We start from the raw sequence: 57,671 nt of genomic DNA on the forward strand, positions 1-57,671 counted from the left end.
TAGACAAACTGCAATGTAACTGGAAACATCAAGATGCAATTGTCAGTCATGTTTATGACCATTCAATTCAAAAACTAAAAAATGTTTCATCTGCCAGAAATATGAAAAGGACTGCTCATAATTTGATTAACCTTATTGAGGAGGAGATGTGATGAATGCCTTTCAGGAAAAGGTAAAGGAACATAAAATAGTAGTTTATCCGTTATTAACGCTAATACAAATGGTCAAAGAAGAACAAATTAAATTGAGAGAAACGAGTCAAAAGTATGTGAGGAATATCCGCATGTATATTTCTGATAACATTGCATCGCAAGAAATTTACTTACCTCCCCTTGTAGCTACCACAGAACCAACTGAATTTACACATTACCTACCGAGAAAATTAGTCCTGATTGATGGTGTACATAGATTGAAAGCGTATTGTCAGCTAGAGGGTTTAGTAGATAAATATATAAATAGCGATAATAAAGAAGAAATAAAATTAGGTTATGACCTTCAAAATATGCTCAAAAAAACACAGATTCCCATACAATTATTCAATGGTTTGACATCAAGTGAAGCTTGGCAACTGTATATTGATATGAACACAAAAGGTAAGCAAGTCGCACTATCTAAGAAAATTGAATATGATTCAAGGGAGGGTTTAAATTTATTAACGAACCGTGTTGTCCATTCGGTTAACGGTCTTCAAGAAGCGGGGATTGACAAGGATAAGCTTATGGTTGTACGTCCTGCAAATGAGCATTTTCTTTCACTAACGCAATTAAGAAAAGTTGTACATATTTTCATCACTGAAAGAATAGACATCCAAAACGAGCAGTCGATTTACTTACAACTTACGCAAGATCAATATGTAGCATTGATCCGGTTGTGGTTCGATTATTTATTTGCAATGGTTCCACCTCATAAAATTGGGAATTTTCATCATTCAATGTTAGCTGATTTTCCACTCGTATTAGCCGTTGCACTATATGCAAATAAGAATTGTAAAAATAAAGATTTCTCAACTAGAATGAAGCTCATGAAAAAACGGATGGAGGCATTACAAGGTGTGGACTGGAGCAAGGGGAATCCAGTTTGGGAGACTTTTAACGGTTCAGTCAAAGGGAGAAAAAATATGTTCTTTCTTAATAAGGATGTCGCTTCTCTCCGGAAAATCATTCATTGGCTGGAAAGTCAAGGGGGTGAGGCCTAGAGATCTCTGAGTAAACAAAAAAAGCACTCAAGTTAGTCCGGGTAGACATAGGACTTGAGCGCTCCATCGTTGGGTATACCAACACTAGTTAGTATACCCTTAATTTAATCAATTGAAAATATCTAAATAAGAATTGAGGGCGATAAAATTGGAGACATGTACAAATTATATAATAAACGAAAGCACAGCTACATTAAAAGCAGAGAGAGTTCAGAATAACTATATTCATACAAAGGTGATTGAAGGAAGAAATCGGGTTTTTAACGTAGCGAAACCGCCTATTGCAATCGTAAAAGAGAGCTTAAAAGAATATGGCATGACCTATCAAGGTGCCTTACAAGCAGCAAAGTACAAGCTAGATAAAAAAAGTACACCACCTTTTCGTATTTGCGGTGCCACGGATATGTATTGGTTCTACTTTTCTTCACAAAAAAATCTTGAGAATACATTTGTTTCCTTAGCTCATATTCTTGATATTCAGCCAGATAACAAAAAACAGACAAAAATTATCTTAACAAGCGGCTATTATTTCTACCATCCTATTAGTTATAAGGTAGCAAATGGAAGAAAGAATCAAGCAATTCTTCTGCGCGGGCGTATTGAAGATTCAATTAAGAAGCAATCGAGCGTCCATTTAATCGAGCTCCCTGAAAAGGTTAGTGAGGAAAAAGAAGAGTAATAAATAAGATTGATCATATATGATGAAGAGCAAACTCTAGCATCGTTAATAATAGAAAGAAGGAGTCTTTGCTATTGGTTTCGCAATAAGAGTAGCGCTAAAGCTAGTTTCGTTGATGATGGAGTGAACTTTTATAAATATAGAGTGAGTCAATCTCAATTATAATAGATAGAAAGGAGACTACATTTGCCCACTTATAACAAATTAGTACGTGATAAGATTCCTGATATTATCCAAGTGTTGGGGAAATCCTACAATACAAGAACATTATCTCACCCTGAATATACAATAGCACTTAAAAATAAACTTAAAGAAGAAGTAAACGAATATCTCCAGGCAGAGCACTTGAAGGACCAAGGTGAAGAGCTAGCCGATATTCTTGAAGTCGTATATGCATTATCAGCAGCACAACATATGTCAGCTGATGAATTAGATGAGATTAGAAGAATAAAAGCTCAACAAAGAGGAAGGTTTGAGGAGCGGGTTCTTTTGATAGATGTGCAAGAATAAGTTTATTATAATCTTTAAGACGGAAATTATCACAAATAAATGTCCCGTCCCCACAAAAGAATCAATAAGAAGCACATGATGCATGAAATCATGTGCTTTTTTTATGTGAAAAAATCTAACAATCTATCCTCTAAACAACCAACAAAGGACTTTGTATCCACAAGAAATATCTGATAACGCTCTCAAAAAAGCCTTAGTATAGGAAAATAATCTGAATTTTACCTCTTTTTAATGTTTTTATGTCACATTTCCTTACAAGTTCATTGACGTTGTCTTTTATAACAAAGATAATTAACGACATATTAAAGACAAGGAATTTTGGAGGTGGAGTTTATTGAATTGCAGAAGGCGGTTGATGGTCCTGTTCCACTTGGTCAAGAGATTTGTCACATTGCCTCGGAGTTTGAAGGGAGCAATGTGATTCCACTATTGTATGAATCTGTAGAACAATCACCAAGGTTGATTGAAGATTATAAATTGCCAGTAGATAAGTATATGTTTGCTGGACCTTCACCATTTTCAAATAGCATTGAAATCCATTCCAAAAGCAAGTTTGTCTTATAATATTCCTTATGAAGGAGTGGGTATTTATCCATTATTTTTACAGCTGGATGAACATTATAACCACTTTCCAGTGATTAGCTACGATATGGTAGATTGAGACTATTTAATTGATCTTATTCCTTACTTTTTACATTTTCATAAGGATATTTTTTTAGATAGTAATGCTTTAGTCCGTTATCATTTAAAGTTGTTAAAGGAGCAACTAGTTGAATTGATTGCAACGACAATGAACGCGGTTTAGGAGCAATGAAAGTCTTAATAAAACATATTCGCGATATGTATTTTAAGCAATATTAGGGGGCAGGACATAAAGAAAAAAGAGTTTCAACTGACGGTATTACGTTTTGAAATGAAAGGGGAAGGAGTCAATGAATCAAAAAGGAAGAGCGCGCCATATTTACTTCATTCATTAGGATAAGTTAAAGGAGAGGGGGCTTAAGCAGTAATGAAGAATACATTACATTATTTTATCCTACTATTATTAGTCACAACGTTGGCAGCTTGTACCAATATGCCTAGTGCAGCAACCAATGGAAAAACATATGGTAATGAATTAATCATTGGTATGGAATCAGAAGCTGATGTGTTAGACCCCCACCGGGCTGGCGGTTGGGTAACGATGAGGATTAACTACCAAATGTTTGAGCCTTTAATTGGAGAAGATTTGAGCAAGTCATCTGAAGAGGCGGCTGTTCCAGAGCTCATTCCAGTGTTAGCGGAAAGTTGGGAAGTATCTGAGGACGGAAAGGTGTATACTTTCCACCTAAGAAAAGGTGTCAAGTTTCATGATGGGACGCCATTTAATGCAGAGGCTGTGGATTTCAATATAAAGAGACTAACTAATAAAAATTTTGAATATTTCGATAAAATTGGGTCAAGTCGGACGTATAGAACATGGAAGTTTTTTGATAAAAGTGAAGTGGTAGATGAATATACGCTCAATATTCATTTGAACTCGCCGTTTTCAGAATTTCCAAGAATGCTAGCGCAGATTAATTCATTGCAAATTGTTAGTCCCGAATCAATCATAACAGGTGGCAATGATAGCGTCGGGGAAAAACCTGTTGGAACGGGTCCATTTAAATTTAGTGATCGTAATCGTGGAGAGAATATTACGCTAGTGAAAAATGAAGATTATTGGGGCAAAAAAGCGAAGTTAGACACTGTTATTTTTAGACCAATGTCTGATCCAGCTAGTAGAGTATTGGCCCTGCAAAATGATGAAGTGGATATCATTGCTGTCCCACCGCCTGATGCGATTGAAAATTTAGAAGAAAAAGGATTTGATATTCTATCTGGCACACCTCCACATGTATGGTACTTAACATTTAACTTTGATAATGAATATATGCAAGACCAAAGGGTTAGACAAGCGATTAACTATGCAATTGACCGAGAGGGAATTGCCAATCAGTTGTTAAAAGGAACGGTTTCTCCTGCCTATACGATACAATCTCCTGGATCGGTGAACTTTGATTCGAGTCGTAAATGGTATGAGTATGATCCAGAAAAGGCAAAGGAGTTATTAGCCAAAGCGGGTCTAGAAGATGGGTTTAACATGATATTGCAAACTTCAGTAGATGGTTCGGGACAATTAATGCCTGTTGATATTGCTGAATGGATTCAAAGGGATTTGAAAAAAGTAGGAATTGACGTCACATTGGATACACAGGAATGGATTACTTATTTCTCAGGATATAGTGATGGCATGGATTCATCCATCGGTATGAATCAAATGTCTGCAGGGCGAACATCGCCATTTTTCTTATCGATGGTTGCTCATTCGGACTTTGTTGCTCCAGGTGGTTTTAATTCAGGGAAGTATGCAAGTGCGGGAACCGATGAATTATTAGACCGTGCATCTACGGCAAAAAGTGAAGCAGAGGCATTAGAAATGTGGAAGAAAGCGGAAGAAAAAATAATGACAGATGCTGCTTTCGCACCTATTGTCCATGATACGGCACCTTATGTAGTAAATAAGCGAGTGAAAGGCTTTGTTGTTCCATCAGAAGAATGGTATACGCTCGCACCTGTTTGGATTGATCAATAAAAAGTGCTGGGAGGGGAAGTAAATGACAAGGTTCTTTATCAATCGAATATTATCGACAATTCCTGTGCTTTTAGGCGTAACCATCTTTGTCTTTTTATTAATTCAATTAATTCCTGGTGATCCTGCAAAGTCGATTTTAGGAGGAGATGCGACAGCAGAAGCGGTTGAATCATTACGAGAGGAGATGGGATTGAATGAATCAATGATTGTGCAATATACGAGCTGGATGGGGCAATTACTACAGGGGGATTTAGGCTATTCACATACTCTTCATACACCGATTACTGAAGAGCTTCTCCCACGATTTTTAAATAGTATGATTCTCACTGTCGCTAGTCTGCTCATTTGTGTGGTACTTGGTGTCGTTCTTGGACTTATTAGTGCTTTACGTAAGGGGAGTATTTTAGATAAAGCAAGTATGGGTGTAGCGTTAATTGGTGCGAGCATGCCGGTGTTTTGGATTGCTCTAATGCTTATGTGGCTCTTCTCATTAGAAATGGGATTATTTCCGGTGAGCGGTATGTACAATATGAGAAGTCCGGGTGGATGGATGGATTTACTTCATCATTTAATATTACCAGCATTCGCAACAGCTACTGTATCTTTAGCGGTGATTGCAAGACTGACAAGAAGCACGATTATCGATACATTACAAAAAGATTATGTAAAGTATTTTCAATCGTTCGGATTGTCGAAGTCGAAGATCAACATTGTACATGTGTTAAGAAATTCCTTGCCCCCGATCATTAATATTTCTGGTATGCAAGTGGGTTACTTAATGGGAGGCGCACTCTTTAGCGAAGTTGTTTTTAATTGGCCTGGTATTGGGCAAGCATTATATGTTGCTGTGACATCCAATGATTATCCAACCATTCAAGCAGGAATATTATTGATTGCCATTACGTTTGTCATCGTTAATCTCATTGTTGATCTCTTGAATGTATGGCTCAGTCCGAAGTTACAGGATTCAATTAAATCAAATGCGGGGTGATAATAAATGAAGGGGTGGAAGATAGCCTGTAGCGCTTTTTTAACTGATAAAGTAGCTACGGTTGGTGCAGTTATTATAATATTTGCTTTCTTAGTCGCTTTATTTGCGCCTATACTAGCGCCTTACCATCCGAATGAGGTGGCTGAGGGGAGTATTAGGCTCATGCCACCTGGTACAGATGGTCACCTATTGGGTACAGATCAACAAGGACGAGATATTCTAAGTAGGATTATTTTTGGGACACAAACGTCATTAATTTCAGCAGTTGTCCCTGTAGTAATGGCAGCAGTGATAAGTATTGGGTTAGGGATTATTGCAGGGTTTTATCAAGGGGTTGTTGGCAATATCATTATGCGTATAATGGATGTTTTCTTCGCCTTTCCTGCCGTGTTGTTAGCGATAGCTATTGCTGCGATTTTAGGACCGGGCTTACTCAATGTCATTATTGCGATGATTATTGTCAGAATTCCTTATATGACTCGCGTTGTTTATACTGATACCCTTCAAGAAAGTCAAAAGGAATACATTGAAGCAGCGAAAGCTTTTGGGGTAGGCCGTATAGAAATAATGTTTAAACAAATCTTACCGAATGTCTTGCCATCACTGATTGTCTATAGTACTACACTTGCTGGTGTCACGATTGTGACAGTAGCTGGTCTCAGCTTTATTGGGCTTGGGGTTCAGCCACCTGAAGCAGATTGGGGCAGAATGGCTAGTGATGGCAGTGATTTATTAATGCTAGGTCATCCGTTTGTCACTTTCTTTCCAGGAATCGCGATTTTAATTCTTTCGTTCGCCTTCAGTATGATTGGCGATGGATTAAGAAACGCTCTCGATCCATATGAAAGATCAAAGGTGAAAAAGGAGAAAGTGAACGCTAAAAAGGCAATGGTCGCTTAATAATCAAGTGAAGGATGTGGTGGCGAAATGATTCAGGCGGTAAGAAAGAAGGAAGCATTTCTAAATGTAACCAATTTAATGACGAAGATTCATACACCAGAAGGTTCGATGACAGTACTTGATCATATTAATCTATCGATTGATAAGGGAGATATCATGGCAATTGTGGGAGAGTCAGGGTCGGGAAAATCGATGACGATCCATTCCATCTTGCAAATGATTACGAAGAATTTACTAGATAGCTATGCAGGTGAAATTGAAGTGGAAGGGAAAAGTATTTTGGACATTGGGGAAAAGGAGATGCAACAGATTAGAGGAAAAAAAATCTCCCTCGTTGCTCAGAATGCAATGACTTCTCTAGATCCTTCTTATCGTGTAGGTAAACAGATTATCGAAATTATTTTAGATAAAACCAATTTATCTAAGAGAGAGGCGATAGAAAAAGCCCTATATTTATTAGAGGAGATGGGGATTGATGAAGCAAAGAGAGTTTTTCAATCGTATCCGCATCAATTAAGTGGGGGATTGAGACAGAGGGTAGTTATTGCCATGTCTCTCGCCTGTGATCCTGATCTTATTATTGCAGATGAACCGACTTCTGCTTTGGATCCCACTGTACAATTGCAAGTACTTGAGCTATTTAAAAAAATTAATCGTGACTTAGGAACAGCTATTCTTATTATTACACATGATTTCGGTGTTGTTGCTAGAATAGCCGAAAGTGTAGCGGTAATGTATGCTGGCCAAATTGTTGAACAGGGGAAGACAAGTGAAGTCATTTATAACCCGCAACATCCTTATACAAATAGTTTGCTCAATTGTATACCCGATTTAGATTGGATTTTCCTAGATGGTGTTGGAAAGAAGCCATTGTTTCAAATAAAAGGGGAGCCACCAAATTTAATGAATTTAAGCAGTGGTTGTCGATTTGCAAACCGTTGTCATATGGCGAAAGATATTTGTCGATCGAAATTACCAGAACTAAAGAAAGTTCACTCACCTGACTTGAATCATCTAGTTCGTTGTTTATTGACTGAAAGGAGAGAATCCTATGCAAAATGAGTCATTATTAGATGTGCAAGGTTTAACAAAGGTTTATGGTAACAAGGGGTCATTGTTTGTACCACGAAAAGAAATGCTTGCTGTAAACAATGTGAGCTTTTCCATCAAGAAAGGTGAAACGTTTGGATTAATTGGCGAGTCGGGATCTGGAAAGACCACGATAGGGCGTATGGTATTACGGTTAATAGAAGCAACGGCTGGTGATATTCAATATGAAGGCAAGTCCATTCTGTCAATGAAAAAGGGAGAAATGGATAAGTTAAGAAGTGAGATGCAAATCATTTTTCAAGATTCTGGTTCAGCTTTTAACCCAAGGAAAACAATTGGTGAACAAATCCTTCACCCATTAAACAAGTTTCATTCAAATAGTGATGCAGGGTATCAATATAATAAGGTAATTGAAATGCTTGATGTGGTAGGGTTGAGAGCGGATTTTTATCATCGATATCCACATGAATTATCCGGTGGCCAGAGACAGCGCGCAGGCATTGCTAGAGCATTGATTGTGAAACCGAAATTCCTCGTGTTAGATGAACCAGTCTCGGCTTTGGATGTATCGGTCAAAGCCCAAATTATTAATCTATTAATTGATTTGCAGAAGGAATTTCAATTAACGTATCTCTTTATTGCGCATAATTTAGACTTAGTGGCTTATTTTTGTGACAAAGTAGCTGTGCTCTCAAAGGGAGAACTAATCGAAACCGCCCCAACAATTGAATTGTTTAGAAAACCTAAACATGAAGTAACACAAAAACTATTAAGTTCCATTCTTACATTAGATGGGGATTTAGGAGAATACTATCGCAAACAATCTGCTATATAAAATGGAGGGAATCCTGAATGGAAAATGTTTTTTTCAAAGATATTGAGACTGTTTCAAAAATGTTAAGGAATCAGGAGATTACACCCGTAGAACTGACGAAGCAATTACTTGAGCGGATTCAATCTGTAGATTCAGTATTAAATGCGTATATCACATTAATGAGTGAGGAGGCACTAACACAAGCGGCAGTATTGGAAAAGGAGTTAAAGGAAGGTAATATTAGAGGTCCGCTTCATGGGGTACCAATTGCCATTAAGGATATATTTGAAACGAAGGGGAGTGTCACAACTTCCGGTTCTAAAATCTTTGAAAAATTCGTTTCCCATCACGATGCGGAAATAGTGACGCTATTGAAAAAAGCAGGTGCGATTATTATAGGGAAGACAAATCTCCATGAATTCGCCATGGGAGCGACAACGGAAAACCCTCATTATGGCCCTTCGAGAAACCCTTGGAATATAATGAAAATTCCAGGCGGATCAAGTGGGGGATCTGCGGTGGCTGTTGCAGCAGGAATGGCATTTGGTGCTGTGGGAACAGATACAGGCGGATCCATTCGCTTACCTGCTGCTCTATGTGGTGTAGTTGGTTTAAAGCCAACATATGATTTAATAAGTACTGCTGGATGTACACCTTTGAGTAAAAGTCTGGACCATATTGGGCCGATGACAAGAACGGTAGCGGATAGTCGTACGCTCCTAAGAGTTTGTGCGGATGCCGAAAAGTTAAAACAGGTGGACCTTAGTACAAGACTGGGGGATTTAAAAGGTATAAAAGTTGCAGTTTGCAAAGAGTATTTCTTTGAAGGTATGGATGAAGAGATAGCTATGCATATTCATCAGGCATTAGCTAAACTCGAAAGCCTCGGTGCAGAAATAATTGAGGTAGATATTGTCGGTATATCAGAAGCAATAGAAGCGCAAAAAATGATTTTCAAAGCAGAAGCGTATGCTTTCCATGAATCTATGTTTTTGGATAAACCACATCTCTATGGAGAGGACGTACAATTCCGCTTGCAAGCTGGAAAGGGTGTATTGGCGAGTGAGTATATACAGGCTAAACAGTATCAGCAAGCATTCCAACAACATATCAGGTTTAAAATGATAGAAGAACATATCGATGTCTTTTTTTCACCAACGAATGTCATTCCACCTTTTGATATTGGAAGTGTCGGTCCCGAACAATCAGTGAATAATATTTTTCGTCTAGGAAAAACACCGTTAGGCAATCTATTAGGGTTACCTATATTAACTATTCCTTGTGGTTTTACATCAGAAAGACTGCCTATTGGATTTCAAATCATGGGGAGGGTTTACGAGGAAGGGAAAGTATTAGCCATTGGTGAAGTATATGAACAATCAGAAAATTGGGTCGCGTATTTAGAGAAAAATGAAGTATTTCAAGTAGAAAAAACAATCTAAAGCAAAGTTACAAAGGTAAATACGTGTGTGATCACTCTAGAGGGTAATAAACTCTAGAGTGATTTATTTGCTAAATACGCCTCCATCTCCCCGTTATTTCTAAGTATGACTACTTTTAACTCAGGCTTTTCTTTTTTTAATGTCCGAAACCGTTCATACATTTTTTTCTTCCTTCTATAATAGGTTGATACAACAAATTTTATGAAGGCCCAGTCTATTTTCTCTTGGCAGCCATTAGTCATATCAGGTCTAGATTTTTTATGAAATTGAATACGGCGCTTTACTATCCGGTAGAGACAGGTGAGGAGGAGAAGTTCTAAATAAATGATTGTATCTGCTTCTGCTGTTCTGATAGAGAAGGTACCGGTGTAATTACCTTCAATAATCCATACAGGTTGCTTTGCTATGTCTTGTTGAAGGTGAATGAATCGTTCTTCTGACGATGCTTGCCAATTTGGTAGCCAGTATAAGGTATCAAGGTGATGGACATTTATTTGTAGCTTCTCGCCGAGTTTCCTAGCAAAGGTGGACTTGCCAACGCCTGCAGATATACCAATAACCATAATTTTTTTCATCCGACACGCTCCTCTTCAATAAAAACAATCTTAATGCTACGCATAGAGCTTCATTTTCCTTTAAAATGAAAGTAACTGTCAATAGGAGGGAAGAGAATGATAGAAGAGGAAATGTACAGTCGAGCCATCGCATTTATTGAAGAGAGATATCCTAAAGGGTGGGGCGGGGCTGCTGTGATTCATACAGGGGATGACCGCTATCTAATTAGCGTGGCCCCGGAAACGTTTAATGCGAGTACAGAATTGTGTATTGAAGTTGGCGCTATTTGTGAAGCCCACAAATTGAATGTAAATGTAACTCATTGTTTATGTGTAGTCCGTGATAATGAGGACAGCCCTTTCAAAGTCCTTTCACCATGTGGGATTTGCCAAGAACGTTTACGCTATTGGGGACATGAAATGAAAGTAGGCGTAACGACAAAAGAAGAAAAACTTAAGTTTGTTCCTCTTGGAGAACTACAACCATATCATTGGACAAATGCTTATCCAGCTGAGGAAATCGAGAAGTTTAATGGATAAAGCTGAAAGTGGTATTGATTATATTTTATGATATGAATATAAACAAATGAACCATTTTTCGCTTGCAAGTAGTAATAAAACCACCCCCTCCATAAAATCATATTTAAAATTGATTTTATGCAAAGGTGTGGTTTATTGTGAAAAATTATAGTGTCAGACCACCATCAACCATCACTGTTGTCCCAGTCATGTAGCTTGATGCATCAGAAGCTAAGAAGCTTACCACGTTTGCGATTTCTTGAGGTTCAGAATATCTACCCATACGCATCACACTGATTTCAGCAGGTACATAACCAGTTGTTTTCATTTGTTCTTCCACCCCTTTTGTTAGCGGAGTGGCTACGCCACCTGGGCAGATGGCGTTTACACGGATCCCTTTTGACACATATTCGAGTGCAGCCCCTTTTGTTAAACCGACTACAGCATGTTTACTAGCAGAGTATGCTGCCGCACTATGCTCAGAACGTACGCCTGCAGTAGAGGCGGTATTGATGATATGTCCATGGCCTTGTTGTTCCATTACTTTTAAAACCGCTTTCATTCCAAGGAATACCCCTTTAGTATTAATATTCATCACTCGGTCGAATTCGGCTTCTTCGATATCAGTGAACATCGAGAATTTTTGTACAACCCCAGCGTTATTGAAAAATACATCAATCGTGCCGAAAGTATCAACTGCTTTTTGAACATAATGATTAACATCATCCGCATTGGATACATCTGCTTTAACGAAAATGGCTTCCGCCCCTTTTTCTTTTACTAAATCGAGTGTTTCATTGGCAATTGTTTCATTGAAGTCAACGATAACTAAGTTGAACCCATCTTCTGCTAATTTCATCGCAGAAGCGCGTCCGATTCCTCCACCTGCACCAGTAATAACCGCTGTTTTCTTACTCATACAAACATCCCCTTTTGCGTAATAAAATTGGTCGACAAGTTCAGTGTTAGACACCTTGTCTATTTAAATGATAAACTATTTGAGATGATGTTAGGTACAAAGAAACCTTATTTTCTAAGAAGATAGACATAAATAAAGTATGTGTTGAGGAGGGTGATTTCGTGACAAAAGACCCAAGGGTGCTACAAACTTTTGATTTGTTGTGCGAAGGGTTTGAGGATTTATTACAATCAGATCCCATCGAACAGATCAATATAAAGAGGTTGACGGAAGCTGCGAAAATTAACCGCACGACCTTTTATTTACATTTTGCCGATTTACAAGCTTTTGTTAACTATTACGTTCATCGCCTTTTCCAACAATGGTCGGAACTCGTAAATAGTGTCCCTTCTCTTCCGGAACATAAATCACTTCAAGAGCCTTATCCAGGTTTAGTGCAATTATTAGAATACATTAAAAGCGAGCAAGTCCTTTATCATTGCTTATTAGTTGAGCATCGTTTGCCATTATTTACAGTAGCTTTAAGAGAATGGATGATTAAATTTACTAATCAAGGTTTTGGTACGGTCACACAAACCCCTGCCTTAAGCGCATCAGAGAGAAAAGTAAGGGAAGTTCATATTTTAAGCGGTACGATTGGATCCATCGTATGGTGGCTAGAAGAGGAATTTCCTATTTCATCACAAAAGCTTGCAGAGGAATTGACATTGATTGCGGCGAAGGGACCGTTTTATATAAAAACAGAAAACGGTACTTAAAAACTCAGAATTAGGGATAATAATAATAACTAATCAAACTTAATGCCAATTCATTAGCTATTAGAGAATAATCTTCTTAACAACAACTATGAAACGAATAGCCAAGCAATTATATTTGGATCAGATTGTTGATAGATTAAGATGAGGAACTTTTGTCTCTTATTTCCTTCGGTTGTCCAATAGTATTTGCTGTGAATTTGTTCGAATATCCATCAGCTTTGAAATAAAATAAACAAAAGCCTTACTCTTTAGGAGAAGGCTTTTGTTTTGCTTATTCCCCTTTTTTATAAAGTACAAAAGAGTAAACAGTCGGTATGATGACAATCATCACAATTAAAATAATCATGATGACAACCGGAGAAAAGTTGATAAACCCAGTGAGTATAATACCAAGACCACCAATAATCCATAAATAACCAGCTAATCGGTGAGTCTTATTCCAATTCTCCTCACTTGTCAGTGTCCATGGTAACTTGATTCCTACCGTGAAGTTTTGCTTGGTTTTTGGCATATAATTACCACAAATGATAATAATGAGTCCTACCAGTATAGGCGCAATCGTTTCAATGCGGATGTCATAGCCAAGTGCTTTGAATAAGGTGAGGGGTACGATGATAAGCGTCATAATTGGAATTAACCATATGATTAATTGCTTAAATGCTTTAGCGGTATTTTCTTTCTTTGGGTCATTATTAGTCATAAGAATAGTAAATAAGTGAATGGTGGCCATTAATAAAGGCAACCCCCACACAGCAATGGCTTTATGGGCAAAATTATCAGCTTCACCTGCTGTATTCCAATGGATAGCGATTTGATCAGGTAAATCAGGATATACAATCAAGCCAGGAATAATAGGGAGTAAACAAAGCAACGTCGTAATCACAAGTGTCTTATTCATTTTTTTTGTCATTTTCTTTCCCTCCAAATTGTGTAAACCACAGCATGATTTCTTCAAATACGGAAATATTCAATTCGTAGTAAATAAAGTTTTTATACTTGCTTTCAAGTATAAGGTCTGCCTTTTTTAGCTGTGATAAGTGATAAGAAATGGTTGCTCCTGTCATTTCGAAATGCTTTCCAATCTCACCGGCAGATAGCTTTTTATCTTTCAGTAAGACAAGAATCTCTCTGCGTACAGGGTCTGAAAGAGCTTTAAATGTTTCTGGAAACCCCACGATAACACCTCTTTAATCTATTTAGAAATATCTCTAAATAGATTATATAACATGATATGTAAAAAATCACTATCTGTTTCGAAAAATTTCTAAATAGGTTTGGGTTGGGCTCTTAGTTTAGGAATATTCGTCAACTAATATTGAATGTATAGATCATTGATGTAAAAGGGGGCAATGTAGTCAATTCATTATTGAAAAGGGGACAATCGTTGGTAATCCCTTAAACGATATAGTATTGAAAGAAACGGTTAAAAAAACACGAAAAAATGTTCATGTTAAACCAACATTTTTTCGTGTTACAGATAGTTGCAGTGTTAATTAACGACGATGCTTTGTATCATTGCGAAGTATGCCATTAATACAAATAAAACAGAAGCTAAAAACGAAAGTGCAACATGTTGTTTCATTTTAAAGAGGATTAAACTGCCACCAAGGCAGCTGAGGGCAATGATACCGAATATAATGCTAGCTTCATTGAAAAGGAATGAAACTTTCATTCCTTCAAGTGTTCCTTGATAGAACAAATCTAATATCGGTGCATAGCCACTATGAACAATGAGATTGTCGATGTTCATTGGGGGAGACTGCTCATTAAACATACCTGTAAGGATAAAGATAATGGTTATGATAAGAAATTCTGCGCGAACCCATGGTTTCGGGTTGAACGAAGGCTCTCTTTTTAGGCGGTGTTTCATCCAAAACCCATTGATCAAAGCGAATAAAGTTAAAGGAATAACAAAAAGCTGTTTGAGCAATAGACCTTGACCATATGAGACCAATAATGCATCTTGATAATCTGTTTCAGCAGTCGTCACATTCGTTAGAAGAATACCACTTAAAACAATCAGTAAAAAGCAGATAATGGCTGTTGGATGGAACCACTTTAGAAAATGCACCCAACTAGTTATTTGCCGGGAAAACCAGGATACGACGAGTAATACTCCTGCCCAAGCAGAAACGGCAATCAAATGAATGGCATGGATTCCTATACCATAAACGCCTTGCATACTGCCAGCGTGACTTGACCAGGCGACACCGATGGTAAGAAGGAAGAGAAGAAACATTTCTCCAATAATGGAAACTTTTCTTCTATCCTCACCAAAAAGGGTAATGTAAAAGGCCAGGACGATACAAATGATGAATGTGAAAAGCCATGCATTCCCTACGCGGAAACTGAGTAATATATTTTCAATTGCCGAACCCAGACCATCCATTTTAGCGAGATGTGTAACTAATTGTATTAAGGGAATGAAAGATAATAAGGCAATCCCCATTGTTGCCACTAATTGTATTGATATGGATACATTTACAGGTGGCTTAGCATTTGCAGGCACCCATCGTAAAATAAAGGTGCCTGCAAGGAGAGCAAAACATAAATAGAGAAGTGCCTCACTCAAAATGGTTATAAAAAACATCAATTATTTTTTCCTTTTTAATAAGAAAATGGCAATAATCGCAACAATGGCAACAAGAATGATACCAATCAATAATCCGTTTGAGTTTGATTCTGTTTCATCCGCTGCGTCGTTGGATGGTGTTGTCTCGTCTTCTTCGACAGTTGGCTCCTCATTTTCTGTATATGGAGCAATTTCCTCTGTATCTTCTTCTACCTCTTCTTCAGGTACATTGACTGCAAAACCATAAGATTCTTGCATAATATGGCCATCTACTCCGATGATTTCCCAGCTTACCGTATAATTACCATTAGCGATCGGTTCGGAGAAAGTAGCGATTAACTCATCTTCATTAACAGTGATGTCACTCGCTTCGACCACTTCCCCTTCACTATTTTCAATTTGCAAAGAAGCGTTATCTTCAATAACGGTATCAAAATATAATTGAATCGTATCTATTGATTCCGTAACAGTCGCACCATCTTCAGGGTTTGAACTGTCTAAATGAGTATGTGCGAAAGCAGTGTTTGTGCTAATAAATAAAATTGTCACTACGAACAGTAGCATAGATAATTTTTTCATCTCATAACCTCCAAAACTATTTTCGTAATTAGCGTACTAAATTGGGAAAGGAGATACAACCTTTTGCCTGTGTACGATTGGTGTCGTTTTTGTGACTTCTTAAGCAATGCTGTTATGACTAAAGTTATTATAGACTTTGCCCTTCACATAACGATTAAACACAATTAACTAGAAAGAAGAACACCAATGTAGAAAAAATGTAAGATTCATGACATTAATGTGTGGAAAATAAGGAATTTGTATGTAAATATTCTGTAACTAAATACTTAGGTTGTATGTCGAATCTCTTTTGTATTTCCATAAAAACCCTAATGTATTTTACCATACATTCAAAAATGTTGTTTACATAAACTTTCACCGTTAAAATCTTAATTATAAAAGTATTCAAAAAAAGGGGGAGAGTAATGAATCGAGTAGATGTAGCTTATTCAATGATTGTCGATGAAAACGAAGAAAATATCTTAATGGTAAAGAATAGTAAACATAATAATTGGTCCCCACCTGGTGGAGGGATAGAGAAAGGCGAAACCTTACTAGAGGCAGCAATTAGAGAAGCGAAAGAAGAAACAGGTTTGGATATTGAAGTGGGTGATATTGTTGCGATTAATGAGGCCTTTATGGAAAAGGAAAATTTTCATGCCATCTTCTTTACGTTTAAGGCGAAAATCATAGGTGGAGAGATTGAAATAAATGATACGGAGACGATCGAAGAGGTGAGATGGATGAGCATTGCAGAAGCGGAGTCTTGGATGCCTTATCATCAAAAGGGTATTCGCTACTTATTAAAACAATCTGCCCTTTATTATTTTGAGGAAAATTAGTTTCGTATAAAATAATCTCCTGTGGCAAAAAATGTTAAAAAGGAGATGTATTTTATGAAAAAATTCGCCATCTTACTGCTTATATATTTCCTCGCTTGCCATGTAAGTCTTGAAAAGGCACATGCCGAAGAATATAAACATGATGCCAAAAATAGGGAGCAAGTGGTGAATCATTTTGTATTCGCTATTTTAAATGAAGAGGTAAGGAATGCTGCCGATGATTATTATAAAAAGGAGACGGTTATCCAATTTGACTGGCAGGCAAAAGACTATAACGTTGTAGAAATAAAGCAACGGAAGAAAGGTAATGAAATGGGCCATTCTTTTCTGATTAGTTTAACGGTTTTACCATATGATTATAATGAGTCTACTCAATTGGGTGTTGATACGATTACTTTTGGTATTTCACCTCAATCCTTACAAACACAGAAAAATAATAAGAGCTTGGCATCTACGGAAGTTGAGTTATTAGATTATAAACATAGAGAGGCTGTGTATGAAGAGAGTTAATTCAATGGAAGAGAGGCGATTGGGTTGAAAAAGATGTCTAGAGTGGTCGGATTCACAGCGGGATTAATGAATATGCTAATTTGGGCGATGTTTACTTTTTTTAACCCTTATTCTTCTGCTTTTGTTGGAATAGATACAGCATTATTAACATTCTTCTTGTTGGCACTCCCTGCTTTGTTCATTATGATATTATTAGGGTCTCGAATCATTTCTTCATGCTCATTGCAGTTATTTGGTCATTGCCGTGCTCACTTTATTTTGCCTTAACCCCTGGAATCTTCGCTATAGCTGGTTTCGCTTGGTTATTATATTTACTAAGTTTTATTTTGATCACTATCTATAAGAAAAAAATAATTCAGCCAATCTGATTTGATAAATGAAGGAATAGATGATAGAATAATGAGAAAATTGAGGTGAAGAATGATGCCTATAAATAATGAATGCTCATTTTCACAATTTCATCATCATAAAACCTAGCTTTGCTATTTCGATCTGAAAAAATCGTAAATAGGAAGGCTATTTTCCATTCAACCGTATTTGATTAAGTTCACACTTATATCAAGTGCGGTTTTTTTATTATAAAAAAAGGAGAATGAGGCATGAAGAAAATGCACGAACGAAATGTAAAAGGGACTCAAGATTATTTACCGGAAGTGGAAATATGTAAGTAGTAATTCTAAAGAACTATAAAATTTCGTTTAGGTTTGCATAATATTAAATGCCATAAATATTGACTATAATTTACGAAAAAATTTCCAGGGGCGGAATAGAAACCCCTTTCCGTATGGAAAGGGGGATTAACTCGAATTATAATACCGTTGTGATTGATTGGGCACCAATGATGATAGTGATTCCTAAGCTACTTACTAAAAGATTCTTCATTATTCTTAACATATATCACACCACCTTCATATGATTTTATTCCTAATAAATGATAGAATAAAATATGTAATAATGCCTGTTTTTTGTCATATATGAAAATCGGAGGGTCTGTATGAAAAAATTAGGACATGTTTTTAGATCAATGCGTATTGCTAAGAACCTTTCATTGAAAGATATAGCCCAGGGAGATATAAGCATATCTTTTTTATCTAAATTCGAAAGAGATGAATCGGATATTTCATTATCTAAATTCTACGCACTTTTAAATAATATCAATGTTACTATAGAAGAGTTTACTTTTATTGCAAACGATTATAAGTTACTTGATCAAGAGATTTTATTAGATGATATAAAAGATGCATATGAAAGTAACAATATTATTCTTCTAGAAAAATATAAAAATAAGGAACTAGATTTATTTAAACAAACAAAAAGTCCTGACCATAAATTAAATTCAATTATGATTGGAGCAATTATACATACTCTAGACCCTTCAAAGGGTGTTTCACAGGAAGATAGAACCTACATAAGTGATTATTTACTTTCTATTGATACTTGGGGATATTTTGAAATTGTATTATTTGGAAATTCGATGAATTTATTAACTATGGATTCTATGATTATTTTATCAAAAGAGATTCTAAAGAAAACTAAAATGTATATGAACTTGAGAGTAAATAGACAAGAAGTTATACGAATATTGTTAAATGCATTGATATATTGTATTGAAGGTGAAAGGTATACAGACTCACTCTATTTTATAAAGACCTTAGAAGATTTCTTAAAGAATAAAGATTTATTCTATGAAAAAACTAAATTATTATTCATTAGAGGAGTTTTTGATATAAAAAATAATAAAGTCGCTATAGGAACAGACCATTGTAAAAAGGCTATACAAATTATGTACGATTTAGGGTCTGTAGAATTAGCAATTAATCATGAAGAATATTTGGAAAAGTGCTTATCAAAATGAAATTTTCAAATATGACATGTGATTAATGGTTTCTTTTCTATCCATTAATATTAATTTAGAAGAATAAAGTGGGAAGGGGGATTATTCAATTTAAATATTATATTTTATAAGAGACCTGTTGGTTATTATTTAGTTATGTTGATGAATAGTGTAGTCAATTGCGCTTTGATCGATAATTAATAGAAAAGAAAAGTGAATCTTTATGTCCCAATATTAGCTATTGATTCAAATAAGAAACTCAATTCAAATATAGAAAGATGGACTCGTTATGTCACAGAGATTGAATGAAAAGGAATTAGATGCCGTTATTGATATTCTTAAGGATGTTGTGAATGTTCATAAAACGCTGTTTGATGATTTACGACCAATGCACGAGGAGAACCCTAATCATCAAATGTTTTTGTTGCAGAGGGAAAAAGTGGAGTTTTATCAGACGATTATCCATAAGTTAAATCAGCAACATAGAAAAGTGAATTGATGTTCGGTAACTAGTCAAATGAATCTGTCTTCATTGAAGAACCACACAAATTTTTGTGTGGTTCCCTTTTTGTATGGCGTGGAAGCCAAAGTAAGTCCCCTTTATTATCCAAGTATTATACTCTATTTTTTTGGAAGGCTTTTAGCAAGAATGAGAGTGTATGCCCCACTACAACAGCAGATATTTGGAATATCTATGGTGTTGTCGTTGTTCAATTCTTGTAAATATATGGCTATTCTTGTTGATTCCTTACTACCTGAACCACCTTCTACCAGTAATGTCTACCTTCTATTTTAAAATCCTTCAGATGTTAATTAAGGTTTCATTTTACTTCTATCAGTTAAATGTCTAATATAAAGTTAATAGGAAAGGGATGAAGCAATGCATTCATTAGTTTTTCAAGAAAAATGGGCCTCTACTTTATCGGATAAGGACCGCAAAGAGATTGAGGGGATTTTTAGTCGTTCTGTCCCTCATCTACATAAGGAAATGATTGATTTTACCCCTATTTGGCAAGCAAAAAATCATCGAGGGGACTTATTGATATCAGTACTGATTCAAAATACAACGAAAGAGGCTTTTGTTTTAGAGCATACTCATATGTTTTATTTAGCCGAAGATGGTACACGACTTGCTCAACATATTTTTACAACGAATCAAATGCTTGTTGAGCCAAACACGTCAATGCCATGGACATTTATATTTCCGGGGGCGGGGGATGTACTTGAAAAGGGTGTGGGAAGGTTAGTTTTAGAAGAATAAAAGCCATCTCTATCTGAATGGAGATGGCTTGTTTCATTTTTATTTTCCGGGCTTAAAGTTAATTTTCATTGCTTTGGCCATGTTTACTGGTAAGTCTGTATTTTCCATTGTGCCAGTAAACAGTTCTGACCCTGGGCCATAAGTGTAAACGGGGATATCAATTCCTGTATGGGCGGTGCTTGTCCAACCGACAGATGCCCTTTCTGAAATGATTTGATTGATAGAAGAAGCTGGATTATCAGCATTTTTGATTGCTTTGACTTCAGCTTTCGTTAAATCAATCGCTGCATATTCTTTTAACACTTTCTTAGCGTTTGTCCGTTTCTTATTAAGTTTGGAAGCCATATAGTCACCTGTAGCCGTCACATCTCGTAACATTTCCACATTAGCACTTCCATTACCATAACCTCCGACAGACATTCCGCCAGTATCATGATCACCCGCTACAACAACAAGCGTATTGCCATCTTTCTTAGCGAAATCCATTGCTTCAATGACAGCTTCTTCAAATGCTTCGCTGTCTTTCATTGCCCATGCCGCATCATTTGCATGTCCTGCCCAGTCAATTTGACTTCCTTCAACCATTAAGAAGAAGCCATTTTTATTCTTTTTCAATGTATCAATAGCCGTTTCTGTCATGTCTGCTAGACTAGGTTGTTGTGTGCCCTCGCGATCAAGTTCCGGGGCCATCCCTTCTTCGGCGAATAAACCAAGCACTTTATTCGTTTTCTTCACACGATCCAATTCTCTTTTATTTGTAACTAATTGGTAGCCGTCGTCTTTTGCTTCATCAATTAATTCGTCAGTAAAGTATTTTTGTCCTCCACCTAAGATAACATCCACATCATTGTCGAGTAATTGAGGGGCAATATCTGCTTCATCTGCACGGGAAGCGACATGTGAAGCGAAAGCTGCTGGAGTCGCATGGGTAATCGTTGAAGTGGCAACTAGCCCAGATGATTTCCCTTTCCTTTCTGTTTCTTCCAATATCGTTTTTAGTTCTTTACCAGTCGGATCGGTGCTTATCATACCATTATTGGTCTTTACGCCAGTTGCCATTGCTGTTCCGGCAGCTGCTGAATCTGTAATATTGGAGTTCGCTGAGTATGTACGTTGCATCGCGATGTTCATCGAGTCAAGAACGGTATCCTCACCTTTGTACCAACGATAGTTTGTTGCATAGGCCGCGGAAAAACCGTCAGGAATAAGGAAAATGACATTTTGTGCTTTATCTTTTCCCTTTGGCTTCCCTTTCGCTGCAACTTCTTGTTCAGGTAGTACGGTAGAGATGCCCCCGACAGCAATGGTAGATACAAGAGCGAGTGACAATAGTTTCTTTTTCCAAGTCTTTTTCAACATGTTTCTTCCCCCCTAAATGGTTTGTACAAGATAACTATAAGGTCGAATTTTTAACGGTTGATAAAGAGAGGATGAAAAAAGAGTAAAGAAGAAAAAAATGGGTAATTAGTTGCGGAAAACAGTGATTTGGAATGATTTTTACGGTTAAAAGGAAAGGATGCTTACTGAATCAGTTGTGGCAATCGCACTTTTGTTCTAAATTATGTAAAAGTTGCGTGAAGGAGGTGTGAAGGGCATTTACACTTATGAATAATGATCGAGATTAGTAGGAGGGAAGCCACTACTAAACTCGATTGTCTGTCATAATCATATTTCTAAGCTCATGTTCCATTATAGAAACAAAGTCATCTTCTTTCCAAATGGTGAATGTTTCTTTTATATCATACTGTGATAATAATGAGTTAACGATTTGATAGCCAAGATAATAGCCTAAGCGGGTCTGATTGAAGGTTTTCCCGCCGTTAATAGAAAACCATTCTTTAAAAATAGTATGACTGTCGTTAATAGTCCTCATATCACAAAGAAACTGTGTGGCGATCAAACGTTCATTTTTTTGAGCGAAGTCTAGCCATTTTCTATCTTCTTCAAAGGCGAAATGTTCGTCTAAACGTGCTTCTACTAATAGTGTGGATAGGGTTGTTGCGATGCCTTCTTGTAAAAGCCATGTATAGGGGTGAGTCCAATTGACAAGATGCCAATCTTGCGAATAGATGTCATTATATAAATGGTGCATGACATGTCCAAACTCATGGGCAATAATAATTTTTATATAAGTTTCGTTATAGGGGATTTTTTCTAAACAAAAGGCCACATCAGGATGATATTGCTGATACACAAAGGCATTGCTTCCGTATAAGCCGACGAGCAAACGGACTGTTTTAGTATAATTTACATCAAACATCGCTTCATATCTTTGGAGTATTTTTGGTATGTGTTCAAGAAATAAGTCTCTCATCGATAAAAGTTCTGGTAGCTTAGGTGGGTGTTTCTTCAATGCGGCTCGTTTTTTTGTCTCAATATGTAAACAATGATGGGAGAAATAAACATCATAGTCTGCTTGAAATTGATGATAATACTGATCTAAATATTCGGGTGTGGGCTGATAATGGTTCACAAAATCTTCAACTGTATCAACGATTCTCAACTAATGCTGCCTCCTTATTATTGTTATGCTAATAAAGTGTTCGCTTCTCATCTATTAGATTCCTTCCATTTTCAGTAAGTGAAAAGGAAATCTCAGAGCAGAGGCGAATATTTTAGCAAGAAGGAGCTGATAAAGAAATGAAGGAACGTGTAGTAAGAATAGGAACGACTTATCTACCTGTAATAGATGTGGAACAATCAGCAAAGTGGTATCAACAACATCTGGGTGCAAATGTTAATTATCAAGATCAACATAAAGCCATTCTCGATTTAGCGAATCAAAGTATATTTTTAGTAAAAGCAGAAAGCGGAGAACGCTCCCAATTTGTTGACATAGAAGGAAGAGAACATTTTTCTGTTACTTTTGAAGTGGACGGGCTAGCTGAGCTGGAAAGATTGCATGCCCTTTTTCGAGAGGAAAATGTGTGGGTAGGGGCAATTGAAGATCGTGGTCATGCGGGTAAGAACTTTATCTTTTGCGATTGTAATGGCAATCAATTTGATGTTTGGAGTGAGTTAAGTCCGGCGTTTAAACAAAGGAGGACGGATGTCATCTATGATTGAGATGATAAACGAGAATAATAGAGAAAGAGTGAGTGATTTTTTTTCAAAACATTGGGGCACGACAGAGATGGTTCTCTCCTCTGGCGTCTATCATTGTGATGAGCTGGATGGCTATGTATATAAGGGTACTAAAGGTGAGATTGTTGGCCTAGTGACTTACATAAGGCATAATGAAGAAATATGTGAAGTCATTTCGTTAGACAGTGTAGATGAAGGACAGGGGATTGGTTCAAGTTTAATGTTTGTTATTGAAGAAAAGGCAAGAGGATTTGGGGCAAAGGCGGTTCAACTCATCACAACGAATGATAATCTACATGCATTATCTTTTTATCAAAAACGTGGCTATGTATTAAAATCACTTTATCCAAACGCAGTAGAGATAGCGCGAACAATTAAACCTTCCATACCATTTGTAGCAAGTAATGGTATTCCCATCCGAGATGAATTGTTATTATATAAACAGCTTTCATAGTATCTTTTTTAAACGATTGGTAAAGTAAAAATTTTTTGCCGTGATATTGGCGATGGAGAAGTTGATTATAAAATTAAGGATTGGCTCAGTTGGTTGCCTTTAATATTGGCTGGGGAAAAGTAATTGAATAGTCATATTATTGAAAGGAAAAGCGCTCTATTAAGTGGGGGAGGCTTTTCCTTTTTTGTATTTATAAAAAGTATTGCATACCTTCATTTATTTGTGTATATTGTATATAAAGTATATATACAATATGTTGGTGAGGGGCAATGATGCAAATAATCATTTCTAATCAATCGAAAGAACCGATTTATGAACAAATTTGTGTCCAAGTGAAGACGCAAATATTAAAAGGGGAGCTTGAGGCAGGTGAGGCATTGCCATCTATGCGGCAGCTAGCGAAAGATCTGGGCATCAGTGTTATTACAACGAAGCGTGCTTATGAGGAACTTGAGAAAAATGGCTTTATTTACTCCGTTGTTGGTAAAGGATCATTCGTATCCGAACAAAATAACGAAATGATGAAAGAACGAAAAATGAAGGTAATCGAGGAACAATTACTATCTGCCGTGGAAAATAGTAAGGAAATAGGCATTCCGCTTACTGAATTAATCGAATTACTTACATTACTATACAGGGAGGAAAACTAAATGGAGAATGTAATTGAGTTACAAGGCGTCAATAAAATGCTTGGAAGTTTTCAATTAACTGACATGAACCTAACTGTGAAAAAAGGGTTTATTACTGGGTTTATCGGGGGAAACGGAGTAGGAAAGTCAACGACGATTAAGTTGATGATGAATTTACTGCAACCGGACAAAGGCGTCGTGAAGGTCTTTGGACTTGAATATAAACAACATGAAAAAGAAATCAAACAACGGATTGGCTTTGTTTTTGATGAGAATGTCTACTATGAACATATCACTCTCGCTCAATTGCGCAAACTTCTGCGCCCAGCCTATCATAATTGGGATGATGCATTGTTTGATGAATATGTAAGAAAATTTGAGCTACCTTTAAAGAAAAAAATTAAGACATTCTCTAAAGGCATGTTAATGAAAACTTCATTAACGATTGCATTATCGCATCATGCTGAACTGATTATTATGGATGAACCCACATCTGGCTTAGATCCAGTTTTTCGCCGAGAATTACTAGATATTTTACAAGAAATCATGGCAGATGGGACGAAGACAATCTTTTTCTCAACCCATATTACGTCGGATTTAGATAAAATAGCGGATTATATTACATTCATTCATAATGGGGAACATGTCTTTACAAAAGAAGCTTTTCGCATTGAAGAAGATTATGCCATTGTGAAGGGTGGTATCGAGTTATTAGATCGCGATACGGAAAAAGAGTTCATTGGCATCCGCAAATCTTCATCAGGTTTTGAAGCTTTAACAGCTAATAAAAAGAAGATTCATGACGTATTTGGTGATTTGGTCGTCACGGAAAAACCATCTATTGAAGATCTAATGTTTTACACGAAAAAGGGGGCAGAAACGTATGTTTAACTTGCTAAAAAAAGATTTTATTTTACAGAAGAATACGATGATTTTATTGCTACCTATCTTTATCCTCTTCTTAACACAAAATACATCTAGCATCTGGAATGCGCTCATATTCAGTATTGCTTTGGCGATGAATGCATTTGCCCTCGATGAAAAACCGCAGATTAACAAAATGCTGAATGCCCTGCCATATACAAGAAAAGAAATCGTAAGCTCGAAATATTTTGGTACACTTTTATACACTGTGTTAGTTGTTTTGGTCGTCTTCGCTTGGGATATTTTGGTTCATTCGACGTTTACTGGCTGGAAAGAGACATTACTTATTTTCGGTCTTGTGATGTTGGCAATTTCTTTCCTATTTCCGTTTTCTTATCAATTTAAGAGTCAATATTTATTAATTGGTACACTTGGGTTATTTGGGGTAATTATGGTAGTAGCGAGGATTTTTGACTTGAATATGGCTGGGACTTTAATGTCTACTTTTGAGTATATAGTTTCATTAAATGGTAGTGAAATACTGCTCCTCGCTGTATTAGTGAGTTTCGTTTATTTGATTTCTTGGGCGATCTCATTGACTATTTATAGTCGAAAAGTATTCTAACTCATAATGGGGTGTTCGGAAGATGACAAAAGAGTATCTTTATAAACAACCGAAGACGATTCTCAATAAAGGAACTGGCTATCTTTCAGGCTACACACATACACTGAATCCTTATACGGGCTGTACATTTGGCTGTGCTTATTGTTATGTAAGGCAAATGCCTGTTTCCCTTTTTCGTAAAGGGGAATGGGGTGAGTGGGTCGATGTGAAAAAGGAAGCTGCTCTGTTGTTAGACAAAGAATTGAACAGGGAAAAGAAGAAAGGAAGCGTCACGATATTCATGTCATCAAGTACGGACCCATATCAACCAGTGGAGTATAAAGAAGAAGTCACGAGGTCGCTTTTAGAAGTCTTTGTCAGCAATCCAGCAGATTTCCTCCTTATTCAAACACGAAGCCCGCTCGTCACGAGAGATATTGATTTATTGAAAAAATTGGGAGACAAAGTACGTGTTAGTATGACAATTGAAACGGATGATGAGGAAATCCGTAAGCATTTTTCACCCGAAGCACCACCCATTCAGGCGAGAATGAACGCCTTGAAAAAACTAGCAGAGGCCAATATTCCCACACAAGTAGCGATTGCCCCCATACTGCCTAGCAGGGAGGAATTCCCGCTAAAATTAAAAGAATATGTGAATCGTGTATGTATCGATGATTATTTTATGGGTGATGGCAGTGGCGGAAAGCGGACAAGTCGTTTAGGAATCGAAAAGAAGTATCATGCATTAGGGTTGCAAGAATGGTATCAACCGTCTGCTATCGCTTGTGTAGAAGAAAGATTTAAAAAAGTTTTTCCACCAGAACAAATCTACATTAGTCAAGCAGGATTTGCTCCATCATAAGTATAAACATTACGTATATAAAAAGATGGAGGTTAGATATTGTGAGTTTACAATTGATAAAGGCAGCTAGAGAGGGAGAAAAAGATCATTTATTAACATTATTAAAAATTGGGGCCAATATAAACGCCCAGGATGAAGATGGAAATACAGCAGTCATGGCAGCGACGCAACAAAATCAAGTGGAGATTGTGAAAGTGTTAATAGTGCATGGTGCAGATATTAATATTCGAAATAAACGATTAGATAATGTGCTTTTATACGCAGGTGCTGAAGGACTACTTCAAATTGTTCAATTGGCTATCCAAGCAGGAGCCGATACAACAATCACCAATCGCTACGGAGGCATTGCCATTATACCTGCATGTGAACGGGGCCATATTGAAGTTGTAAAGGAACTGCTCACACATTCTGATACAGATGTGAACCATATCAATGATTTGCACTGGACAGCATTACTCGAGGCCATCATTTTAAGTGATGGTGGAAAAACACATCAAGAAATTGTTCAATTGCTCATTGATCATGGCGCAGATATCAAGATTACAGACAAAGATGGGGTAACGCCTTTGCAGCATGCGAGGGATAGAGGGTATCAGGAGATAGTTGAGATTTTGGAAAAGGTGAAAAAGTAAGTTAGTCAATTACTCTCTTAAAATTGTAGAAATATAAAATTAAACGATAAGCTGACTCCTCAAAAGGTGTCAGTTTTATTTATTTTTCCTGCGATTAGAAAGTACGAATAGTAATTAGATATTTTTCTAGTAAGGATATTTTTTATGGTCAATGGGGATTATGATGAGGCGATCTTAGTCTTAGCCAATAGACAAGCTTATCTAAGAAGTCATCTGCATTTTTGACCTCATCAATGGTTACTTTCACATGTGCAACCATCATTTATTCCCGAGTTAAACTCTCTTTCATGATGGATAGAGGAAGACATCACTGGGGTTTTTAATTCATTAGGTCATTAGAAAAGGCAGAGAGTTGATGGAAATAGCAGGTGATCGTTTGGCTCGATTGTTGAGTCTTCACTTTCTAATATAGAGAAGGTATACAATGATAGATAGGAAGAGATGATGATCCATAGGCATCATCGTTCTTACCATCTTTTCAAAGGTGATGAACAGACATATCCTTAATCTGGGTTTCTTAGGGTATAGTTTTAGGCTAACCGAACGGTACGCTGTATTGACGACTGATAACGGAAAGTGGGATGTATTAAGTGATCATGCTCCTTATAATAACCAAGCTTTTTCATTGTAGAATGAGAAACTTCAAATACCTTATGATACTTGATTCTAGAGAATTTCCTTGGAATCGAATCGTAAAATAAAAAGTCTTCACCTCTCACAGCCCAAACCATATACTAAAGCGAATGAGATCTAAGGAAGGCGAGTGAATGGTATGGCTGTATCATATATAGATTATCAATCACCTAATAACCAATATATGTATGACTTACGAAATAACCAACTTTTCAAAAGGGACAACCAGAACTATATTAATGCTTTAGGGAGAGATCAGCTAAACACGCTTGGGAATGTGTCAATGTTAGATATTTTTCTTAGTAAAGAGAAATATGTAGAACCTCATATTCATCAAAATGCTTCAGAACTGGTCTATTGTGTGAGTGGTTCTGCGGTCGTTTCCTTTATTAATCCCTTTACGAATGAGTTGAAAAATATCCTAATTAAACCAGGGCAAGTAGCAAATGTCCCTCAAGGTTTTTGGCATTATGAGGTAGCGACTGATGATAACACGCATTTATTAGCTATTTTTGATGCTCCTTATCCTCAAGCTATATATGGCTCAGATATATTGCGATTAACTCCAAGTAAAGTGATGTCTGATAACTATTGTCTTGATCAGGATAAATGGGAAGAAGCGATTTCACCTATTACTAACACAGTAATCATTGGCCCATCGGCGGATTGTCAACGACAAACAACCCAACATCATAATCCTCATCAACACTATTACAAACCTAATTCTCAAACTCAACATACTCAACAAAAACAATTTCACCCTATTCAGTATCAACCATATGATTGAAGCTTTTAGAATTAGCTGCCTGCTGAGGCAGCTTTTTTATTTTGGATTGATATGACAAAGTATTAGCCTATAGGCAAGAATACAATCAAAAGGAAGTTGTACAAATAACATACGAATAGGGAAATAGCCGAAAAGGTTATTGGCGTATCTCGAACAGTCCAATATTACACAAAACCCTTGGAAACTCTTATTGGAGTAACCAAGGGCTTAAAAGTCTACAAGGTCGTTATGAAACTTTGCGTTAATTATCTTAATTGAACCGCCGTATACGGAACCGTACGTACGGTGGTGTGAGAGGTCGGGAGTTAATCACTCCCTCCTACTCGATTATTTTTAAAAGAAGTAGCGTCTTTACTAAGGAAAGAAATGAGCAGAGTGGAAATGACAAATCGGATTTAAGAGTTAAAGTAAGCAATGCAAAAGGAGGTATTGGGGCTGATTAAAGAAAGATTGGGGATGTAAGCAACGCAAAAGTTAGTATCAAAGCAAATAGAAGAAAGTATGAGGATATAAGCAATGTAAAAGGAAGTATCGAAGCCAATAGAAGAAAGGTTGAGGATATAAGCGACGTAAAAGGAAGTATCCAAGCAAATAGAAGTAAGATTAAGGGTATAAGCAACGCAAAAGTGAGTATCGAAGCCAATAGAAGAAAGCTTTAGTATATGAGCAACGCGAAAGGGAGTATCGAAGCCAATAGAAGAAAGCTTTAGTATATGAGCAACGCAAAAGCGAGTATCCAAGCAAATAGAGGAAATCTTGAGGGTATAAGCAACGCAAAAGTGAGTATCGAAGCAAATAGGAGAAGCTTGAGGATATAAGCAACGCAAAAGCGAGTATCCAAGCAAATAGAGGAAATCTTGAGGATATAAGCAACGCAAAAGTGAGTATCGAAGCAAATAGAAGAAAGGTTGAGGATATGAGCAACGCAAAAGGGAGTATTGAAGCAAATAGAAGAAAGCTTTAGTATATAAGCAACGCAAAAGGGAGTATCGAAGCAAATAGGAGAAAGTTTGAGGATATAAGCATCGTAAAAAGAAGTATCAAGGCAAATAGAGGAAATCTTGAGGGTATAAGCAACGCAAAAGGAAGTATCGAAGCAAATAGGAGAAAGTTTGAGGATATAAGCATCGTAAAAAGAAGTATCAAGGCAAATAGAGGAAATCTTGAGGGTATAAGCAACGCAAAAGGAAGTATCGAAGCAAATAGGAGAAAGCTTTAGGGTATAAGCAACGCAAAAGTTAGTATCGAAGCAAATAGAAGAAAGCTTTAGTATATAAGCAACGCAAAAGGAAGTATCGAAGCAAATAGGAGAAAGCTTTAGGATATAAGCAACGCAAAAGCGAGTATCCAAGCAAATAGGAGAAATCTTGAGGATATAAGCAACGCAAAAGGAAGTAACGAAGCAAATAGGAGAAGCTTGAGGATATAAGTAACGCAAAAGCGAGTATCCAAGCAAATAGAGGAAATCTTGAGGATATAAGCAACGCAAAAGTGAGTATTAAAGTAAATAGAGGAAATCTTGAGGATATAAGCATCGTAAAAAGAAGTATCAAGGCAAATAGAAGAAAGATTAAGGGTATAAGCAACGCAAAAGGGAGTATCGAAGCAAATAGAGGAAATCTTGAGGATATAAGCAACGCAAAAGCGAGTATCGAAGCAAATAGAAGAAAGCTTTAGTATATAAGCAACGCAAAAGGAAGTATCGAAGCCAATAGGAGAAAGTTTGAGGATATAAGCAACGCAAAAGGAATTATCCAAGCCAATAGAAGAAATCTTGAGGATATGAGCAACGCAAAAGGAAGTATTAAAGCAAATAGAAAAAGGCTTGAGGATATAAGCAACGAAAAAGTGAATAACGCAGCCAATTAGTAATATTTTGATGGGATGAGGAGTAACAAAAAAACATAGCCACTATAGAAAGTTATTCAGGCATATATTAGAAACGTAACGATATCCTCTTTGTTGTCATTTTATCTTCAAGGATTCCTAAAAAATTACAAATGACTCCATAAAACATGATGTAAATTATGGTATAGTAAACAATAATTACTAAATGAAAAAAGTAGTCATTAATATTAGAAAAGCGACTTTTCTGTTGAGCATTATTTGTATACTCTTTATTTATCCTCAAATGTTAAAGCTATTTTCATAGAACATAATTGCACGACTACTACTTATAAAATCAAAAGGAAGTGTATAAAAAGATGGAGAGTCTTATTCCAATAGCAATTCCATTACTTGTAATTGCTATTAGTTTATACATGGTGTATTGGGGCGTTTCCTTACTTTATCGAATGTTTATCCGTCCGAAAGTCCAAGAGCAGCAAGAAATGAAGACGGAAATAACAGAGTTGAAAGAGATAGTTCGTTCGATTGAAGAAGAAATGAAGCAACAAAATATCGAAAAGTAGGTTAAGAGATGACTATTATTCATGAAAAAAACAATCGCTGGATTTCAATGATTGCTGAGCCACTTCATTTAAGCTTCTATCCCTTACAAAGTGGTAAGCGGTATAAAGTAGAGCTTATTAGGCATGCAGTAACGAAGAATAAGCTCATTAAAAGAGTTTCTTATGCTCAATTTATTGCAGATGAACATGGAAAAATTGACTTAGCAACCGCAAAGCCATATGAAGGCACTTATACAGAAACGGACGCAATGGGTCTTTTTTGGTCGATGCAAATAGAAGAACAAACAGAAAATAAAAGCGAGCCGTACATAAGATTAAATCCTCATGAATATGAAATTTCTCTTTATAGAAATAATATTTGTTTAGATAAGAAAATAATAGTGAAGAAATGGTATAGAGATGAAAAAGTGGACAGTATCCCAATCAATAGTGATGGCTTAATCGGGAGATATTATTATCATCGGGATCATAAAGTAAAGCCTTCCATTATAGTCGTTTCAGGTTCTGAAGGGGGGACAAACGATTTTACTGCGAGTGCATTAACTTCATATGGTTTTAATACGTTGGCTTTAGCTTATTTTGGTGAAGTAGGATTAAATGACAGATTGGTAGAGGTCCCTCTAGAACGCATTGAAAATGCAATTATTTGGTTGACGAATAGAAACGATGCTCATCCGAACTGGATAGGAATCCATGGAACATCAAGGGGTGGTGAACTAGCTTTATGGTCGGCTGTCTTGTTTGATGACATCACAGCAGCTGTCTCTCTTAATGGTTCAGCCGTTTCTTTTGCAGGCATTGTGCCATGGTCTGAAGCAAGAACGTTACCGCCTGCTTGGAATTTTCGCAGACAAGCCTTACCATATGCCTCTAAAGAAAACCCTGTAGAGGTAGCATCCTATTGTAGGGCACAATGGATGAAAGGAGGGAATCCATTATCGTACTGGTACGATTGTTTGTATGAACTAAATAAAGCCATTATCCCTATCGAAGAAACCAAAAAGGAATACTTATTGATATCTGGAAAAGAAGACGCTAATTTTCGTTCTTCTGTTTTTCATGATGTATGTACAAATGAAAATATCCAAAAACATTTTTATGAAGCAGCAGGCCATGAAATCGGGATACCGTATTTACCGATTGTAGCCAATAGCTTTACCGGTGGTACAAAAGCACAAACAGCAAAAGCGAGCGTGCACTCATGGGAAGAAACAATCGATTTTCTTAGGAGAAGTTTCGCGAAAAAACTGGGGGATAAATAATCAATAGGGTTGTCGGTTTGAGTTGACTTAGCCAGTGGCTGAAGGGGCGGAATCCTTGTGTGTTTATTGTATTGGGAACATTATTTATTGAAATATATTGGTAATATACATTTATTATTTACAGAAAAGGAGTGCAATTCTTGCAAAACTTTTTCCGTATAAATGTCATTAGCTTCTGTATAGCTCTGGTATTTTATCTTCCAATAACACTAATGGCAAACGTTTATCGATTTGCACGGTTATTAGGTTTTGTAACTAGAACAATGAATGTCATTATTATAAGTGCTATTTTGATCGGCTTTATTGCTATCACAGTATGGCTTATTTTTCTTATTCTTAAATGGTTTGAAAAGAGAAAGATTCATTATTGGTCGCTTCTTCTGTGGCTTCCTTATCTAGTTGTTTTCTCTTATGTAAACAGCGTCTTGTTTCCTATTACTTATTCTGCAGACAGCCCTAATCCCTCTACAGGATTATTTATTCTTGCAGGCTTTTTTGTCTATCCAATATACATATTTTCTCTTAATTCTGTTGCTTGGATAAGGGACTAAATTAATAAATTGTTTTTGGAGAGTGAAAAATTGGGTCAAAGATTTTTTACATATTTATAAAAGAAGGAGGGTGCCAAAGTTTGCCCCTCCCTTTCTCATTTTATTGGAGTTCCTTTACAGCGAGGTGAAGACTAGAGTAGGTTTTTACTTTAAAACTAACGCCAAGTGAAACCATTGTTTGAGCGATTTCTGGGCGGATACCTGAGATTTTCGCTGAAATGCCGACTAATTGAAGTGCTTTGATTACATCGAATAATTGCTTGGCGACCATCGTGTCAATAATGGGTACGCCTGATAAATCAAAGATGATATGGTCTAATTCAAGATTAGAAGCAGACGTTATTGAGACATGCATCAGTTTTTGTGCACGATTTGTATCCATAATACCAATCAAAGGGATGACCCCGAGTTTTTCAGTAATTCTTACAACGGGAATTGAAAGTTCTTCGGCTGCAGATTCTGCACTAAGGATTCGCTGATTAAACTGTTTCGAGTACGACATACTCAGCCAATAAACAGCGCGATCCACCACAGCATCAAATTTAGAAATGATATTGTAAAATACATCAATACTTAGAGCGAAATCATTGGCCGTTTGCTTGATGATTTCACCGATGAGTGATCGATAGTATCTTACTTCCTCAATTGCAGTTTCAAGATTTAAATGAAGATTTGCCCATAGGTTAACCGTTTCTTTCCCCCACTCTTGTAAGGTTTCAAAAGTGTGCTCTTCGGATGTTGAGATAGATTGAGCATAAATATTTATTAACTTTTCTCGCCAAAGTTTGATATCCGTTTGTATTTTATTTGAATAGGAGTGTTTAGCTGCTATATGTCGTTTTTCTGCTAATAAAGATTTTTGGACAAGGATTCTTTCCGTTATTTGCTGTAAGTGTTCTTCGATTTCTATTGTCAATAGTCACAGCCTCCAATTTATGTCACTTTTAATGGTAGCATGTGTGAGAGGGATGACTCAAGAAAAAGGTAAGTGAACATTCAGCAGCTATCGATAGTCACCAATATAATCTAGATTGACTTAATTGTATACGTTTGTATACAATTGTAATATGCGAAGGTGGTGAGATAGTGAAAGATAAACAAAGTGAAACCGGGGATCATCCGAGAGGTGAACGAAGGGGGAAAAGAAACCACCCACATAAAGAGGGAGCTAAAACATTTCGTAGAGGACGAGCGCTCAGTTTTTTAGAGAGTTTAAGGCTCAAGGAATCGATTTTGAAGAAACAATTAACATCACCAGAATTGCAGACCATTAATCCTATATTAGTGGGAGAGTTGAAAGCATTAGAAATGATTATTGAAGAATACATCAATCATTTTCATTTGCACGTATTGGCGAATGAGACAGAACTGAATAGGGTAAAGGGGGATGAGCATGAAAGAAATTAATCGATATATTGATAAGGTGTTTTACCAATCCGATGAGCAGCTAGAGGAGGTACTTAAATCCATTAATGAAAACGGGATGAGAGCCATTTCTGTTTCTCCTTCTACAGGGAAGCTTTTAACATTGCTCGTATCAACATCAGGAGCAAAGAATGTTCTCGAAATTGGTGCACTCGGTGGATACAGTGGCATTTGTTTAGCGCGAGGATTTGGGAAGTCAGGGGAACTTACATCATTAGAAATTGAAGAAAGCTATGCCGAATTAGCTGCTGGCAATCTAGCTAAAGCAGGGTTTAGTGAGCAAGTTTCTTATATCGTTGGCCCAGCTCTTACAAGTTTAGCAGTGCTTAAAGAGGAACGGAGGCAATTTGATTTCTTCTTTATTGATGCCGATAAAGAAAACTATGAAAATTATTTAAATGCTTGTATAAAGCTTGCAAAGGATGGTGCATTAATTGTTTGTGATAATGTACTTGCAAATGGAAGTGTAGCGGAAGAAGGTAGTGAGCCTAAACGTTACACGGAATATATGAAGAGATTTAATCAAATAGTCGCTAGTCATCCTCAACTAGAGTCTACATTAATCCCAATAGGTGATGGCTTAACCATTTCAAGGGTGAAAAAATAACCTATAGATAAAAGTGCTCACCAGCTTCTTATCTCGTAAGCCGGCGCGCACTTTTTACTTATTAATCGTAAAAAATCAAATGAATATTACTATTGGTACGAGATTTAGCGAAAAATTCTGCTTCATTTCCTCCGTCAACAAACTTACCGATACTACGGAAAATCCCGCATTCTCCCCTTGCAATATTGCGGTAGCCGACATAATCATTATAGCTTTCGGGATCGTACTCCCATAACTCTACTTTCACTTTTCCTTTTGGCCCAACATAGTTATCCCGGCAAATCATATAGTCACCACCAGTAGAAGCATAAACCTCACTTTCTGCTCCGTTACTTGATAAACTCTGTTCACCTAAATAATCCCATCCACTACTAGCCGTAGCAGTAATAGGGATAAGACAAATAACTAATAATGCACAAAGAGAAGCTTTTACTTTACTCATCGCCATTCCTCTTTTCTATTCGGATTGTAAAATAATTTCCTGTTTATCCTATCAGTATTTTATGGTGAATATGACGAATCGCATGTTATCATGCTTGCTTTATCGACTAGGATGAGCTCCCTAACCTTACGCCTCTTTTGATTGAGGGTATAAAGTTGGAATTATATTTTAGTAAAATAATCTTGTCTTTCTTATACATGCATTAACCATTAAACAATGTTATAGTCAAAGAAAAAAAGTGAGGCATACATATGTATAGATGTTCTTGGTCCAATAGCAATCAATTATTGCAGACTTATCATGATAAAGAATGGGGGATTCCTAGTAAAGATGATCGCTATTTATTTGAAATGCTTTCATTGGAAGGTGCGCAGGCAGGGCTATCTTGGCAGATTGTTCTATCTAAAAGAGATAGCTATAGAGAGGCGTTCCATCACTTTGATATTGAATATTGTGCGAGTTTAACAGATGCCGACCTAATAGCTATTAAAGAGAATCATGGTGTGATTAAGCATTTAGCTAAACTACAATCAGTTAGAAATAATGCGCGCGTTTTGTTGGAAGTTCAAAAAACATACGGTAGCTTTGCAGCGTACATTTGGAGCTTTGTTAATCATGTACCTTATCAGAATGAGTGGCAGTCCGAAGATCAGGTCCCAGCACAAACGGAATTATCTAACCAGCTAAGTAAAGATTTAAAAAAGAAGGGATTTAAATTTGTAGGCCCTATAACTATATATAGTTTTATGCAGGCTGTGGGAATGGTTAATGATCATGTGACTAAATGTATATGCTATGAAGCAGTAGGGAAATAAAGGGATGACGACTGTCATTCCTTTTCTAGTAATCTTAACGAAAATGTGAACAACCGGCTCATTCTCTATATATTGTTGCTACTGAATCAATCAGGAATAGGAATACAAAATTAGTCATGCAAAGAGAAAACGCACCTTTCTGATATAAGCCAACAATAATAATTGCTTGAACGAACAAAAAAATATATATGAGAATATAATTTCCGTAATCATTCAAGCAACGTTTATCCCTTTCATATGAAAAAAAGGTAGAGTGAGTGATTTGTTAGGATATCCTATTTTAATAGCTCTTCCAAGCTCGTTCATATTTCTCGATTAAGGTTGGATGAATCAATGTGTTTACTTCTGGCTCAATATGGATGCCTTTACTGTCTATCATTTCCTCATCGATATCTTTTCCAAAAGCGGTGAGTCCTTGTAATACCTCATTCGTTAAAAACTTTGTATCAATAGAAATATCAACATCTTCAAGTGAGATGGGCTCCCGCTTTGCTAGGACAAACCCCCAGTCGCCAAAACTTGGGATATCAACGTGGAAGTTCTCCGTATATAGTTCTGATGCTTTGATGGTTTCATTAATTGACCAATACACTTCAGTGGCAAAAGTAGGGCTTGTTGCTTGAACCATCATTGAGCCACCAGGAAGCAGATGGTTGCGCAATAGCTGATAAAATTCTAGTGTGTATAGTTTATTAAGTGATTCATTGTTGGGATCAGGTAAATCCACAAGTATGATATCGTAAAATGTATCATCTTCCTTCATATACTGGAAAGCATCTTTGTTAACAATCTTAACGCGGTCATCTTCAAATGCGTTGTTATTCAGCACAGTGAGTTCATGATGATTTTTACCTAAATCAGTGACTATAGGATCGAGATCAACCAATGTCATTGTTTCAATTTGGTCATATTTTTGCAGTTCACGTAAGGCTAAGCCATCTCCTCCGCCTAGTATGAGGATATCTTTTTGGTTTTCAGCTGTTGCTACGGCAGTGTGAACTAGGGTTTCATGATAACGGTATTCATCATTTGAACTAAACTGTAATTGCCCGTCCAAAAACAAACGTAAATCGCCTTGTTCTTTTGTGAGAATCACTTGTTGATAATCTGTTTGCGTATGATAAATAATCGGATCTTGATATAGTTTTTGTTCAAATAAAAAGGCAGTTTTTTCGCCAAAAAGGACACCAAGTATGAGAACGAAGAGGATGATAAATCCAGATGTGGCATGGCGTCTATAGTGTTTGATTTCTGTTTTGAAATAAAATAATACCCATAGAGCGACAACTACGTTGATAATCGCCACTAAAAAGGCGGTTTTAACAAGTCCAAACTGAGGACGTAATAAATAGACAAAAAGTAATCCGCCAATTAATCCACCAGCATAATCTGAAAAAAGAACTTTAGCTGTGCTCTTTTGCACCGTAATACCAATTTCGTTTGCTTTCCTAATCAGAATAGGTAGTTCAACTCCAGTTAAGGCACCAACAACGAGTGTAATGAAATATAAAAAGAATGCATCCATGCCAGAGCTTAAGAAAGCGGTCACGCCGAAAAGAATGAATATCGAAAATCCACCAAGAATACCGATGGCATACTCAATCCAAACGAAGGAAAGAATTAAATTTTTGGTGACTTTTTCGCTTAATGCAGCACCGACTCCCATTCCTGTTAAAAATAAGGAAATGGTGAGCGTATACTGTTTTACACCGTCTCCAAGAAGATAGGAGCCAGCTGCTCCGAATAATACTTCAAAGATAATACCACAAATAGAAACAATACCAGATGCCCAGTAAATGGCTTTACTTTTGTTTAAACTTAAATCATTCATAAAGGAGGACTCCCTTGTTTTCTTCTGTAAAAAAAGCAATCGACGGCATTAGTCGATTGCATACTGCTATACTTCATTAAGTAATGGAAGCACCGATTATAAATCCTAAACCGATGGAGACGCACATGCTAATAATGGCTACTGAAATATTTCCCTTTTTCAATTGTTCTTCCACTGAGAATTTGCGTGTGAATAGTTCAAATAGGAAATAAGCGACCATTTGTAGAAGAATCCCCACTAATCCCCATATAACGGTATCTAAAATGGTACCACTATTATAAATAGAGAAAGCAAGTACAATGGAGATACCGACAATTTTTCCGCCAACTGATAAGGCGACAGCATGGTTAGCGTTTAAAATTTCATCCCAATCTTTATATTTTGTTGTTAATAACTCAAATACAACGACGCCAATTAAAATGATGGCAACAGCAATGAGAAAGTATATAAGTGTTAAAATAAATGGTTCCATATCATTTCTCCTTTTCTAGCTAACTAATTATTTCCCTGAACCAGGACCGCCACCACGTACGGTTGATGAGCGGATGGAACGTGTGTTATCACTATTTTTATAATAACCTCCAGAGGCGTAATATCCCCCATAACAATCTTCTCTATATTGACATTCGTTTTGTCTCTTATTGACCCAATTATCTGATCCTAAAAGGTTATTAAGCATCCAAACAGCGAACAATCCATTAAAGAATGATGGTTGATAATTATCTCGCACAAATCCTTGTGATGCCACTTCGATAGCTGAATTATTTGTATCATTTTCGTCCTCTGTCACAATCACAAATAAATCATCATAAACGAGCACTTGTTTCATATCATGCTTTTCACTTATGTTTGTTGGTTCCTGATATCCTTTTAATTCGACAACCACTTGGTCAATCGTTTGATCTTCAGCTATGTAAATTTCAGAAAGATCAGAGGTGTTATCTTGACTACTAATCACATCATAAAAGGTATAATGATCATTAATAAATGCTGCAATCCCATGATTAAATGTAGTTGAACCGCTTGTTTGTGTACCACTCCCACATGCGGTGAGCATGAGGGTAAAAGAAATCAGCACAAAGAAAAGTGATTTTTTCATTTTTTCACCTTCTTTTTATTATCATTGGTTAGCCATCTGAAGAGAGTTTTCTCCAGATGGCTAGGATAAAAAACTTACTTACCAAGTTTTTTCTTCAATGCTGCCAGTTCATCATCGACATCATTTTTCTCTAGTGCCGCGAATTCATCATCAAGGCTACGATTAGATTGACGTAAATCTTCGCTGGTTTCTGCTTCCGCTTCGTATTGTAGAACTTTCTCTTCCATCCGCTCGAAACCTTGTTTAGATGTGCCATTACCGATATTTGATAGTGTGCGGTTCATTTTAGTACGTGTTTTAGCAGATTCTGCTCTCGCTTTTAAGCTATCTTTCTTCAGCTCCATCTCTTGATACTCATTTTTCATTTCATCAAGTTTTGTGCGCAGCATCATCGAATCATTTTGTGCAGAAACATAGGCTTCTTTTAGTGTATCTGCTTTTTGTTGATGTGCTTTCTTGTCTTCTAACGCACGTCTTGCAAGATCATCATTACCAGCTTCCACAGCTTTTATTGCTTGTTCACCGCGTTTGTCTACCATACTCTGTGCTTCGGTATATTTCTTTTGTAACATTTTTTCATTAGCGATTTGTTTGGCTACTGAAGTTTCTACTTCTCTTATATCTTCTGCCATGTCTCTCATATATTGATCAAGCATCTTTACTGGATCTTCCGCTTTGTCCAATGCTGCATTTAATTCAGATTCTACAACTGTCTTCATTCTTTTAAAAAATTTAAACAAAATAGTCAACCTCCATATATTTTATGCAGTATTTAGCTACCTGCAATAATTTTTAATTCGTACTCCTCAATGGTATATCCCTTACTTACTTCCAATTCACTGCCCCATTTTTCAATTGAGAGAAAGTTTTCTTCCTCTTCGTCCGCAAAATCAAAGTAATGGCATGTAAGACCTGATAAATTCTCACTACGACCTGCACCGGTTACTTTTGCAGCGCCTTTTTCGTCTAAAAAGTAAATTATCCCATCATACTCTATTTCTTTGGCGATGGGCTCTTTAAGGGGGAGTTTTATTTTTTTATACATTCCAAGATAAAGTTCATCATCCATTTCAACACTAAGCCATAAAGTTTCATTAATGCCAGAAAGTTGATAAGCATGCCATTTGAAGCCGTGATCATTATAATTAATTTTTCCGACTACACGATAATCTTCAAAATTGTAAGTGACGATATCATCTTGTTGTAAATTAAACATATTTCGTTTTTCTAATGGTTTTTCATCACTTTTCTTCTGTCCGAATAATTTTGAGAAAAAACTCATGTATTCACCTCTACTTCTTTCTGTTTACCACAATTCATACATACGATACATTGGTGAAAAAGTTTCATTTTTTTTTTATGAAATGAAAAAAACACATTTGTCATCAATGATAGGTGTTGCGTATAGTAGAGTCAATAAATTGGGTTTTCCTCTTCCCGATAATATAAGTGCAAGGATTGTCGGACCATACTTAGTATCTATTGCTATTCTATATTTATGGGAGGTCAGATAATGAATCAATTGAAAGGGTTAAATGATGCGTTAGCTTACATCGAAAAAAATTTAACAGAAGAAATCAATGAAAAAGAGATGGCTAGGGTAGCTGGTTGTTCAGTTTATCATTTTAAAAGAACTTTTTCTTTCTTAGCGGGTATGCCCTTATCTGAGTATTTAAGAAAAAGACGTTTAACTTTAGCGGCAATAGATATACAAGATTATGTAAATCTGAAAGTAATAGATATCGCTGTAAAATATGGATATCGTTCTGCTGATGCCTTTTCTAGAGCATTTTATTCATTTCATGGAGTTACTCCAAGCATGGTAAGACATAACGAACATGTTTTAAAAGTTTTTCCTAAGATGACCTTCCAATTAATCATACAGGGGGGAGTAGAAATGGATTATCATATCGTAAAAAAAGAAGCATTTTGGATTATCGGATTACAAAAAAGAGTACCAATTGTATTTAAGGGAGTAAATCCAGCAATTACAGAAATGTGGCATCAACTAGATAAGAAAAAAATTCAACAGCTATTAAACTTATCAAATGTTGAGCCAAATGGAATCATACAAGCCTCAACCAATTTTTCTGAAGGAAGAATGGAAGAAAAAGGAGAGCTCGATCATTATATTGGTGTTGCTTCTACCTCAAATAGAGTGGAAGGATATTCAGCACTTGAAGTGCCAGCTATGGAATGGGCAATTTTTGAAACAATCGGCCCATTTCCACAGACATTACAAGAAACTTGGGGAAGAATATACGCAGAATGGTTCCCTTCAACCAACTACCAACAACTTGAAGGACCTGAAATCGTATCTATCCAAACTAAAGACTTGTCTGCTGATCAAGTAAAAACCGCTATTTGGATACCTGTGACACAGAAAAATTCTGTATAATATTTCTAGTGAATACTGATCACATAGGATGAGAAAGATGAAGCTGGCACATGCTCAAGCATTATGAGAATTTTCTGGGTAAAGTTTGGATCAACAAAGAAAGAAGATGAAATGACTATGGGGGATTGTAAATTTAATCTACGCCCTTAATAAGTAGAATGTGTATGTCCTAATTTACTATTGGTGAATTAGGACTCTTTAAGATGCTTAAAGATGACTCTTTAAAGGGAATCTCTCGGATGAGAATGAATGGTGGCACTATGAAGATGGTATAAAAAGCTGGGCAATTTTAATCGATTAGCTAATACTTCTATTTGACATTATACCTATAGGGGTATATGATGAGTTGTGTAAGGAGGGAGGCATAATGAAATATAGTCGGCAAGTGATCAACCGTGTAAAAAGAATGGAAGGACAATTACGCGGTATCGTAAAAATGATGGAAGATAATAAAGACTGTCGGGAAATTGTAACGCAACTCTCAGCTGTTCGTTCTGCAGCAGATCGGACGATTGGTTTAATCGTCAGCAATCATTTAGTTGAATGTGTACAAAATGGGACTGAAGGATCAAGTAATGAAGAATTGATAAAAGAGGCTGTATCGCTGTTAGTAAAAAGTAGATAAAGTTCTCTTGACAATATATTTTTTTATCTTTTATTATACCCATAGGGGTACATGTATATACAAAAGGAGGAAATAATAATGAACGCAAACAAAGTATTAGATGCCAAAGGGTTGGCGTGTCCAATGCCGATTGTAAAAACGAAAAAGGCAATAAATGAAATGCAAAGTGGTGAGGTTTTAGAAATTCACGCAACAGATAAAGGAGCAAAAAGTGATTTAACAGCATGGGCTAAATCTGGTGGCCATGAATTACTCGATCATATTGAAGAAAATAATGTTTTTACATTTTGGATTAAAAAGGGGTAAGAAGGAGGCTATTATGGTAGAAAAGAAAAAAACAACCATTATCTTATTTAGTGGGGACTATGATAAAGCGATGGCTGCTTATATTATTGCTAATGGTGCAGCAGCTTACGATCATGAAGTAACCATTTTTCACACTTTTTGGGGATTAAATGCTTTAAGAAAAGAAGAGTTAGTAAAAGTAAAAAAAGGTTTTATGGAAAAGATGTTTGCAAAAATGATGCCTAGAGGTGCCGATAACATGGGGCTATCTAATATGAACTTTGCAGGTATCGGTCCAAAATTAATTAAAAATGTGATGAAAAAACATCATGCAGTCCCTCTCCCTCATTTAATTGAAATGGCACAAGAACAAGATATCAACCTGGTTGCTTGTACAATGACAATGGATTTGTTGGGGTTACAACAGGAGGAACTATTAGACGGTATTGAATATGCAGGTGTAGCTGCTTATTTAGCAGATGCTGAAGATGGGAATGTGAATTTATTTATCTAATCAATAGGGGGATGAAATGGAGTGTCTTCATTCTTACAGTTCAGAAAAGGTTTAAGCAGATTTCAACAGTAATTTAAGAATGGTGCTAAAAGATAGGGATTTCGAACTCAGTCAGAGTTAAAGGTAGATCTATTCCTTCATTCCAAAAATATTCCCTTCAAAATTGAAGGATTAGGCTGTGAATGAAAATAAGACAAAGAAGTAGTAGTCACTTGCCAAAGTGGTATGAGAAGTAGGAAAGTAGCACATAAAAAAATTAAAAATATAAAAAGCAGGATGAATGTCTGGTAAGAAAGGAGTTTTATTATGATTCAAGTATCACCAGAAAGTGTTAAAGACATATTGCAAAACAACCATGATGTTAGCATTGTGGATGTGAGAGAAGTGGAAGAAGTAAAACAAGGAAAAATTCCTTCAGCCATTCATATACCATTACGATTATTGGCGTTCCGAATGCATGAATTAAATAAATCAAAGGATTATATAATGGTTTGTCGTTCAGGGGCAAGAAGTGGGCAAGCAACAGCTTTACTAGAACAACATGGTTATAGAGTTAAGAACATGTCAGGTGGAATGCTTGCATGGGATGGGAAGGTAGAATAAATTTTTTTACATTTAATTATACCCATGTAGGTATATGAGGAGGGCCAAAGATGAATGAAATTAAAGCAAATCAAACAGTCGATGCAAAAGGGTTAGCTTGTCCGATGCCAATTGTCCGGACAAAAAAGGCGATGAAGGAATTAGAGGCAGGGCAAGTAATGGAAATTTTAGCAACTGACAAAGGGTCTAAAGCTGACCTTAAAGCTTGGTCTGAAAGTACAGGACATCAATATCTAGGTACTGTTGAGGAAGAAGAAGTACTAAAGCATTATCTCCGTAAGGCTTCTGATTATGAGGAACAACCAGAACGGCACCATCCACATGTAATTAAAAATGATGAGCTGGAAGAGAAAATCGCTAACGGGGAGTCTATGCAAATTCTAGATGTTCGAGAAGAAGCAGAGTATGCCTTTGGTCACATACCTGGTGCGTTATCTGTGCCTTTTGGACGTTTGCAGCAAGAGCTAAATAAACTTAATCAAGATGAGCCTATTTATGTTATTTGCCGTAGCGGTAACCGAAGTGATATGGCAGCACAACTTTTAGAAAGTAAGGAATTTAAAGCAGTCAATGTTGTGCCAGGTATGAATAGTTGGAATGGGAAAGTTGAGGGAATCTAAATATTAAATGAATGATGGTTTGTAACATAAAAAATTTTGAAATAAAAAAATACCAACGGGGGTATAGAGATGTCTGTTAATAAAATGAAAGCAAGCGAATTAGCAAAGATGGTAGTTAATAAAGAGCCATTATTTATTCTAGATGTGCGTAATGAAGCTGATTTTCAAGATTGGAAAGTAGAAGGTCATCATTTTAACTACTTGAATATCCCATATTTTGAACTATTAGACGGTGTAGAAGGAATCATTGAGCAGCTTCCTAAAGATCAAGCTATCTTAGTTGTTTGTGCGAAAGAAGGTTCTTCTATAATGGTGGCGGAGATGTTATCAGGTGAAGGGATGGAAGTCAGTTATTTAGAAGGTGGAATGAAAGCATGGAGTGAGCATTTAGAGCCTGTTAAAGTAGGGGACTTGAGTACAGGAGGAGAAATGTATCAATTCGTCCGTATGGGTAAAGGCTGTCTTTCTTATATGATCATTTCAGATGGTGAAGCAGCGATCATCGACGCAACGAGAATGATAGACGTGTATCTTGATTTTGCCAACGAAAAAAAGGTGAAAATCATGCATGTTTTTGACACGCATTTACATGCAGACCATATTTCGGGTGGACGTGACATTGCAGCAAAGGTGGACGCTGTTTATTGGTTACCACCGAAAGATGCAGAGGAAGTAACATTCAACTATGCAAAACTAGAAGATGGTAATGAAGTGAAAATTGGAGAAACATCAATCAATATTCATGCCCTTTATTCACCGGGACATACCATTGGATCGACTTCATTTGTCGTAGATGAACAGTATTTATTAACAGGTGATATTTTGTTTATTGATTCTATTGGTAGGCCCGATTTAGCTGGGCTGGCAGATGACTGGGTTGGAGATTTACGTGAGAGTTTATATAAGCGTTATAAAGAGCTGTCAAGTGAACTAATCGTTTTACCTGCCCACTTTATGTTGATTGATGAATTGAATGATGACGGCAGTGTGGCCGAGGAGTTAGGCGTACTTTTTAAACAGAACCATGGGTTAAATATGGAAGATGAAAGTGAATTTAGAAAGCTTGTCACCGAAAATCTCCCACCGCAACCCAATGCGTATCAAGAAATACGTCAAACAAATAGGGGGCAAATCACTCCAGATAATGATAAACAAAGAGAAATGGAGATTGGACCCAATCGCTGTGCAGTAAGATAAAGAAATATTCATATAGAGGGACCGGAGACTGGTCCCTTTTTTAGGTCAGCATTAAGGAGATGAGCATAATGGATTTAGCATTTATTGTGACGATATTTTTAATTGGTTTTATTGGCTCTTACTTATCAGGATTACTTGGTATCGGTGGTTCTATCATTAAATATCCGATGCTATTATATATCCCACCAATATTAGGTGTCGCGACTTTTACTGCGCATGAAGTGTCAGGTATTAGTGCTGTCCAAGTTTTCTTCGCAACGATTGGCGGGGTTTGGGCCTATCGTAAAGGTGGATATTTGAATAAAACATTAATCATTTATATGGGGGCTAGTATTTTAATAGGTAGTTTTATAGGTGGTTATGGATCGAAACTCATGTCAGAAGGTGGCATTAATCTCGTATACGGGATACTTGCTTTGATTGCAGCGGTTATGATGTTTATTCCTAAAAAGGGATTAGATGATATCCCATTTGATCAAGTGACTTTTAATAAATGGGTAGCGGCAACTCTTGCGCTTGTCGTCGGTGTGGCAGCAGGGATTGTTGGGGCTGCAGGTGCCTTTTTATTAGTTCCGATTATGTTAACTGTATTAAGAATCCCAACAAAAATGACGATTGCTTCTTCTCTTGCTATCACCTTAATCTCATCGATTGGTGCAACTGTTGGGAAAGTCACTACTGGGCAAGTTGACTACTATCCGGCATTCATCATGGTTATTGCTAGTTTAATTGCTTCACCATTAGGTGCAATGGCAGGTAAGAAGATGAATACAAAAGTACTGCAAATGATTCTCGCATTACTAATACTAGCCACAGCGGTGAAAATATGGGTAGATATTTTTTAAAAAGGAAGTGATGAGCCGATGAATCACTGCTTTCAGAATGGAAATTGAGATTGAATAGGGATTCTGCTCATTCGAAGGAAAAGTAGAAACTGAGGGCGTGGCAAAAGTGAAATATAACGAACCAACACTTGTTATTTCATATCAGGAACGCATCCTCTATATATTCATTTGGAAGATGTCTCAAGGTAAAGGAAAAGGTTGATGTGTTTGTAAATGTCAGAATGAAAAGTGAAAATAGTCGCTATCCTCCCTCATCATCCAAGTTCAATATAGCTGAAGCGGCATTACCAACTGCGCTTCAGCTTATGATTGCCCTTGTTTTTAATAAGCGCCGAAAATAGCAACAGTATGTGCTCCTTCTGTGTTTGCTCGAAGCAGTACATTTTTCCATTCCTGCTCATCTGATGGAATCCCATGATGGTAAATATCGTGCAAAATACTCGATAAGAAGGCATCTCCTGCTCCAGTTGTGTCAACTACATCTACGGTAGGTGCTTCAACGGTTATACTCTTCTCTTTATGAAGTAACGTTGCACCTAAATGCCCCCTTGTAATCATTATCCACTGATTAGGCCATGAAGTAACCTGTTGTAATGCTGTTCTATAATCTTTAGCTTTACAAAGAAATAACAGCTCTTCCTCCGTCATTTTGATTAGATCTGCCTCTTTTAAAAAGGAATTGATCGTCTTTCTACATTCATTTTCATTCTTCCATCTCTTTAAACGGATATTCGCATCCATCACGATGAAATGCTGATATTTTTTTGCTAATTCAAGTGCTTTAAAGCTTGTCTCCTTTGCTATATCATGAAAAAGCGTACCTGAACCGAAATAGGAGATATGCGATTTTTGATAGATGCTTTCATTCAACTCATCTGCTTCTAACCATATCTGAGGGGTGTCGTTTTCATAAGATAGAAATTCACGCTCCCCATCCACCTGCACAATTGATACTATACATAGCCTTTTATTCATTGACGTAATGGTCCCAGACAGGTCGATGCCTTCATTCTCTAATTGCTGTTTGGCATATTGACTATGCTCATCAGTACCGATTTTCGTCATATAAAAGGTAGGAATACTTTTTCTGGCGAGACGGATGGCTACATTGGCGGTTGCTCCTCCTACTTTCATGATTGATTGGCTATTAGGTGAAATAATTTGGTCCATGATTACTTCACCGAAAGAAATCACACCTTTATTTTTCACAATCAAGTCTCCCATCATTTTTGATAAGGCTGATTATACTATAAAATTGTCCCTTCATCCTTCCAATATCAACAATAGCCTCTGCATTTATAATACTTAACTAGCACAAAGCGACTATGAATGGTCGCTCTTTTTTGTTTTTTATAAAAGAAGTAGCGTCTTCACTAGGTGTAGAACGTAAAAGGAAGTAACAAAGCAAATAGAAAAAAGGTGGAGGATGTGAGCAACGTAAATGCGAGTATCGATGCAAATAGAAGAAAGTATGAGGAAATAAGCAAAGCAAAAGCGAGTATCGAAGCAAATAGAAAAATCATGAGGATATAAGCAATGTAAAAGCGAGTATCGAAGCAAATAGAAGAAAGTTGAAGGATGTAAGCAATGTAAAAGCGAGTATCGAAGCAAATAGAAAAAATCATGAGGATATAAGCAAAGCAAAAGCGAGTATCGAGGCAAATAGAAAAAATCATGAGGATATAAGCAAAGCAAAAGCGAGTATCGAAGCAAATAGAAGAAAGTATGAGGATATAAGCAAAGCAAAAGCGAGTATCGAAGCAGATAGAAGAAAGTTGAAGGATATAAGCAAAGCAAAAGCGAGTATCGAAGCAAATAGAAAAAATCATGAGGATATAAGCAATGCAGAAGCGAGTATCAAAGCAAATAGAAGAAAGTATGAGAATATAAGCAACGCAAAAGCGAGTATCGAAGCAAATAGAAGAAAGTATGAGGATATAAGCAATGTAAAAGCGAGTATCGAAGCAAATAGAAGAAAGCTGTAGGATGTGAGCAACGCAAAAGCGAGTATCGAAGCAAATAGAAGAAAGTATGAGGATATAAGCAACGCAAAAGCGAGTACCAAAGCAAATAGAAGAAAGTATGAGGATATAAGCAATGTAAAAGCGAGTATCGAAGCAAATAGAAGAAAGCTGTAGGATATAAGCAACGCAAAAGCGAGTACCAAAGCAAATAGAAGAAAGTATGAGGATGTGAGCAAAGCAAAAGCGAGTATCAAAGCAAATAGAAGAAAGTATGAGGATATAAGCAACGCAAAAGCGAGTATCGAAGCAAATAGAAGAAAGTATGAGGATATAAGCAACGCAAAAGCGAGTACCAAAGCAAATAGAAGAAAGTATGAGGATATAAGCAATGCAAAAGCGAGTATCGAAGCAAATAGAAGAAAACTTGAGGATATAAGCAAAGCAAAAGCGAGTATCGAAGCAAATAGAAGAAAACTTGAGGATATAAGCAAAGCAAAAGCGAGTATCGAAGCAAATAGAAGAAAACTTGAGGATATAAGCAAAGCAAAAGCGAGTATCAAAGCAAATAGAAGAAAGTATGAGGATATAAGCAACGCAATCAAAAGTGAGTACCAAAGCAAATAGAAAAGACCTCTAAGATATAAGCAACATCCCCCTATCAATCAGCCAAACGTCATCCTCCTTCCATCTTCTTTATTTTCAAAAACTTATCTTTATACGTACTTAGAAAATTTACTTTATTTCTATTTAATAACAACTAACTGTTACAGCAATTTTTATCAGGATGAAATCTGGAATTTTCCATTGACAGCTTAGGTGGAAAGTCGTATATTGATTAAATAAAATTAATAAATATTCATATCTATGCAATTGGATAGAGAGGGTTCTTTCTAATGAAAATAACTGTTGGTACACCGGAGTATATAAGAGAGCCAAATGCACTTATGAAAATTGGCGGGTACGTGAAGAAATATGGAGAAAAAGCCGTCCTTATTGGTGGGATAAAGAGTCGTGAAATAGTGGAAGGACATGTAAGAGAAAGTTTGAATAATGAGAGAATGACACTAGCTGCTTCCATTTGGTACGGTGGAGAATCTTCTAGAGAAAATGTTGAGAGATTAATAGAAGAGCTCAGTACAATCGATTATGATGTCATCCTTGCATGTGGCGGGGGGAAAGCGATTGATACTGTTAAGGCGGTAGCCGCGCATGTAAATAAACCTCTTGTTGCACTCCCGACGATTGCAGCGACATGCGCAGCAACGACTCCTATTTGGATTACATATAGTGATCAAGGTGAATTTCTTGCCATTAGTCGAGATGCAAAGGTGCCAGAAATGGTTGTTGTTGACTCAACAGTAATATTGCACTCACCTGTACGATATTTGATTGCTGGCATTGGTGATACGCTAGCTAAGTGGTTTGAAACGAAGACTTCAGTTAAAAAAGCAACACCTAATGCTAGGAACCAAACAGCGATTGCTATTGCTAATCAGTTATACAAAACGATGTTAGCAATAGGGGAGCAATCAGTTGCATCTATGAAAAAAAAGGAATTGTCACCTGAGCTTGAGGATATGATTGATGCGATTCTGTTAATCAGTGGAAGTGTGAGTGGGTATGGGGGAGATGATTGTCGAACAGCAGGTGCACATGCCATCTACTCCGGGTTGACGATTTTCCCGGAAATACATGAAACGTATCATGGTGAAATTGTTGCTTTCGGCATTTTAGCGATGCTAGCAATGGAAAATGAGGAAGAAAGTGAAATCAAAGAGTTGATTTCTTACTATCAAAAAGTGAATCTACCATATACACTACAGCAAATGAATGTGCCTGAGTTGTCTCGATCACAGTGGCAGGAACTTGGAGACGTTTCAGTGACTATTGAAGATATGGCGAATATGCCGTTTGTGGTTACACCAGATATGGTAATCACAGCTGTTAGGCAGGCAGATCAATATGGAAAAGACATGTTAAACAAATAAATAGACTGGTTAATGGGGGAAGATGAGTCATGAAAAAATGGTTATTCGCAATCACAATGATGGTCCTTGCTGTGACATTAGCAGCTTGTGGTGGATCAAGTGAATCTGAGGAAGGATCTGGAGAAAACAAAGAACCATTAAAAGTTACTTTACCAACGTGGACAGGTTATGGACCACTATTTTTAGCAAAGGAAAAAGGCTACTTTGAAGAGAATGGTATTGATGTTGAACTTTCAATTGTTGAAGGTCTTGGAGAAAGAAAACAAGCTCTAGCAAGCGGACAAATCGATGGAATGGCAACTGCACTTGATGTACAAGTATCATTAGCTGCATCAGATATTCCTTTAAATGTTGTATGGTTATTGGATGATTCTTACGGCGGAGACGGGATTTTAGTGAAAGATGACATGAATGAAGTGAGTGACTTAAAAGGCAAGAAAGTTGCTTTTGAAGTCGGATCTACAAGTCATATGTTAGCTTTAACGGCATTACAAGATGGAGGCTTAACGGAAAAAGATGTTGAAGTTGTACCAATGTCTGCTGGGGATGCAGGAGCGGCATTTGCGGCAGGTAAAGTAGACGCAGCCGTTACCTGGGAGCCTTGGTTATCAAACGGTTCTGAAGCAAACGGTAAAGTGCTACTAACAACGAAAGATCTTCCTGGTATTATTGTTGATACAGTTAGTTTTACGGAAAAAGTCATTGAAGAACGTCCAGAAGATGTCCAAGCATTTGTAACGGCAATGGGTCAAGCAATGGACTACTGGAAAGAAAACGAAGATGAAGCGAATGAAATCATGGCTAAAGGTTTAAAAATTGATGTTGAAGAATTTGCTGCAACAGCTGAAGGATTAAAGTTCTTGGATAAAGAGGCGAATAAGCAATTATTCGGTACAGAAGACGCTAAAGGCGACATTTACCAATCAACAGAAAATGCGGCAAAGTTCTATAAAGAGCAAGAGATTATTACAGCTGAACCAGCTGCAGAAGATATTATTAACCCTACTTTTATCAAGTAATGATATGAATCATTCGGAGCCTAACCGCAAGCAGTCAGCGGTTAGGCTCAGGTTATTTTTATTTCTGGTAATTGGTTGAAAGAGGAAAAAAAAGAAAATGGGTGAGAAAAAATGTTAGGAAAATTATTAACCCCGAATAAAGAAATTCCAAAGTCCCTTTATTCATCAGTCGGCATTATTATTTTTCTTATTGTATTAGGGATATGGGCAGGAATTACTTATACGGGGCTCGTTAACCCGTTGTTTTTGCCAACACCTACGGCGGTATTAACAACAGGAATAGATTTATTTGCCAATGGAAATCTTCTATCAGATATAGGCATTAGTTTTTCAAGGGTATTAGTCGGTTTCTTAGTGGCAGCCTTAATCGGTGTACCACTTGGGATATTGATGGGTTCTCTAAGAATTATGCAAGGCGCATTTGAGCCGCTGATTGGTTTTATTCGTTATATGCCAGCTTCAGCATTTATTCCATTATTGATCTTATGGATTGGTCTTGGTGAAACGCAAAAAATGAGTGTCATATTTTTAGGGACATTCTTTCAATTAACGTTAATGATTATGGATGTTACAAAGAATGTGCATAATGATTTGATTGATGTTTCTTATACATTGGGTGCATCGAAGCTACAAGTGTTTACAAGAGTGATACTCCCGGCAACCATGCCAGGGATTGTTGATACATTAAGAATTACATTTGGATGGGCATGGACTTATTTAGTCGTTGCAGAGATTGTAGGGGCTTCGAGTGGAATTGGCTATATGATTATGCAGGCATCAAGATTCCTACAACCTGATAAAATTATTGTTGGGATTCTGATTATTGGGTTATTAGGGTTATTGACTGACCTCATCTTTAAATGGATTTACCGTAAATCTTTTTCATGGATGAGAAAGGAAGGATTGTAATATGACAACACCGAAGCTAGAAATTAAAGATGTGGATAAAGTTTTCAAAACCAAAAGTGGTGACACAACGGCGCTACAAAAAACATCCTTCACTATTGATGATGGTGAGTTTGTTACTATACTTGGTCCCTCAGGATGCGGTAAATCGACCGTATTAAGAATTGTTGCTGGTTTGGAAGAAGCGACAACCGGTGAGGTATTATTAGATGGGCAACCTATTGATGGTCCTGGCCCAGATAGAGGTATGGTATTCCAATCGTATACTCTATACCCTTGGTTGACGGTAAAAGAAAATATCTCCTTTGGCTTAAAGTTGAAGGGAGCGAGACAAAAGGAACGAGATGATCTCGCTCGTCATTATCTTCAATTAATAGGATTAGAAGGATTTGAGAATCATTACCCTGTTCAACTCTCTGGAGGGATGAAACAGCGTGTAGCTATTGCTCGTGCATTAGCGAATGATCCGAAGGTATTATTGATGGATGAACCTTTTGGTGCCCTTGATGCGCAAACAAGAAATATTATGCAAGAGGTTTTATTAAAGGCATGGGAAAAGTCGAAGAAAACCATCCTCTTTATTACTCATGATGTAGATGAATCTATTTTTCTAGCTGATTCTGTGTATGTCATGACTGCTAGACCAGGAAGACTGAAGAAAAAGGTGCCGATTGATATCGCTAGACCAAGAGATTTTAGTGTGAAAGCAACAAATCAATTCGCACAATACAAAGAGGAACTGTTATCATTAATACGAGAAGAAAGCTTGAAATCTATTTGATATTATAAATGATACAGAAAGGTGCTTGGTACAATTGAAGAGAGAAGCCTATTACCCTGAGGTCGTTAAACAGGCCCTAACCAATATCCCTCCAGGGTCATGGATGTCAGCAGTGCCGGAAGGATGTATTCGCCTAAACTCAGGCTATCCGGCATCTAACCTTGTTCCGTCAGCTGAACTAAAGGAAGCTACAGACCGGCTATTGACAGAAGAACAAGATTTGCCGCTTCACTATATTGGTAGTCCAAGAATTGATCAATTAAAAACACATTTAATCAAACGCATGGGCGAGCGTAAGATGGAAGTGAAAGAGGATGAAGTGCTTGTGACTTCAGGTGCTTGTCAGGCGATTGATCTCATTGCCCGTATTTTATTAGATAAGGATGCCTTCATTATTGTTGAGTCACCGACTTATATGGAAGCACTGGAAATTTTCCAAAATTACACAAAAAACCTTATCACAATTCCAATTGATGCAGATGGATTGGATACGAAGCGATTGGAAGAAATATTAATCGAACGGACGAAGAAAGAAGAACCTATTCCAAAACTTCTATATACGATCCCAACCTTTCAAAATCCTACAGGCACAACACTATCTTTCGCCAGACGGGAGAAATTAATTAAACTAGCAAAAGAATATGATTTTCTCATTCTTGAAGATGATGCCTACGGGGAGCTTGCGTTTGGAGAGAGTCCGACAACATTAAAATCATTAGATGAAGAGGATCGTGTTTTTTATGTCGGATCGCTATCGAAAGTAGTGGCTCCAGGTATGCGTGTCGGCTGGATTGCTGCTCATAGTGAGTGGATAGAAACACTTTTCTGGTTTAAGAAAGATTTAGAGCACCCATTTGCGCAATCGGTGATGTCTGCTTATTTAGAAAAAGTAAATCTGGCTCATCGTTCTGTCTTACTAACAGAAAAATATGAAGAAAAAGCAGTCATTTTATATGAATCATTGATTCATTTCATGCCTGAGGGTGTGAAGTGGTATCGCCCTGAAGGTGGCTACTTTATGTGGATTAAAGTGCCTTGCGTCAATACAACGTCAATGCTTGCGAAAGCGAAACAAGCTGGCGTAGCTTACGTACCAGGCCAATACTTCTTCTACAATCAAGACGAAGGTAAGAACTTTTTACGTCTTTCATTTAGTTATGCGAGTAAAGAGGAAATAAAAAAGGGAATCGAAATTCTAAGCCAAGTAGTGGCAGAAGAGATGAATAAATAAAGATAGGAGCGTGCACAATCCTGAGGTGCACGCTCTTTTTAGGTTGATTATTTTCATAAAGTAAGCCACTCTTTCAACTGTAAAGGAGAATCCGAGCGGATCGCTACTCTTTTATAGACTTTCTTATATCCTAAAAAATAAGTTACATGAACAGGTTCCTTTAGTTCTAGAATGATATCCGGGTACACTTTTTCTAAATCTTTAATTATGAAATCAGCGGTATCCTTTGATAATTTCCCTTGAAGTACTGATTTTTCCTCAATCAGAGTTTTAATATTTTCAATTGGAATAACCACTCGTTTCACTAATCCGAGTGATAGGTATAGAGTGCCGTTCTGATAATGAATAGGGTTTAATTTCATTGCTTGTATATCACCAATGAAAAAAATAACAGCATAGACATTGCCGATAAAAAGAATAATTGATAAAACGATAGAATATTGATGGATGAACCAATGAATTGCAATGGTTTCAATGAGGATGGCATGGATAAGCATAATTTGAAAAGCAATATAACTGGAGTTTTTATAAAGTGTTATTCCCTCTCGCGGTGTTTTTTTCCAACTAGCAAAAGCATAATAGAACATTAAACCTTCGGAACAAATGATACGAATAATCTGATACTTTTTTGCGAAGTGATCAACAGCATTTGAATACGAGAACACCGTTGGTAATGAGCTTTGTTTTACTTCCTTAATAATTTTTGGCATATACTTTATGAAGGTTACAATTAGTAAAAGCTCTAAAGAAATAAACATAACCTCGATTAAAATAACACCCCATACAAAAGAGGAATAAGGCGCTAGCAATTCCGTTGGGATAATCAATCTTGCCAAAAGGCAGCCACTCGCACAAAGTAACAATGCAGATTTTAAAGAAAACTTTTGTTTATATAACATGAAAAATAATGGCATCAAGATCATGAAGTCAATCAATGAACCTAAAACAACGTCTTGCGCATTTGCCGGTAGAATCCATCCACTAACTGAAGTCTGATAAAGAATGGTATTAGAAAAAAGAGCCGCTAATAATAAGAAAAGCCATACATATTTCCCTTTGCTCATAATCTTCATGTCAAATTACTCCCCTTTAGTTAAATGGTACCATATGATAAGCATATTATTCCAAATAAAAGAAAAAAAGTAAACTGATAACAGTAGTGCTAATCTGAAAGGAAAGTAAAAGAAAACGGAGAAGTAAAATAAAGGGACTAGCCCACTTTGTAATTCAAAAAGCTTGATCAGCAGCCGTTGCGTTTCCCGTTTTGTAGAAGAACTTCTATAAAAGACTGTCTAATAGTTCCCTATGATTCTGAATCCGCCCCTATCCTTTTTCTTGTAACGTTAACAATGATAAGAAACAAGTAATCCATCGAAAATAAATAATTATTTAGCAATCCCCATCAAAAAAAGCTCAACCAATTATCGTAAAATAAAGGTGAGGTGAGTGAGAGTGCAGTATAGTGAAACGACGCAAAAAACAATTTATTTTATTGAAACGCATTTACTAGAAAAGATTCAACTCGATGATTTAACAAGGAATGTAGGGTATTCCAAATTTCATCTCTTAAGGGTATTCAAACAAGAAACGGGTCGGACAATTGGTGAATATATTCGTTTTCGGAGACTTGCTTTAGCAGTGTCTTTATTAATAGAAAGTGATGAATCTATTCTTTCGATTGCTTTTTTGCTTCATTTTCAATCTCAAGAGGCGTTTACGAGAGCCTTTAAAGAAATTTATTCTCTACCACCGGGCAAGTATCGTAAGTTATTTAGTCTTATCCATTTAAAGGAGGAGAACAATAAGATGACGAAAGAAACAATTATTCATGGCTGGATATTAAGTGGAAACGCCCCAGAACATTATCAAATGACATTGGATCAACAAACTTTCCATACTGGGCATCAATCTGCTTTACTTAAAAATATTAGTGATGTGAATAGCCAGCAATTCGCTACTATTATGCAACAGTTCAAAGCGGAGAAATATAAAGGGAAAAGAATGAAACTAACATGTTATATAAAGACGGAAGATGTAGAAAAGTGTGGGGCTTGGATGAGAGTAGATGACAACAATGGTGATATGCTACAGTTCGATAATATGGATAATCGGCCTATTGCGGGTACAAATGGCTGGAATCATTATACCATTGTATTAGATGTGCCTGAAGAGAGTATGTCCATTCATTTCGGGGTGTTACTCATTGGAAAAGGGAAGGTCTGGATGGATGGGTTTCAATTAGTAGAGGTCAGTGAACATGTGCCAACAACAAACCTTTCTTTTCAAGAGAGTCTACCAAAAGAACCGCAAAATCTTGATTTTAGTGAATAGATGTTAGAGGGAAAGGCTAACGCTTTTCCTATTTTCTTGTGAACTTCATCTCCTGTTTATGCCATAATAAAAGTGAGTAGTATAGGGTGAGAGGTGAAACGATGAAAAAACAACAATGTCCAGTTTGTGGTGAGCAAACCAACTGCGGGCTTGAAGAGAACAAGCTCAAGGATTGTTGGTGCTTTCATATTGGTGATGTCCCCCAAACGCTCTTAGATTTAATTCCTCAGGAGAATAGGGGAAAAAGTTGTGTTTGTGAGAGATGTATAAGAAAATATAAAAAGTGAGATGTATATATTTTACATTCAAGAGGGGTTTGCTCGTTTGATGGCGAATAGAATATTGAGAAATATTAGGAGGTGTTGTGTGTGCAAAAAGTCCGAACAGAAATGTTTGAGTGGATCAAAGCATTGATTATTGCACTAATTATTTCTTTTCTTATCCGTATTTTCATCTTTTCTCCTGTCGTTGTAGATGGGGCTTCAATGGAACCGACATTACATGACCAAAGCCGGGTTGTTATGAGTAAATTAGGTGAACCTGACCGCTTTGATATTGTGGTGTTTGATAGTGATGGAGAGCGTGATTTAATTAAAAGAGTGATTGGCTTGCCAGGAGATGAAATTACCTATAAAAATGATCACTTATACATAAATGGCAAGGAATACGATGAACCTTATTTAGATGAGTTAAAAGAAGCGCTAGAAAGAGGCATGTTGACAGATGATTTTGAGCTCAAAGATACAAAAGTAAGCCAAACGGTTGTTCCTGAGGGGCATTATTTTGTATTAGGTGATAACCGTAAACGAAGTCTTGATAGTAGGGTCATAGGGGTCATCTCTGAAGA

69 protein-coding genes and 1 pseudogene (2 of these 70 running past the window's edge) are annotated in these 57,671 nt (G+C 36.8%); 53 read left to right on the forward strand and 17 right to left on the reverse strand.

The features are described from left to right. The 11 genes from MHH73_RS04425 to MHH73_RS04475 all read left to right on the forward strand — a co-directional run. On the forward strand, positions 1–152 hold the end of the coding sequence (locus MHH73_RS04425; RefSeq protein WP_341065014.1) for a DNA sulfur modification protein DndB. It extends 928 nt beyond the left edge of the window; only the last 152 of its 1,080 coding nucleotides appear in the window; its start codon lies beyond the left edge, outside the window; it ends in the stop codon at positions 150–152. Then, positions 152–1,195, forward strand: coding sequence for a DNA sulfur modification protein DndB (locus MHH73_RS04430; RefSeq protein WP_341065017.1), 1,044 nt, complete (start codon positions 152–154; stop codon positions 1,193–1,195). Before MHH73_RS04425 ends, MHH73_RS04430 begins: the two co-directional genes overlap by 1 nt. A gap of 148 nt (positions 1,196–1,343) precedes the next feature. Beyond that, a complete protein-coding gene (locus MHH73_RS04435) occupies positions 1,344–1,874 on the forward strand; it encodes a competence protein ComK (RefSeq protein ID WP_341065019.1) in 531 nt (176 codons plus the stop codon). Positions 1,875–2,060: 186 nt separating this feature from the next. Then, positions 2,061–2,384, forward strand: a complete 324-nt coding sequence (locus MHH73_RS04440; RefSeq protein ID WP_341065020.1) for a nucleoside triphosphate pyrophosphohydrolase — start codon at positions 2,061–2,063, stop codon at positions 2,382–2,384. Between the two features lie 324 nt (positions 2,385–2,708). Beyond that, the gene (locus MHH73_RS04445; RefSeq protein WP_191815436.1) at positions 2,709–2,948 is read left to right on the forward strand and encodes a hypothetical protein; all 240 of its coding nucleotides are present in this window, start codon (positions 2,709–2,711) and stop codon (positions 2,946–2,948) included. Positions 2,949–3,393: 445 nt separating this feature from the next. Beyond that, positions 3,394–4,998, forward strand: coding sequence for an ABC transporter substrate-binding protein (locus tag MHH73_RS04450; protein WP_341065022.1), 1,605 nt, complete (start codon positions 3,394–3,396; stop codon positions 4,996–4,998). Positions 4,999–5,020: 22 nt separating this feature from the next. Then, on the forward strand, positions 5,021–5,989 hold the full coding sequence (locus MHH73_RS04455; RefSeq protein ID WP_191815431.1) for an ABC transporter permease: 969 nt from the start codon (positions 5,021–5,023) through the stop codon (positions 5,987–5,989). Positions 5,990–5,995: 6 nt separating this feature from the next. After that, the gene (locus MHH73_RS04460; RefSeq protein ID WP_341065024.1) at positions 5,996–6,889 is read left to right on the forward strand and encodes an ABC transporter permease; all 894 of its coding nucleotides are present in this window, start codon (positions 5,996–5,998) and stop codon (positions 6,887–6,889) included. Positions 6,890–6,916: 27 nt separating this feature from the next. After that, positions 6,917–7,951, forward strand: a complete 1,035-nt coding sequence (locus tag MHH73_RS04465; RefSeq protein WP_341065027.1) for an ABC transporter ATP-binding protein — start codon at positions 6,917–6,919, stop codon at positions 7,949–7,951. Beyond that, entirely contained in the window at positions 7,941–8,774 is an 834-nt protein-coding gene (locus MHH73_RS04470; RefSeq protein ID WP_191815426.1) for an ATP-binding cassette domain-containing protein, read from the forward strand. Before MHH73_RS04465 ends, MHH73_RS04470 begins: the two co-directional genes overlap by 11 nt. 17 nt (positions 8,775–8,791) lie before the next feature. Next, positions 8,792–10,195 carry an amidase gene (locus tag MHH73_RS04475; RefSeq protein ID WP_341065029.1) on the forward strand — a complete coding sequence of 468 codons (1,404 nt, stop codon included), beginning with the start codon at positions 8,792–8,794 and terminating at the stop codon, positions 10,193–10,195. A 53-nt stretch (positions 10,196–10,248) separates the two neighbouring features. Here MHH73_RS04475 and MHH73_RS04480 read toward each other — a convergent pair whose 3' ends face one another. Continuing rightward, positions 10,249–10,770, reverse strand: a complete 522-nt coding sequence (locus tag MHH73_RS04480; protein ID WP_341065030.1) for a topology modulation protein — start codon at positions 10,768–10,770, stop codon at positions 10,249–10,251. Positions 10,771–10,866: 96 nt separating this feature from the next. On the opposite strand from MHH73_RS04480, the gene MHH73_RS04485 reads away from it, so the two are divergent. Next, entirely contained in the window at positions 10,867–11,289 is a 423-nt protein-coding gene (locus tag MHH73_RS04485) for a cytidine deaminase (protein WP_341065032.1), read from the forward strand. 145 nt (positions 11,290–11,434) lie between these two features. On the opposite strand, the gene MHH73_RS04490 is transcribed toward MHH73_RS04485, so the two are convergent. After that, on the reverse strand, positions 11,435–12,187 hold the full coding sequence (locus MHH73_RS04490; protein WP_191815419.1) for an SDR family NAD(P)-dependent oxidoreductase: 753 nt from the start codon (positions 12,185–12,187) through the stop codon (positions 11,435–11,437). 161 nt (positions 12,188–12,348) lie between these two features. Here MHH73_RS04490 and MHH73_RS04495 point away from each other — a divergent pair, with 161 nt between their 5' ends. Beyond that, positions 12,349–12,945 (forward strand): TetR/AcrR family transcriptional regulator, encoded by a 597-nt coding sequence (locus tag MHH73_RS04495; RefSeq protein ID WP_341065035.1) that lies wholly within the window; start codon positions 12,349–12,351, stop codon positions 12,943–12,945. A gap of 271 nt (positions 12,946–13,216) precedes the next feature. On the opposite strand, the gene MHH73_RS04500 is transcribed toward MHH73_RS04495, so the two are convergent. From MHH73_RS04500 to MHH73_RS04515, 4 genes are all read right to left on the reverse strand, one after another. Then, the gene (locus MHH73_RS04500) at positions 13,217–13,855 is read right to left on the reverse strand and encodes an SdpI family protein (RefSeq protein WP_191815415.1); all 639 of its coding nucleotides are present in this window, start codon (positions 13,853–13,855) and stop codon (positions 13,217–13,219) included. After that, positions 13,836–14,120, reverse strand: a complete 285-nt coding sequence (locus MHH73_RS04505; RefSeq protein ID WP_191815413.1) for an autorepressor SdpR family transcription factor — start codon at positions 14,118–14,120, stop codon at positions 13,836–13,838. The genes MHH73_RS04500 and MHH73_RS04505 overlap by 20 nt, the downstream gene beginning before the upstream one ends. Before the next feature lie 314 nt (positions 14,121–14,434). Further along, the gene (locus MHH73_RS04510; protein WP_341069671.1) at positions 14,435–15,535 is read right to left on the reverse strand and encodes a copper resistance D family protein; all 1,101 of its coding nucleotides are present in this window, start codon (positions 15,533–15,535) and stop codon (positions 14,435–14,437) included. Positions 15,536–15,538: 3 nt separating this feature from the next. After that, entirely contained in the window at positions 15,539–16,096 is a 558-nt protein-coding gene (locus tag MHH73_RS04515; protein ID WP_341065041.1) for a copper resistance CopC family protein, read from the reverse strand. Positions 16,097–16,500: 404 nt separating this feature from the next. Between MHH73_RS04515 and MHH73_RS04520 the strand changes: the two genes are divergently transcribed. The 6 genes from MHH73_RS04520 to MHH73_RS04545 all read left to right on the forward strand — a co-directional run bounded on the left by MHH73_RS04520 (position 16,501) and on the right by MHH73_RS04545 (position 20,522). Beyond that, positions 16,501–16,917 (forward strand): NUDIX hydrolase, encoded by a 417-nt coding sequence (locus MHH73_RS04520; protein ID WP_341065043.1) that lies wholly within the window; start codon positions 16,501–16,503, stop codon positions 16,915–16,917. Between the two features lie 54 nt (positions 16,918–16,971). Beyond that, a complete protein-coding gene (locus MHH73_RS04525; protein ID WP_191815404.1) occupies positions 16,972–17,427 on the forward strand; it encodes a DUF3888 domain-containing protein in 456 nt (151 codons plus the stop codon). Between the two features lie 24 nt (positions 17,428–17,451). Next, a complete protein-coding gene (locus MHH73_RS04530) occupies positions 17,452–17,694 on the forward strand; it encodes a hypothetical protein (protein ID WP_341065045.1) in 243 nt (80 codons plus the stop codon). 727 nt (positions 17,695–18,421) lie between these two features. Then, complete coding sequence (locus MHH73_RS04535) at positions 18,422–19,282, forward strand: helix-turn-helix domain-containing protein (protein WP_341065047.1); 861 nt, start codon at positions 18,422–18,424, stop codon at positions 19,280–19,282. A 268-nt stretch (positions 19,283–19,550) separates the two neighbouring features. Next, a complete protein-coding gene (locus MHH73_RS04540; protein WP_191815395.1) occupies positions 19,551–19,760 on the forward strand; it encodes a hypothetical protein in 210 nt (69 codons plus the stop codon). A 381-nt stretch (positions 19,761–20,141) separates the two neighbouring features. Further along, positions 20,142–20,522, forward strand: a complete 381-nt coding sequence (locus MHH73_RS04545; protein WP_191815393.1) for an SLAP domain-containing protein — start codon at positions 20,142–20,144, stop codon at positions 20,520–20,522. Between the two features lie 39 nt (positions 20,523–20,561). On the opposite strand, the gene MHH73_RS04550 is transcribed toward MHH73_RS04545, so the two are convergent. Together MHH73_RS04550 and MHH73_RS04555 are read right to left on the reverse strand one after the other, a co-directional pair. Next, positions 20,562–21,881 carry an alkaline phosphatase gene (locus tag MHH73_RS04550; RefSeq protein WP_191815391.1) on the reverse strand — a complete coding sequence of 440 codons (1,320 nt, stop codon included), beginning with the start codon at positions 21,879–21,881 and terminating at the stop codon, positions 20,562–20,564. Positions 21,882–22,164: 283 nt separating this feature from the next. Beyond that, entirely contained in the window at positions 22,165–23,025 is an 861-nt protein-coding gene (locus MHH73_RS04555) for a hypothetical protein (protein WP_341065053.1), read from the reverse strand. 137 nt (positions 23,026–23,162) lie between these two features. On the opposite strand from MHH73_RS04555, the gene MHH73_RS04560 reads away from it, so the two are divergent. The 12 genes and pseudogenes from MHH73_RS04560 to MHH73_RS04615 all read left to right on the forward strand — a co-directional run bounded on the left by MHH73_RS04560 (position 23,163) and on the right by MHH73_RS04615 (position 32,747). Beyond that, entirely contained in the window at positions 23,163–23,588 is a 426-nt protein-coding gene (locus MHH73_RS04560) for a VOC family protein (protein WP_191815385.1), read from the forward strand. Then, a complete protein-coding gene (locus MHH73_RS04565; protein ID WP_341069674.1) occupies positions 23,581–24,060 on the forward strand; it encodes a GNAT family N-acetyltransferase in 480 nt (159 codons plus the stop codon). The genes MHH73_RS04560 and MHH73_RS04565 overlap by 8 nt, the downstream gene beginning before the upstream one ends. A gap of 272 nt (positions 24,061–24,332) precedes the next feature. Beyond that, positions 24,333–24,710 (forward strand): GntR family transcriptional regulator, encoded by a 378-nt coding sequence (locus MHH73_RS04570; RefSeq protein ID WP_191815383.1) that lies wholly within the window; start codon positions 24,333–24,335, stop codon positions 24,708–24,710. Beyond that, a complete protein-coding gene (locus MHH73_RS04575) occupies positions 24,711–25,580 on the forward strand; it encodes an ABC transporter ATP-binding protein (protein WP_191815381.1) in 870 nt (289 codons plus the stop codon). Then, positions 25,573–26,178, forward strand: a complete 606-nt coding sequence (locus MHH73_RS04580; protein WP_341065058.1) for an ABC-2 transporter permease — start codon at positions 25,573–25,575, stop codon at positions 26,176–26,178. Before MHH73_RS04575 ends, MHH73_RS04580 begins: the two co-directional genes overlap by 8 nt. A gap of 22 nt (positions 26,179–26,200) precedes the next feature. After that, the gene (locus MHH73_RS04585; protein WP_341065059.1) at positions 26,201–27,022 is read left to right on the forward strand and encodes an SPL family radical SAM protein; all 822 of its coding nucleotides are present in this window, start codon (positions 26,201–26,203) and stop codon (positions 27,020–27,022) included. 41 nt (positions 27,023–27,063) lie between these two features. Beyond that, positions 27,064–27,654 carry an ankyrin repeat domain-containing protein gene (locus MHH73_RS04590; RefSeq protein ID WP_341065061.1) on the forward strand — a complete coding sequence of 197 codons (591 nt, stop codon included), beginning with the start codon at positions 27,064–27,066 and terminating at the stop codon, positions 27,652–27,654. A gap of 772 nt (positions 27,655–28,426) precedes the next feature. Further along, complete coding sequence (locus MHH73_RS04595; RefSeq protein ID WP_341065063.1) at positions 28,427–29,074, forward strand: cupin domain-containing protein; 648 nt, start codon at positions 28,427–28,429, stop codon at positions 29,072–29,074. 119 nt (positions 29,075–29,193) lie between these two features. After that, positions 29,194–29,319: pseudogene (locus MHH73_RS04600) on the forward strand (group II intron maturase-specific domain-containing protein); the annotation flags it as partial. A 1,246-nt stretch (positions 29,320–30,565) separates the two neighbouring features. Then, positions 30,566–30,751, forward strand: a complete 186-nt coding sequence (locus tag MHH73_RS04605; protein WP_341065066.1) for a hypothetical protein — start codon at positions 30,566–30,568, stop codon at positions 30,749–30,751. Between the two features lie 527 nt (positions 30,752–31,278). Beyond that, positions 31,279–31,485, forward strand: coding sequence for a hypothetical protein (locus tag MHH73_RS04610; RefSeq protein WP_341065068.1), 207 nt, complete (start codon positions 31,279–31,281; stop codon positions 31,483–31,485). A gap of 8 nt (positions 31,486–31,493) precedes the next feature. Beyond that, positions 31,494–32,747 (forward strand): acyl-CoA thioesterase/bile acid-CoA:amino acid N-acyltransferase family protein, encoded by a 1,254-nt coding sequence (locus MHH73_RS04615; protein WP_341065071.1) that lies wholly within the window; start codon positions 31,494–31,496, stop codon positions 32,745–32,747. 651 nt (positions 32,748–33,398) lie between these two features. Here MHH73_RS04615 and MHH73_RS04620 read toward each other — a convergent pair. Then, a complete protein-coding gene (locus tag MHH73_RS04620; RefSeq protein WP_191815369.1) occupies positions 33,399–34,214 on the reverse strand; it encodes an STAS domain-containing protein in 816 nt (271 codons plus the stop codon). Between the two features lie 170 nt (positions 34,215–34,384). Between MHH73_RS04620 and MHH73_RS04625 the strand changes: the two genes are divergently transcribed. Both MHH73_RS04625 and MHH73_RS04630 read left to right on the forward strand, forming a co-directional pair. After that, positions 34,385–34,705, forward strand: coding sequence for a hypothetical protein (locus MHH73_RS04625; RefSeq protein ID WP_341065075.1), 321 nt, complete (start codon positions 34,385–34,387; stop codon positions 34,703–34,705). Next, positions 34,692–35,330, forward strand: coding sequence for an O-methyltransferase (locus MHH73_RS04630; RefSeq protein ID WP_191815365.1), 639 nt, complete (start codon positions 34,692–34,694; stop codon positions 35,328–35,330). The genes MHH73_RS04625 and MHH73_RS04630 overlap by 14 nt, the downstream gene beginning before the upstream one ends. Before the next feature lie 61 nt (positions 35,331–35,391). Here the strand turns inward: MHH73_RS04630 and MHH73_RS04635 are convergent, their stop codons facing one another. Then, positions 35,392–35,772 (reverse strand): hypothetical protein, encoded by a 381-nt coding sequence (locus MHH73_RS04635; RefSeq protein ID WP_191815362.1) that lies wholly within the window; start codon positions 35,770–35,772, stop codon positions 35,392–35,394. A gap of 251 nt (positions 35,773–36,023) precedes the next feature. On the opposite strand from MHH73_RS04635, the gene MHH73_RS04640 reads away from it, so the two are divergent. Further along, positions 36,024–36,587: a DNA-3-methyladenine glycosylase I gene (locus MHH73_RS04640; RefSeq protein WP_191815360.1), complete on the forward strand. Its 564-nt coding sequence runs from the start codon at positions 36,024–36,026 to the stop codon at positions 36,585–36,587. Between the two features lie 280 nt (positions 36,588–36,867). On the opposite strand, the gene MHH73_RS04645 is transcribed toward MHH73_RS04640, so the two are convergent. From MHH73_RS04645 to MHH73_RS04665, 5 genes are all read right to left on the reverse strand, one after another. Then, the gene (locus MHH73_RS04645) at positions 36,868–38,457 is read right to left on the reverse strand and encodes a polyamine aminopropyltransferase (RefSeq protein ID WP_341065084.1); all 1,590 of its coding nucleotides are present in this window, start codon (positions 38,455–38,457) and stop codon (positions 36,868–36,870) included. A 37-nt stretch (positions 38,458–38,494) separates the two neighbouring features. Continuing rightward, positions 38,495–38,890 (reverse strand): DUF350 domain-containing protein, encoded by a 396-nt coding sequence (locus tag MHH73_RS04650; RefSeq protein ID WP_341065087.1) that lies wholly within the window; start codon positions 38,888–38,890, stop codon positions 38,495–38,497. A 27-nt stretch (positions 38,891–38,917) separates the two neighbouring features. Further along, positions 38,918–39,517 carry a DUF4247 domain-containing protein gene (locus tag MHH73_RS04655; RefSeq protein ID WP_341065090.1) on the reverse strand — a complete coding sequence of 200 codons (600 nt, stop codon included), beginning with the start codon at positions 39,515–39,517 and terminating at the stop codon, positions 38,918–38,920. A gap of 74 nt (positions 39,518–39,591) precedes the next feature. Continuing rightward, positions 39,592–40,257, reverse strand: coding sequence for a PspA/IM30 family protein (locus MHH73_RS04660; protein WP_191815352.1), 666 nt, complete (start codon positions 40,255–40,257; stop codon positions 39,592–39,594). Positions 40,258–40,289: 32 nt separating this feature from the next. After that, positions 40,290–40,799, reverse strand: a complete 510-nt coding sequence (locus tag MHH73_RS04665) for a DUF4178 domain-containing protein (protein ID WP_341065095.1) — start codon at positions 40,797–40,799, stop codon at positions 40,290–40,292. Between the two features lie 231 nt (positions 40,800–41,030). Between MHH73_RS04665 and MHH73_RS04670 the strand changes: the two genes are divergently transcribed. The 8 genes from MHH73_RS04670 to MHH73_RS04705 all read left to right on the forward strand — a co-directional run bounded on the left by MHH73_RS04670 (position 41,031) and on the right by MHH73_RS04705 (position 46,604). After that, positions 41,031–41,915, forward strand: coding sequence for an AraC family transcriptional regulator (locus tag MHH73_RS04670; RefSeq protein ID WP_191815348.1), 885 nt, complete (start codon positions 41,031–41,033; stop codon positions 41,913–41,915). A 367-nt stretch (positions 41,916–42,282) separates the two neighbouring features. Continuing rightward, complete coding sequence (locus MHH73_RS04675; protein WP_191815346.1) at positions 42,283–42,540, forward strand: metal-sensitive transcriptional regulator; 258 nt, start codon at positions 42,283–42,285, stop codon at positions 42,538–42,540. Positions 42,541–42,618: 78 nt separating this feature from the next. Then, positions 42,619–42,846, forward strand: coding sequence for a sulfurtransferase TusA family protein (locus tag MHH73_RS04680; protein WP_191815344.1), 228 nt, complete (start codon positions 42,619–42,621; stop codon positions 42,844–42,846). Positions 42,847–42,859: 13 nt separating this feature from the next. Further along, positions 42,860–43,339 carry a DsrE/DsrF/DrsH-like family protein gene (locus MHH73_RS04685; protein ID WP_191815342.1) on the forward strand — a complete coding sequence of 160 codons (480 nt, stop codon included), beginning with the start codon at positions 42,860–42,862 and terminating at the stop codon, positions 43,337–43,339. Between the two features lie 306 nt (positions 43,340–43,645). Next, a complete protein-coding gene (locus tag MHH73_RS04690) occupies positions 43,646–43,942 on the forward strand; it encodes a rhodanese-like domain-containing protein (protein ID WP_341065100.1) in 297 nt (98 codons plus the stop codon). Between the two features lie 50 nt (positions 43,943–43,992). Then, positions 43,993–44,562 (forward strand): sulfurtransferase TusA family protein, encoded by a 570-nt coding sequence (locus tag MHH73_RS04695; protein WP_341065103.1) that lies wholly within the window; start codon positions 43,993–43,995, stop codon positions 44,560–44,562. Between the two features lie 69 nt (positions 44,563–44,631). Continuing rightward, entirely contained in the window at positions 44,632–45,759 is a 1,128-nt protein-coding gene (locus tag MHH73_RS04700) for an MBL fold metallo-hydrolase (RefSeq protein ID WP_341065106.1), read from the forward strand. A 68-nt stretch (positions 45,760–45,827) separates the two neighbouring features. Further along, positions 45,828–46,604: a sulfite exporter TauE/SafE family protein gene (locus MHH73_RS04705; protein ID WP_191815334.1), complete on the forward strand. Its 777-nt coding sequence runs from the start codon at positions 45,828–45,830 to the stop codon at positions 46,602–46,604. A 321-nt stretch (positions 46,605–46,925) separates the two neighbouring features. Here the strand turns inward: MHH73_RS04705 and MHH73_RS04710 are convergent, their stop codons facing one another. After that, positions 46,926–47,813, reverse strand: a complete 888-nt coding sequence (locus tag MHH73_RS04710; RefSeq protein WP_341065109.1) for a carbohydrate kinase family protein — start codon at positions 47,811–47,813, stop codon at positions 46,926–46,928. A gap of 362 nt (positions 47,814–48,175) precedes the next feature. Here MHH73_RS04710 and MHH73_RS04715 point away from each other — a divergent pair, with 362 nt between their 5' ends. The 8 genes from MHH73_RS04715 (at position 48,176) to MHH73_RS04750 (ending at position 54,493) form a co-directional block, all read left to right on the forward strand. Then, complete coding sequence (locus MHH73_RS04715) at positions 48,176–48,589, forward strand: hypothetical protein (RefSeq protein WP_341065111.1); 414 nt, start codon at positions 48,176–48,178, stop codon at positions 48,587–48,589. A 3-nt stretch (positions 48,590–48,592) separates the two neighbouring features. Further along, entirely contained in the window at positions 48,593–48,742 is a 150-nt protein-coding gene (locus MHH73_RS04720; RefSeq protein WP_341065113.1) for a hypothetical protein, read from the forward strand. A 54-nt stretch (positions 48,743–48,796) separates the two neighbouring features. Next, positions 48,797–49,192, forward strand: coding sequence for a hypothetical protein (locus MHH73_RS04725; RefSeq protein WP_341065115.1), 396 nt, complete (start codon positions 48,797–48,799; stop codon positions 49,190–49,192). 269 nt (positions 49,193–49,461) lie between these two features. Further along, a complete protein-coding gene (locus tag MHH73_RS04730; protein WP_191815328.1) occupies positions 49,462–50,556 on the forward strand; it encodes an iron-containing alcohol dehydrogenase family protein in 1,095 nt (364 codons plus the stop codon). 29 nt (positions 50,557–50,585) lie between these two features. Further along, entirely contained in the window at positions 50,586–51,575 is a 990-nt protein-coding gene (locus tag MHH73_RS04735; RefSeq protein ID WP_191815327.1) for an ABC transporter substrate-binding protein, read from the forward strand. 111 nt (positions 51,576–51,686) lie between these two features. Continuing rightward, the gene (locus MHH73_RS04740) at positions 51,687–52,484 is read left to right on the forward strand and encodes an ABC transporter permease (RefSeq protein ID WP_191815325.1); all 798 of its coding nucleotides are present in this window, start codon (positions 51,687–51,689) and stop codon (positions 52,482–52,484) included. 1 nt (position 52,485) lies between these two features. Continuing rightward, positions 52,486–53,262 carry an ABC transporter ATP-binding protein gene (locus MHH73_RS04745; protein WP_341065118.1) on the forward strand — a complete coding sequence of 259 codons (777 nt, stop codon included), beginning with the start codon at positions 52,486–52,488 and terminating at the stop codon, positions 53,260–53,262. 34 nt (positions 53,263–53,296) lie between these two features. Then, positions 53,297–54,493 carry an aminotransferase-like domain-containing protein gene (locus MHH73_RS04750; RefSeq protein ID WP_191815321.1) on the forward strand — a complete coding sequence of 399 codons (1,197 nt, stop codon included), beginning with the start codon at positions 53,297–53,299 and terminating at the stop codon, positions 54,491–54,493. 53 nt (positions 54,494–54,546) lie between these two features. On the opposite strand, the gene MHH73_RS04755 is transcribed toward MHH73_RS04750, so the two are convergent. After that, entirely contained in the window at positions 54,547–55,566 is a 1,020-nt protein-coding gene (locus MHH73_RS04755; RefSeq protein ID WP_341065122.1) for a beta-carotene 15,15'-monooxygenase, read from the reverse strand. A 379-nt stretch (positions 55,567–55,945) separates the two neighbouring features. Between MHH73_RS04755 and MHH73_RS04760 the strand changes: the two genes are divergently transcribed. The 3 genes from MHH73_RS04760 to lepB form a co-directional block, all read left to right on the forward strand. Further along, positions 55,946–56,824, forward strand: a complete 879-nt coding sequence (locus MHH73_RS04760) for a helix-turn-helix domain-containing protein (protein ID WP_341065125.1) — start codon at positions 55,946–55,948, stop codon at positions 56,822–56,824. A gap of 101 nt (positions 56,825–56,925) precedes the next feature. Further along, positions 56,926–57,111 (forward strand): cysteine-rich CWC family protein, encoded by a 186-nt coding sequence (locus MHH73_RS04765; protein ID WP_341065127.1) that lies wholly within the window; start codon positions 56,926–56,928, stop codon positions 57,109–57,111. Positions 57,112–57,192: 81 nt separating this feature from the next. Beyond that, a protein-coding gene (gene lepB / locus MHH73_RS04770) for a signal peptidase I (protein WP_318245493.1) crosses the window boundary here: on the forward strand, positions 57,193–57,671 show its 5' portion. The gene runs 64 nt beyond the window's last position; 479 of the gene's 543 nt are visible here — the first part of the coding sequence; the start codon lies at positions 57,193–57,195; its stop codon lies off the right edge, out of view.

It is taken from the genome of Cytobacillus sp. FSL K6-0265, assembly GCF_038003465.1.
In the GTDB taxonomy this organism is placed as follows: Bacteria; Bacillota; Bacilli; order Bacillales; family Cytobacillaceae; genus Cytobacillus; species Cytobacillus stercorigallinarum.

Coding starts and splice junctions, on each gene's coding strand:
- MHH73_RS04630 (WP_191815365.1), top strand. CDS start 34,692: ATGAAAGAAATTAATCGATATATTGATAAGGTGTTTTACCAATCCGAT.
- MHH73_RS04730 (WP_191815328.1), top strand. CDS start 49,462: ATGAAAATAACTGTTGGTACACCGGAGTATATAAGAGAGCCAAATGCA.
- MHH73_RS04690 (WP_341065100.1), top strand. CDS start 43,646: ATGATTCAAGTATCACCAGAAAGTGTTAAAGACATATTGCAAAACAAC.
- MHH73_RS04485 (WP_341065032.1), top strand. CDS start 10,867: ATGATAGAAGAGGAAATGTACAGTCGAGCCATCGCATTTATTGAAGAG.
- MHH73_RS04515 (WP_341065041.1), bottom strand. CDS start 16,096: ATGAAAAAATTATCTATGCTACTGTTCGTAGTGACAATTTTATTTATT.
- MHH73_RS04575 (WP_191815381.1), top strand. CDS start 24,711: ATGGAGAATGTAATTGAGTTACAAGGCGTCAATAAAATGCTTGGAAGT.
- MHH73_RS04585 (WP_341065059.1), top strand. CDS start 26,201: ATGACAAAAGAGTATCTTTATAAACAACCGAAGACGATTCTCAATAAA.
- MHH73_RS04580 (WP_341065058.1), top strand. CDS start 25,573: ATGTTTAACTTGCTAAAAAAAGATTTTATTTTACAGAAGAATACGATG.
- MHH73_RS04675 (WP_191815346.1), top strand. CDS start 42,283: ATGAAATATAGTCGGCAAGTGATCAACCGTGTAAAAAGAATGGAAGGA.
- MHH73_RS04745 (WP_341065118.1), top strand. CDS start 52,486: ATGACAACACCGAAGCTAGAAATTAAAGATGTGGATAAAGTTTTCAAA.
- MHH73_RS04540 (WP_191815395.1), top strand. CDS start 19,551: ATGTCACAGAGATTGAATGAAAAGGAATTAGATGCCGTTATTGATATT.
- MHH73_RS04500 (WP_191815415.1), bottom strand. CDS start 13,855: ATGACAAAAAAAATGAATAAGACACTTGTGATTACGACGTTGCTTTGT.
- MHH73_RS04565 (WP_341069674.1), top strand. CDS start 23,581: ATGATTGAGATGATAAACGAGAATAATAGAGAAAGAGTGAGTGATTTT.
- MHH73_RS04765 (WP_341065127.1), top strand. CDS start 56,926: ATGAAAAAACAACAATGTCCAGTTTGTGGTGAGCAAACCAACTGCGGG.
- MHH73_RS04510 (WP_341069671.1), bottom strand. CDS start 15,535: ATGTTTTTTATAACCATTTTGAGTGAGGCACTTCTCTATTTATGTTTT.
- MHH73_RS04520 (WP_341065043.1), top strand. CDS start 16,501: ATGAATCGAGTAGATGTAGCTTATTCAATGATTGTCGATGAAAACGAA.
- MHH73_RS04465 (WP_341065027.1), top strand. CDS start 6,917: ATGATTCAGGCGGTAAGAAAGAAGGAAGCATTTCTAAATGTAACCAAT.
- MHH73_RS04550 (WP_191815391.1), bottom strand. CDS start 21,881: ATGTTGAAAAAGACTTGGAAAAAGAAACTATTGTCACTCGCTCTTGTA.
- MHH73_RS04735 (WP_191815327.1), top strand. CDS start 50,586: ATGAAAAAATGGTTATTCGCAATCACAATGATGGTCCTTGCTGTGACA.
- MHH73_RS04615 (WP_341065071.1), top strand. CDS start 31,494: ATGACTATTATTCATGAAAAAAACAATCGCTGGATTTCAATGATTGCT.
- MHH73_RS04665 (WP_341065095.1), bottom strand. CDS start 40,799: ATGAGTTTTTTCTCAAAATTATTCGGACAGAAGAAAAGTGATGAAAAA.
- MHH73_RS04560 (WP_191815385.1), top strand. CDS start 23,163: ATGAAGGAACGTGTAGTAAGAATAGGAACGACTTATCTACCTGTAATA.
- MHH73_RS04470 (WP_191815426.1), top strand. CDS start 7,941: ATGCAAAATGAGTCATTATTAGATGTGCAAGGTTTAACAAAGGTTTAT.
- MHH73_RS04685 (WP_191815342.1), top strand. CDS start 42,860: ATGGTAGAAAAGAAAAAAACAACCATTATCTTATTTAGTGGGGACTAT.
- MHH73_RS04650 (WP_341065087.1), bottom strand. CDS start 38,890: ATGGAACCATTTATTTTAACACTTATATACTTTCTCATTGCTGTTGCC.
- MHH73_RS04610 (WP_341065068.1), top strand. CDS start 31,279: ATGGAGAGTCTTATTCCAATAGCAATTCCATTACTTGTAATTGCTATT.
- MHH73_RS04480 (WP_341065030.1), bottom strand. CDS start 10,770: ATGAAAAAAATTATGGTTATTGGTATATCTGCAGGCGTTGGCAAGTCC.
- MHH73_RS04490 (WP_191815419.1), bottom strand. CDS start 12,187: ATGAGTAAGAAAACAGCGGTTATTACTGGTGCAGGTGGAGGAATCGGA.
- MHH73_RS04430 (WP_341065017.1), top strand. CDS start 152: ATGAATGCCTTTCAGGAAAAGGTAAAGGAACATAAAATAGTAGTTTAT.
- MHH73_RS04635 (WP_191815362.1), bottom strand. CDS start 35,772: ATGAGTAAAGTAAAAGCTTCTCTTTGTGCATTATTAGTTATTTGTCTT.
- MHH73_RS04670 (WP_191815348.1), top strand. CDS start 41,031: ATGAATCAATTGAAAGGGTTAAATGATGCGTTAGCTTACATCGAAAAA.
- MHH73_RS04700 (WP_341065106.1), top strand. CDS start 44,632: ATGTCTGTTAATAAAATGAAAGCAAGCGAATTAGCAAAGATGGTAGTT.
- MHH73_RS04695 (WP_341065103.1), top strand. CDS start 43,993: ATGAATGAAATTAAAGCAAATCAAACAGTCGATGCAAAAGGGTTAGCT.
- MHH73_RS04545 (WP_191815393.1), top strand. CDS start 20,142: ATGCATTCATTAGTTTTTCAAGAAAAATGGGCCTCTACTTTATCGGAT.
- MHH73_RS04595 (WP_341065063.1), top strand. CDS start 28,427: ATGGCTGTATCATATATAGATTATCAATCACCTAATAACCAATATATG.
- MHH73_RS04525 (WP_191815404.1), top strand. CDS start 16,972: ATGAAAAAATTCGCCATCTTACTGCTTATATATTTCCTCGCTTGCCAT.
- MHH73_RS04705 (WP_191815334.1), top strand. CDS start 45,828: ATGGATTTAGCATTTATTGTGACGATATTTTTAATTGGTTTTATTGGC.
- MHH73_RS04455 (WP_191815431.1), top strand. CDS start 5,021: ATGACAAGGTTCTTTATCAATCGAATATTATCGACAATTCCTGTGCTT.
- MHH73_RS04755 (WP_341065122.1), bottom strand. CDS start 55,566: ATGAAGATTATGAGCAAAGGGAAATATGTATGGCTTTTCTTATTATTA.
- MHH73_RS04450 (WP_341065022.1), top strand. CDS start 3,394: ATGAAGAATACATTACATTATTTTATCCTACTATTATTAGTCACAACG.
- MHH73_RS04655 (WP_341065090.1), bottom strand. CDS start 39,517: ATGAAAAAATCACTTTTCTTTGTGCTGATTTCTTTTACCCTCATGCTC.
- MHH73_RS04740 (WP_191815325.1), top strand. CDS start 51,687: ATGTTAGGAAAATTATTAACCCCGAATAAAGAAATTCCAAAGTCCCTT.
- MHH73_RS04570 (WP_191815383.1), top strand. CDS start 24,333: ATGCAAATAATCATTTCTAATCAATCGAAAGAACCGATTTATGAACAA.
- MHH73_RS04640 (WP_191815360.1), top strand. CDS start 36,024: ATGTATAGATGTTCTTGGTCCAATAGCAATCAATTATTGCAGACTTAT.
- MHH73_RS04475 (WP_341065029.1), top strand. CDS start 8,792: ATGGAAAATGTTTTTTTCAAAGATATTGAGACTGTTTCAAAAATGTTA.
- MHH73_RS04680 (WP_191815344.1), top strand. CDS start 42,619: ATGAACGCAAACAAAGTATTAGATGCCAAAGGGTTGGCGTGTCCAATG.
- MHH73_RS04460 (WP_341065024.1), top strand. CDS start 5,996: ATGAAGGGGTGGAAGATAGCCTGTAGCGCTTTTTTAACTGATAAAGTA.
- MHH73_RS04535 (WP_341065047.1), top strand. CDS start 18,422: ATGAAAAAATTAGGACATGTTTTTAGATCAATGCGTATTGCTAAGAAC.